Origin of the sequence: Azospirillum sp. A29, from assembly GCF_042604625.1 — a bacterium.
Taxonomy (GTDB): Bacteria; Pseudomonadota; Alphaproteobacteria; order Azospirillales; family Azospirillaceae; genus Azospirillum; species Azospirillum palustre.
This window is the reverse complement of the sequence record NZ_CP170460.1, coordinates 822,501-880,171: the sequence shown is the minus strand read 5'-3', so window position 1 is coordinate 880,171 and position 57,671 is coordinate 822,501. Positions and strand designations below refer to the sequence as shown.

The window sequence follows — 57,671 nt, the reverse complement described above, 5'->3', positions numbered from 1 at the left end:
TACGCGGCGCTTGGAACGCTCGCCCGTTCCACTTTGGCGGAAGGGTTGAAGGCCAAACTGGACGCTGAGGGACGATTGATCGTGGATCGGCATCAGCGCACCTCCGTTCCCGGTTTTTACGCAGCCGGAGACGTGGTCTCGACCCTGAACCAAATTGCGGTCGCCATGGGTGAAGGAGCGATTGCCGCCACGGCGATCCACAATGACCGGCGCCAGCACGCATGATCGCGTCTGGATGTGAAGCCTACCACCTTGCATGAGGCAAGCCGGCGCCGGCGCTCTTTCCAATCAGCTCCTGAAAAGCAATTTTGCCCTCGGTCATCGTCGTCAGCGTACCGGTTGGCGGTCCACGAGCAACCTCAACCTACCGAAGACACGCGACAACCGCCGCCCATTCTTCGCTTTCGCGAAAAGTCTATCGGATGGCGGCTTGGTCTGGATCGACGGCGAACATGGTGTCCTCGGAACAGGGTTGCCGCACGAGCCTCTGTCCCGAAGACCGATGGCAACTGCGGTTTACAGCCCCTTGCGAAGACGTATCCAGCGTTCATCCACGCACTGCGGCGGCGATACCGATCATCAGCACAACGATCAACCCCACCTCGCTGAGGAAGCCGCCAGGATAGAATGTAGCAAGACAAGTTGCCGAAGTCAGGCGCCAAAGCACGGCATGCTTTTTCTCACGTGGACGGCGTCGCTTTTCCCCTGTTGTCCAGGGGGAAGCATCTTCAGCCGCGGAGTCAGCCTTGATGCCAAATACCAGAAACGCCGGTCCGGACGATCTGTCCTCCCTGTTGGAGAGGCACCGCCTCTGGGTCGCGACAGACGGCACCCACGGGGAGCGAGCAGACCTACGCGACCTCGATCTGGTCGGTCGCTCCTTCTGGCGAGCCGATCTGCGCCGGGTTCTCCTCGACCGTAGCGATCTTGCAGGGGGCAACCTCGATCATGCCAACCTGGGGGAAGCTTCCCTTCAGGGAACCCGCTTGGCGAGCGCTTCGCTCTGGCAAGCCAATCTCGGGAAGGCCGATCTCCGGGGTGCCGACCTGCACGGAGCGAAGCTCGACCATGCCGACCTGCGTGGAGCGACGCTCACCGGTGCCGATATGGACGGCGTCTCGCTGGAACACGCCCTGCTGGGCGATGCCGGCTGCGATATCTGCTCATGAAGATTTTCCACTGCCAGCACTGCGGCCAGATGGTGTATTTCGCGAACACGCGCTGTGAGCGTTGCGGCCACCGGCTAGGCTACAGCGTGGACCTTGCTGTGCTGAGCGCACTCGTGCCGTTGGCGAACGATGACTGGCATGTGCTGGCGGACCCCGCCCATCCCGCACGCTTGTGCGCCAACGCCGTCCATGACGTGTGCAACTGGCTAATTCCGGCCGGGAGCGTCACCCCCTTCTGCCGAGCCTGCCGGCTCAACCGCACGATCCCGGACCTCGACAACTGGGAAAACCGTTTGCGTTGGCAAAGCCTGGAAACCGCGAAGCACCGTCTCGTCTATGGCCTCCTAAGGCTTCGGCTCCCTCTGACGAACCGGTTCGACGATCCTAAGGCGGGCCTAGCCTTTGATTTCCTCGCCAACTCGGGCAGGATGGGAGAGCCGTGTGCACCGATCGTTACGGGCCATGCCAAGGGGCTGATCACGATCGACATCGCCGAAGCAGATGATGCCGAGCGGGAGCGACACCGTCAGGACATGGTCGAGTCCTACCGCACGCTGCTCGGTCATTTCCGCCACGAGGCTGGACATTACTACTGGGATCGACTGGTCCGCAGCGGCCCGTGGCTCGCGGGTTTCCGCGAGTTGTTCGGCGACGAACGTCAGGATTACGAGGCCAGCTTGGCGAGGCATTATGCCGGGGGACCCCCTGATGATTGGCGGCAGCGGTTCGTGAGCGGCTATGCCAGCGTCCATCCATGGGAAGATTTTGCGGAAACTTGGGCGCACCACCTGCACATCGTGGACACGTTGGAAACGGCGGACGCCTTCGGCATGCGCATCCAGCCCCGGGGTGAACTCGATCCAGCACTCGCCATGGCGATCGAGTTCGACCCTTACCACCAGCGCGACTTCGACGCTCTCATGGGCGCATGGCTGCCGCTGACCTACGCGGTCAACAGCCTTAACCACAGCATGGGTCTGCCGGATCTCTACCCCTTCGTCCTGGCCCCGACAGCCATCGGCAAATTGCGCTTCGTTCATGGCCTGATCTTTCGCTGAGCGTTGCCGACGGCGCCGACGACGTCAAGCCGACGACCGGCCACGGGCAACGCCCCTTCTTCGCGAAGGATGTCGAAGGTTGGACACGGCGTGAGGCAGTTCCCAAAGTCCCGGTACTGGCAACTCTCCTCCACCCAGAGGTCGCCCGCCCGCAATCCGTCACGCAGTTCAGGCAGCGCGCAGATTTCCTGAGCTTTCCGGTCGAAGCCCTCCTTGATGACGAAGAGGCGCCCCGCTTACGCTTGGCCGGCCACCACTGCATCCGAAGTCATGGTGTCCAGGGTCCTCCAAGGCGATGGGACCGGTGTGCGGGCGCGTTCGCGGCGCGGCAGCAGGGCGATCCGATGCAGATCCTCCACCCAGGGGGACGGGTAGCTGTCGGTTCCGAAGATCCAGACGATGGCAGTGCCGCCTTCTATCGTCCGCAGCAGCACGCGGGCATCATGGCCGTCCTTGCCGGCATGGTTGGCGGCCTGCACCGCGGCGATCAGGGCGCCGACCTGTCCGTTGGGGAAGGGGCCGTAGCGCTCCCCCTCCAGCCCGATGAACCAGCCATCCGTCCGGCACGACACGATGTAATGGGCTGAGAGACTCATGAGGTCACAGCTCCTTGAGGGCGGTTGCGCCAGCCACGGCGCGGGCCATGGTGAGACGGGTCAGCACGGCTCCCCGCATCAAGCTGGCTTGTCCGGGCGGCGAAAAAGCGGGGGGAAGAAGGTCGGATGGCGTGTCGTGGAACGCGGGATGCCACCGGCGCTCGGCGTTCGTCCAGCGCAGCTGTTCGCGCAGCACGTCGGCGCCGTGGGGACATCGCCCTTCGATGGTGTGGAACAGCGGTGTCATGGGCGTTCCTCCGGTGCGGATGTGGGCGTCAGGAAGTCCGCCATGCCTGGAACCGCTGGATGCGGTGAGCCGGCAATCGCCTGCGACACTCCGCCGATACCCGCACAGCACCAGCAGACATGGCAGCGTTCCCCTGCGGCCGACTGCGCCAGCACGACGCTGGCGAAACCGAGCCGTTCCGCCGCCCGCGCTTCGCGAATGGCTTTAGCAAGCGCATTGGCCTGGTTGGCGCAGGGCGGATAGACGAACCCATCCACACGGACGATCCAGCCGGTGTGGGTTTTCAGAATGAAGAAGGCAAGCCTGGTGCGGGTATCCATGGGGCGGTCTCCGATGTGGACCGGTTCGTGTCGGCAATGGCAGCGGCCATGCCGTCCGGATCGAGTCACACCAGGACGGGTCTCGGATTTGCGGACCACAGCAAAAAAGAGCAAGACTGGGGTGGCTTCATTAAACTGAAATGGTGATCCACAAGACAGTCCGCAATGGAAATTATAAAAAATCCTGGCTATCGATGATTTATTATCAATCGACCTCCTTGTTTATTTGCTCTGAATTTTCAAAGAAGGGGCGCTGAAAACTCCGCGAAATCTCAACCGCCCCCGCAATTCATTACACCACAGATCAAGTCGGCTGCGGCGGGAGGCGGCCGGATCGCCGCCCCGTCAGGGTATGCGCGCTTTGGGTCAGCGCTTGTTGCCGGACTTGCCGCCGACGGGCTCCACCTTGACGTCGGTGCGGCGAGCGCTCGCCTCCACGGTCTTTTCCCGTTCGGAAGCCGTCTTGGACAACACGACTTCCTCGACGACGCGGGCTTCCTTGGTGATCTCCGGCGTTTCGGAGGTTGCCGTCAGTTCGACGGTCTTCTCGCCGAAGGCGGCCTTCTCCTCGTCGGGGCTCAGGGGGCGGTCAACCTTGCGGTGTTCTACATCCACCGTCTCGTCGCGCAGCGTGACGGTGTCCTGGACCGGCGTCTCGGTGACCTCGGAGGTGAGCTTCACCCCACCCTTGGAGACCCGGCGCTTGCCGATCTCAACCTCCTCCTTCACCGATTGGAGGGTCTCCTGCTCGACGGTGCCGCCATTGCGCGCCTTTTGGGCCGGCTTATGCACTGCGGGAGCCTCGGGCAGGTCGATGGTCCCATTCTCGTCGAGGATCGCCTCCGCCGCATCGGCATCCTGGTCGGCGATATCGGCCGCAACCAGGGTATGGCCCTGACGGAGGGCAGCGCCATACTGTTCCGCCAGTTCCTTCTCGAAGCCGTGCCCCAGCAGGCTCCGGGCGGCCTTGTCGGCGCTGTCGGCGCCATCGAAGGTCTCGATGTCTGTTTCCTGGCAGCCCGCGGCGATCAGGGCCTGGAAGGCCTTCTTGGCGGAACCGGTTTCCTTGTAAAGTCCAACGACGATCGTGCTCATGATGTTCTCCAGTGGGATTTCGACAGTTTGGGATTTTTGAAGCGGTCCGGGCCGGTCAGGCCTCTGGGTCGTTTGGCGCGGGATCCTGGTCGATCACCACATCCTGACGGCGCAGCGTGACGTGTTCGGTCATCCTGCGGCTTTCGGTGCGGCGGGTGATCCGGACCTCTTCCACCAGCTTCAGGCGGACCTCAACGACCGCCACCTCCTCGATCACCGAGATGACGGTGGTGTCGCCATCCTGGCGATCGGGGATCGGACCATCGACGAAGCGTCCGATAGGCACCCGCTCGACCTTCAGCGCCTCCACCGACAGGTCGGCTTCGACCGTCTCTTCCCGCTCATGGCTGAGGGTGCGGGCGCGGACGGTCCCGGTGACCTGCCGGCGCTTGGCGACGCCCACCTGCTCTTCGACGGTGAGAAGCGTCTGCGTCTCGTTTTCCGAACTGGTCAACGGAGGTCCTCCTGCGGTTCTTGACGGGCCGGAGCGGTCAGGCGTCGGGATGCGGCGGGTTGTGGTTGGCATCCTGGGTCAGACGGGACGCGGCCTGGGCGACGCGGACATTGACCTCGAAGAAGGCGAGCCATCCGCCGAGCAGGTAGCGGCTCCCCGCCGTCACGATGTCTTGCGGGCCACGAGCCTTGAGCATGCCGCCCATCATCTCGTTCTGACGCTCGACGGCCTGGTTCATGAAGGAAACTGCTTCCGAAAAGGCCGTCCCATAGTTGGCCATCAGGGCACCGCCGAGTGCCATCGCCCGATCGCCCCCGTCATCGACGCCCTGGTTGAGAGCGCGGTTGAACCTTTGGCCGGCGGCCTGGACGGTTTCCGGGAAGCCCTGGGTGCCCGAGGTGCCGGGCAGCTTCGGCGGCCAGGGCCTCGGCTGCTGGTCGAAGCCTCGGCCGGCTTTCGGCGCATGCTCCTGGCTGACGCTTCGGATGGTGGCGCCGTTTGACGCATCCTTGCCCACCGGAGTTTCGTCGCTTGCACTGTGAATGGTCGGGTGGGGAGTGGGAGGGTTGTGTGTGCCGTCGTCCATATCAATTCCATATCTGTTCGGGTCGGGTGTCCGGGAGCGCTGTGCTCAACCTTGATCGCTTAGACATATATTATGCTGCACCGCAAAAATTCAATGTCTCTATAAATAACGTTTAGAAATTTCCGCGATTAATCGCATAATAAAAAGAAGGTGTTCTTTTGATTATTTTCGAGCTGAGCTTGTATGTATGCAGGAAGCCTAGGAAATATCATAGGAGCATTCATTGATATATTTGTCTCTCTCTGGGGATTGGGCCACGGAATGGGCTCTGCACCTCTTCGCCTGGGAAGGCTGCGCTGTGCAGCTATATCCTTTCAGCAGAAACGGTTGGACCAGGGAGCATTGCATGCCCGGTAATTCCCGCGACCAGAAGGACGCAGAGAAGATGGTGAGGGAGGAAGAGGCGCGTGGCGGCCCCTTTGTGGTCGCCGCGGAATCAACTCTGATGCCAATGCTGATCGCCGATCCGACCCTGCCGGACGTCCCGATCGTCTTTGTCAATGCCGCCTTCCTCAGACTGAGCGGCTACGCGCGGGAGGAGGTGCTGGGCAGAAGCTATCACCTCCTGTCCGGCTCTGACACCGACCCGGAGGTCGCGCGCGCCATCGACCTCGCCCTGCGCGCCGGGGAAGCCATCGTGCGTCCGGTGCAGCTTTACCGGAAGGACGGAAAGGAGTTGTGGGTGCTCCAGCATGTCGCTCCCGTCTTCGAGGGGGACCGCATCCGCCATCACTTCGCGTCCTTTGTCGACATCACCGCCCGCAAGGCGGCAGAGGATGAATTGCGGCAGCTCAATGAGGAGTTGGACCGCCGCGTCGCGCTACGCACCGCCCGGCTGGACGAACTCAACCGTCAGCTCGCCGCCGAGGTGGAGCGTCGCGTCGACGTGGAGCGGGTGCTCCTCAACACCCTTCACGACAAGGACATGCTGCTGCGCGACAAGGACGACCTGATGCGGGAGGTAAACCATCGGGTCAAGAACACCTTGCAGATGGCGTCGTCCTTCCTGCGCATCCAGTCGACCGCCACCGGAACCCAGGAGCCGGCCGTGCAGGAGGCATTGCGTAGCGCGGTGGAGAGGCTGGATCGCATGTCCGAGATCCATGAGAAGCTCTACCGGGCGCAGGGATGCAGGAGATCGAATTCGGCGGGTATCTGGGGATCCTGTGCCGCGACCTGCTGGCGTCCTTCCAGGCGGAGAGCCTGAAGGTGGCCCTGGATATCGACGCCGACGAAGCATTTCTGAAGCCGGACCAGGCCATCCCGCTCGCCCTGATCGCCAACGAGGCGATGATCAACGCATTGAAATATGCGTTCCCCGACGGCCGGTCCGGCCGCATCGCCATCTCGTTTCGCCACACCTCGCGCAGTCTTCTGCGCATGAGCATCAGCGACGATGGCGTCGGCATGCCCGAGAACCGGCGTCCCGGTTCGCTCGGCTTCACCTTGATCGAGTTGCTGGCCGAGCAGATCGACGGCGGCGTGACCGTCAGTTCCGACAAGGGCACGACCGTCACGGTGTCGATCCCGGCATGAACCGGCCCGGTGCCGGCGGCCGGAAAGGTGGGAACGGCGCGGCCATGGACCCGGTCATAAACCCGCATGTTCCGACATCCGAGATTCTGCGCAGCTTGCTGGCCGAGGCTCCTGTCGACTTCGTGACGTTCGGCTGGCTGCTGGACAAGCTCCACACCCGGTCTTTCGGCATCGTTCTGCTGCTGCTGGCGCTGATCGGGCTGGCGCCGGGAACCTCGCCGATCGTCGGCCTGCTGCTGACGATTCCGGCGATTCAGATGATCCTGGCGCGGGAGAGTCCGGCCTTCCCCCGGATCATCGCGTCACGGCGCTTTCCGACACCACGTCTGGTCCGTCTGGTTGATCGGGCCGTGCCGCTGTTGAGGCGGATGGAGACGGTCATACGCCCGCGATGGAAGACCCCGTTCGAAGCGACGAAGCGCGTGGTCGGCTTGGTCGTTCTCGCGCTGACCAGCGTCTTCTTCATTCCGATTCCGCTGAGCAACATCGTCCCCGCCGTGACGATCATGCTGATCGCCCTGGCCTATCTCGAAGAGGACGGGGTGTTGCTGGCATTGTCGTTGGCGGCGGCGGCCGGCGTGATCCTGGTCGCGGCCTTCACCGTCTGGCAGTCGGTCTCGGCGGTCCGCTTCATGGCTTCTTGAGCGGCGCGGCCGATTTCCAAAAGCAATCGTGGGCAGACGCCGCGGTGACGGAAACAGGCAGGGTCATGGCCCAAATGGATTGGATTATAGATATTCAGCGATTTCGATCATAATAAAATATTCCATCCCATCTTCAAAACTAAATATTTGGCAGGGAGGCGATCATGGCGCTTAGGCATATGACATTGTCGGAGTGGAGGACTTCGGAGCGTGCGGCCTGGGCGGTGTCCGCACCGAAATGGAAGAACATGGCTTACCTGACGCTTGGCATATCGGTCGGCTTTCGTGCAGAGGTTCTGTTCTCCGGCTTCGGCGCATAGCCCGTCCGCTTCCAACCGCTCCACCCCGACATCGTGTCGCGATCGTCAGGTCACTCGTCCGGCCGGCGGTCTGACCTGCGGAGCACCCCGAGGAAATCCGCCGGGCACGCATGGGAGCACCCTTCGATGACCACAGCATTCATCCGCACCACCACTAGGACCGTCACCTTCAGCCATCCCTTTTCCTTGAGCAGCGTCGAAGGGATGCAGCCGGCGGGAAGCTACGTCGTGGAGACCGACGAGGAGCTGGTCGACTCGCTCTCCTTCCCCGTGTACCGGCGCACCGCGACCTGGCTGCATCTGCCGCGTTCCGGTGGAAGCGCCACCGGGGGAATGGCCATGTCGCAGACCGCGCGCATCGACCCGGATGAGTTGGATCGGGTTTTGAAGGCGGGGGAGACGGAAAGCCTCGGTCACCAGGATGACCATCACGACAAGGAACGCGCAGGATAACGTTCGTGCCGTCCTTGACAAGGCTACTCTATACCGGAGCATGCCAAAGAGGAGGGATCGTCATGCAAGCCGCCCATCTGAAAAGCCGCTCGTCGTCAGTCCATTTCCTGCACGGGAAGATGTTCATCGAGACCGCGTCCGTGCTTCCGGCAATCATGGGGATTGCCGATGAGCGTCAACGCCAGCGGGAGGGCAGTTCCCAGCTCCGCGGTTGGGACGACGATGGTGGTGTGCAACCGCAGGAGAATGCTAAAGAGTGAACCGGCCGTTGGCGTCGGAATTTGGAGTCGATGGCAGGGAAGTACGCCGACCGGGACGGCGGGCTGCCGTACCGGGGGTCGTACCAGTTGAGATATAGAGAAACATCCTGTCAGCCAGCACGCCATCACCGGCATCCTCCAAGGACATTGGTCCGGTCCGTCAGGATTTGCGGAAAGGCAGCAGCATGAGTGACAAGGCATCCTTCCCAATCGTCGGGATCGGCGCATCCGCTGGCGGGGTGGAGGCCTTGGAGGGACTTTTCCGTGCCTTGCCGGCCGACAGCGGCATGGCCTTCGTGGTCGTCACCCATCTGGCGCCGGAGCACGAAAGCCTGCTGGCGGAGATCATCGGCCGATGCACGCCGACACCGGCACGCCAAGCCCGTGACGGAGATGCGGTCGAACCCAACCGCATCTACACCCTGCAACCCGGAACCCTGCTGACCATCGACAGCGGCCGGCTCCGTGTCCGGCCGGACAATGCCGCCCATCGCGATCGCAACCCGATCGACCTCTTCCTCAACTCCCTCGCCAGCGACTGGGGGGAAAGGGCCGTCGGCATCATCCTGTCGGGCAGCGGCAGCGACGGCACCCTGGGCGTCAAGGCGATCAAGGAGCGCGGCGGCTTCACCATCGCGCAGGGTCAGGACGGCATCCCGCGTCATGACGGAATGCCGAACAGCGCCATCGCCACCGGCGTCGTCGACCTTGTCGCCCCGGTGGAGACGATGGCGGCGACGCTGGTGGACTACACACGAACCGCCACGCCGCTGGGCGACCTGACGAACGAGAAGGAGGTGCGCGAGGATGCGCGGCTGGAGGCGGCGCGCCGAAGCATCACCACCATCCTGCGCAACCAGATCGGACACGATTTCCGCGGCTACAAGCACAACACCTTTCTGCGCCGGGTCCAGCGCCGGATGCAGGCCCTGCGGCTGTCGGACATCGACAGCTATGTCGGCTATCTGCGGGAGGATCGCACCGAGGCCGCGGCGCTGTTTCGCGACCTGCTGATCGGCGTCACCACCTTCTTCCGCGACAGCGAGACCTTCCAGGCGCTGGAGGAGCTGGTCATCCCGCAGCTGTTCGCCGGAAAAAGCGCCGGTGATGCGGTGCGCGTCTGGGTTCCCGGCTGCGCCACCGGCGAGGAGGTGTATTCCATCGCCATGCTGCTGTCCGAGCATGCGGAAACGCTCCACTCCGTGCCGAAGATCCAGGTCTTCGCCACCGACATCGACGAGCATGCCCTGGAGGTGGCGCGCACCGGCCGCTATCCCGCCAGTCTGGCGCGGGATGTCCGGACGGACCGGCTCAAGCGCCACTTCATCGAAGACGGCACCAGCTATCTCGTCCGCAAGGAGGTGCGGGACCTGTGCATCTTCTCGGCGCACAGCATCGTCCGCGACCCGCCGTTTTCGCGCATCGACCTGATTTCCTGCCGCAACCTGCTCATCTACCTGGGGGTGGAGCTTCAGGAACAGGTCATCCCGATGTTCCACTATGCGCTGCGTCCCAGCGCCTATCTGTTCCTCGGCGTGGCCGAGACGATCGGGCAGCATCAGGCCCTGTTCGCGCCCATCGACAAGAAGCACCGCCTGTTCCGCCGGCAGGACACCGTCTCGGCGACGATTCCCTTCGCCTTGGCGGACCATGGCGGCCGCTCGGCCCGCGGAGGGGCTGAGACGCTCCGCTCCATCCAGTCCAATGCCGCCAACCTGCGCGGGCTTGTGGAGGCGCGCGTTCTGGAGCGCTTCGCCCCGGCCCATGTCGTCGTCAACCAGAATGGCGAGGTGGTCTATTACTCCGCCAACACCGGTAAGTATCTTCAGGCGCCTCTGGGCGCCCCGAACCGTCAGCTTCTGGCGATGGCCCGCAAGGGATTGCGGCTGGATCTGCGCGGCGCCCTTCACGAGGCGATGCAGACCCACAAGCCGGTGACCCGCAAGCACCTTGCGGTGGAGGTGGACGATCGCGTCCAGTTGCTGGATCTGACGATCGAACCGCTCGACCGCGGGGAGGAACCCTTCTTCCTGGTGCTGTTTTCCGATGTCGGCCGTCCGAGTCCGCCGGAGGAAATTTACGGCAAGGAGAGCCAATGGGGTCAGGATCCGGTTGCGGTGGAGCAACTGGAGCGTGAACTCCGCGACACCAAGGAACGTCTTCAGAGCACCATCGAAGAATACGAGACCTCGCTGGAGGAGCTGAAGTCCGCAAACGAGGAGCTCATCTCGGTCAATGAGGAGCTGCAATCGACCAATGAAGAGCTGGAAACGGCCAAAGAGGAAACCCAGTCCGTCAACGAAGAACTCCACGCCGTCAACATCGAACTCAACGGCAAGGTGGAGGAGCTGGACCAGTCCAACAACGACCTCCAGAATCTGTTCAACAGCACCCAAATCGGGATCGTCTTCCTGGACCGGTCCCTGCTGATCAGGAGCTTCACGCCGGCGGTCACCCGGATTTTCAATCTGATCGCGAGCGACCGCGGTCGCCCGCTGACCGACATCGTCAGTCATCTCGCCCGGCTGGATCTGGACCACGACCTCGACCAAGCCCTTTCGGGGTCGGAGCCGGTGGAAAAAGCGGTCCGCTCGCGGGACGGCACCAGACACTACATCATGCGCATCCTGCCTTACCGGAACGCCCGCAACGATCTGGAGGGCCTGTTGCTGACCTTTGTGGATGTCACGTCGCTCAAGGAGGCCGAGGAGCAGCAGCGCCAGCTGATCGGCGAACTCGACCATCGGGTCAAGAACATGCTCGCCGTCGTGATCGCCCTGGCCCAGCAGACGCTGAAGGCGATTGCCGAGAGACCGGAATGCACGGCGTTTCTCGGGCGCCTGCAGGCGGTTGCCAGCACCTATGATCTGCTGACCCGCGACGGTTGGGGGAATATCCCCCTGCTCGACATCGTGCTCAACGAGGCGAAGCCCTATGCCGGCAACGAAGGACGGTTCGTTGTTGACGGGCCTGCCGTTCAGCTCCGGCCCAAGGCCGCGCTGGCGCTCGGCATGGTGATCCACGAACTGGTGACCAACGCCGTGAAATACGGCGCATTTTCCGTGGCGGAAGGGCGCGTCGTCGTGACCTGGGAATTCGGGCAAAGGGATGCCGATGCGGGGCTGCTTGTACACTGGCACGAGATAGACGGTCCGGCGCTGTCGCCGCCCTCCCATCATGGCTTCGGTTCCAAACTGATCACCCAGCAAATCCGCTACGAACTGCGTGGCGACGCTACGGTCGATTACCGTCCGACCGGCCTTGAGGCGACCTTCACCATACCGATCGCCCAACTGAGGAGCGACGACGAAGCTCCCGACCCCCGTGAGAACGCCCGGTGACCGGAAAGCGGCTGGACGGCTGCCGGATCGTGATCGTCGAGGACGAATTGCTGATTGCCATGGCGTTGGAGGAAATTCTGCAGGATGCGGGAGCCACCATCGTCGGCATGGCCGGCTGCGTGGTGGATACGCTGGCGCTGATCGAGCGGGAAGATTTCGGTGCCGCCGTCCTGGATGCCCGCCTGGATGACGAGCGGGGGACCACCATCGCAGACGCGCTCGAAGCCAGCGCAAAGCCCTTCGTCTTCCACTCCGGATATGGGCCGGAGCATTTGCCGCCACAGCACCGGCACCGGCCGTTGCTCCGCAAACCCTCCGATCCTGCTGCCATTGTCCGCGTGCTCTGCAATGCCATCGCCTGAATGGGGAACAGCGAATCCGGGCATGGCGGGAAAATTCGAAAGTGACGATGCCGGATGGCCGCGTCCGCTGTTGATCGACGATAGTGATGGGCGGAACCGAACGGTACGAGTCCGGCATGGATCGGCAGACCAGGGACATTGTCGTTGTGGCGGCCTCCGAGGGTGGCGTTCAGGCGCTCCAACGGTTGGTCAGTCAACTTCCTGCTGACTTGGCTGCGACCCTGTTCGTCGTCGTCCACATCGGCGCCAACCGCCCCAGTCTTCTGCCCCATCTCTTGAGCCGAGCCGGGCCGATGCCGGCCCATCATCCCGTTCATGGCCAGCCCATCGAACGCAGCCGGATCTACGTCGCGCCGCCCGACCTCCACATGCGGCTACAGCCGGGGATCATCCACCTCGATCATGGCCCCAAGGTCCGCCACACCCGCCCGGCCGCGGACCCGCTTTTCGAATCAGCGGCGGAGACATACGGGTCGAGAACGGTCGGGGTTGTGCTGACGGGCGGAGATTTCGACGCAACGACGGGAGCCAGAGCCATCAAGGCGCATGGCGGCCTTATGATCGTTCAGCAACCGCATGAGGCCGAAGCGCCGTCGATGCCGCTCAGTTCACTCCGTGACGATCACCCGGACTACGTCCTCTACATCGACGAAATGCCATCGCTTATCGTGGATCTGGTCAAAGGGACATAGGGCGCTCGCATCGAGCAATATTGAATATTTAATCCAATTAGATATTTATTGCGATGAGATGCCCGTCCATCTTCAGTTATTTCATCGCTTCATGCAACGCTTGTATGACAGTGGACGAAAGCGACGGCTTACGGAGCAGGGTACGATGACGGTGGGAGCTTGGCAGATGCTCCGGACCATATCCAGAATGAAAAACAAAGGGGACGCCCCGTGCGTCCAAAGCCTCAGCAACGGCGGTGGCCGGTTCTTCGTCCAATCTGGCATCCAGAAGCGCAACATCGAAGGTTTCGGCTTCGATCAGAGCGAGAGCGTCCACGGTTGAAGCGGCAAGCCGAACCACACTGGCGCCTGCCTCCAGGACTGCCGCCTCCAATACGACGGTGACGAGGAACTCGTCTTCAACGATGAGGACACGACGGTCGTTCAGCAGCCTTCCAGACATCCGCAACTCTCCTGTTTCGGGATTTTCCCAGAAGATAAGCCAGTGGTCACCGATGTGTTGCCGGGCAAAAGCAATAGCCCCGCGTGCCAATGGAGCTCTCTTTTTCCATATTGGCAATAATAACTACCACTACTATAACTAGTAGATGCCTGCCACCGACCTCCTGCATGGCGACAAGGGATACGGCAGCGCCGCTGTTCGCCGGAAGATCGAAGAGGCTGGGGCCGCGCCCAACATTCCGCCACGCGCCAACAAGCGCTGGAAAAACTGCTTCTCACCCTACCTCTACCGGAACCGCAACGTCACTTCACAGCGGCAGAGATGCTGCGGATTCTGAGCGAGACGGATCGGGCGGCGGACACCGGCGGGATCGCCGCCATTCTGCGCCGGGAAGGTCTTTACTCGTCGGCCCTGACCGACTGGCACCGACGGCGTGATGCCGGTGCCTTCGAGGCGTTGAAGCTGCTCAAGCGCGGGCCGAAGACGGCCCCCGCCAACCCGCTGGAGGCAGAGTTGGCCGAGGCTCGTCAGGACATCGCCCGGCTCCAGCGCCGTCTGGACCGGGCCGAGGCGGTCATCGACGTTCAAAAAATTTTCCGACCTTCTGGGGATTGCCTTGCCATCCGCGGACAGCGACGAGACGCGGCAATGAACGCGACCACCGCCTTGCCGGCTGACCGCGGTCTTGTGAGCGCGGCCTGCGTCGCCGTGGGTGTCGCCCGCGCCAGCGTCCATCGGCATCGGACCCGGCGGCTGGCTGGCCGGGAGCCGATGCCACGCCCCCGGCCGCGACCGCTGCGGGCGCTCGCGGCTCAGAAGCGCCAGACGGTGCTCGCCCTTCTGCGTGAGCCGCACTTCGTCGATCTTGCCCCGGCGGAAGTCTACGCCACCCTACTCGATGAAGGCGTCTATCATTGCTCCATCCGCACCATGTACCGTCTGCTGGCCGAGCATGACGAGGTCCGGGACCGCCGCGACCAACTCCGTCATCCGGTCTATCGGAAGCCCGAATTGCTGGCCAAGGCCCCCCAATGAGGTCTGGTCCTGGGACATCACCAAGCTGATGGGGCCGATGAAGTGGTCTTATTACTATCTCTACGTGATCCTCGACATCTTCAGCCGCCGCGTTGTCGGCTGGTGCATTGCCGACGCCGAGAGTGCCACCCTGTTCAAGGCGCTGTTCGAGGAGACGCTGGCCAAGAACGCCGTTCCCCTGGGCCAATTGACCCTGCACGCCGATCGCGGCGGCCCGATGAAGGCCAAGGCGACCGCCCTCCTACTCGCCGACCTCGGCGTCACCAAATCGCACGGCCGGCCCTAACCTCCAACGACAATCCGTTCTCGGAAGCCCACTTCAAGACCCTGAAATATCAGCCGGAATTCCCCAAGCGCTTCGGCGGCATCGAGGATGCCAGGGCCTTGCCGTGACTTCTTCACTTGGTACAACCGGGACCACCATCATGCCGGGATCGGCCTGATGACACCCGACCAAGTCCATTACGGGCAACTGACGCCGTCCATGCCATCCGCCAGGAAACCCTCGACCGCGCCTTTCGCCGCACCCCGGAGCGCTTCGTTCGCAAAGCCCCCGAACCGCCCGCCAAGCCCATCGAAGCCTGGATCAATCCACCGCAAAAGCCGGAAAGCATACAAGCTTAATTCATAACTCGGGCTGTCTCACATTCGTTGACACGTTCCGTCGCGATTTCATTCAGGGTAGCGGTTATGGAATCTGCTCAAACCGAACCATGTCCGCTCAGCATGATCGTTGCCTCGCCTGGACACGGAGCAACCGGTCATGGAGGCAAAATCGGTGAGCTTTGCCTCCCTTCTTCAAACAGGGCGCCGAGCCGATGCCGGTAGATGCCATGGACTTGCGCATATGATTGCGGATAGGCAGTCGATCATCTCGATTTTGCCGATTCCAGGCGCGGAACAGACGGAGTGGTGTATTATATAGCGGCTGCAACTCGGGTAGGTGGAACCATGATTGAGCGGGCGGCAAGAATCCTGGTGGTCGAAGATGAGGGGTTGGTGGCCATGGCTCTGCAGGAGTTGCTTATCGCCTTCGGCTACGATGTCGTCGGACCAGCTTCAAACACGCGGACGGCTTTGAGGCTGCTCGCCAGCGAAGAGGGCTTCCAAGGCGCTCTCCTCGACGTCAACCTCGGTGACGAGCGTGTCGATTGCGTGGCCGAAGCCCTGGCGGCCGCCTCCATTCCTTTCCTGTTCGCCACCGCCTATTCCGACCCCGCAGCGCTTCCCGCCGCCTTCCGCGACCGCCCTGTTCTCAATAAGCCTTATCCACCCGAAAGATTGCGGCAGGCGCTTGCTCAGTTGCTGGAACGGGCCGATGAGGCCAGCGCCCGGTAGGCCGGCACGGTCACGACGCAGCGGAGGCCGTCCATCCGGAAGTCGCGCGTCACCTCGCCGTCGAGATCATACTCTACAACCTGCCGGATCAGTCGGGTGCCAAATCCGAGCTGGGCGGGCGGTGTCACCGCGGTCACCGCGCTCTCCGTCCAATCCAGGACAATATTGTCGCCGGATATGCGCCAAGCCAGCGCCACGTTGCCGCCGGCGGCGCTCCAGGCGCCGTACTTCGCGGCGTTGGTGCACAGTTCATGCAGCACCAGAGCGAAGCTCAGCGACGCCTTGGCGGGCAGGCTGACAGGTGGTCCAACAATGGTGAAGCGGCTGTCGCCCTTCGTCGCCAGTGGGGCGGCTACCCGCTCGGCCAGGGCTTCGAGATCGACGCTCTCCCATTTCGACAGCGTGAGCAGCGTGTGGGCATCCGCCAGCGCCTGCAAACGGCCCGCCAAGGCCTGACGGATCCGGGTCACGTCGCTCCCAGCGCGGAAGGTCTGCTCGGCGAGCGACTGGATAACCGCCAGCGTGTTCTTGACCCGGTGGCTCAGTTCGTCGACCAGAACGCGCAGATGGCGTTCCGCCTCCTTCTGCTCCGTCACGTCGACCGCCGTGCCGGTGAAGCGGAGGGGCCGCTCTCCTTCGAACCAGACCTTGCCGCGCGCCAGCACCCAATGCACGCTGCCGTCCGGCCACACGACGCGGTAATGGGTGTCGTAGGGAGCGCGGACGGCGGGGTCGAGGCAGCGGCGGCACAGATCGTCGACCGCATTGCGATCCTCGGGATGCAGGCTGTCGAGGAAGATCGGATAGGACATCGCGGTGTCGGCAGTTTTGCCGAAGATCTCCTTGCAGATCGCCGACCACGTCAATTTGTCGGAGACGATGTCCCAGTCCCACATGCCCATTCCGGCGCTGTCGAGCGCCAAATGCAGGCGGTCCTCGCTGAGGTCGAGCGCCCTCTCGACGATGCGGCGCTCGGCTGCCGCCTTCTCCTCCCGCATCCGCGCCAACTGCAGGCTGCCGCCGACGCGCGCCACCAGTTCCCGGGCGCCAAAGGGCTTGACCAGATAATCGTCCACACCCGCCGTCAATCCCTCAACGCGCGCTTCCTCGCCCGCCCGGGCGGACAGCAGAATCACCGGGACGTTTCCGGTGCGCGGATCGCCGCGCAGCGCCCGCAACAGGCCGAAGCCATCGAGCGTCGGCATCATCACGTCACTGAGCACCAGATCCGGGATACGGTTCCGTGCAGCAGCTAGTGCCTCCTCACCATCGCCAGTCGCTACGACCTGATAGCCGGAGGCGGTCAAGATGCGCCGCACATACCCCCGCATGTCCGCGTTGTCGTCCGCCAGGAGAACGAGCGGTCCCTCCGGCCTTGTCGGATCGGAGGCGGCGCCGTGGCCGGCCTCGCCGTCGGCGCCGACATCCCCGCCGTCCGATAGCCAGCGCTCGACCTCGGCGGCAAACGCGTCGGCACGCGACGGGCCGGCCGGCACAAGCGGCGATAGCCGAAGACGATCAGCCGGCAGATGGGTGTGGCCCAGGGGAAGCGTCACATGGAACCGGCTGCCTTTGCCCAGGATGCTGTCCGCCTGGATGGTGCCGCCGTGCAGTTCGACCAGTTCCCGGACCAGGGCCAGACCGATGCCGGTACCTTCAAAGGAGCGCCCCGACGCCCCTTCGACCCGGTGGAAGCGCTCGAACAGGCGCGGCAACTCGTGTGCCGGAATGCCGCTGCCGGTGTCGCTCACCGTCAATGTCGCCGAACCGTTCGCCGCGCGCAGCCGCACGACGATCTCGCCGGCGCGCGTGAACTTGAAAGCGTTGGATAGTAGATTGAGGATGATCGTTTCCCAGGCGTCGCGATCGACGAAAACTGCTTCCGGCAGGGGAGGACAGTCGACCACAAGACGCAGCCCGGCCCTGTCGCAGGCCGACTGGTAGTGCCCGGCAAGCTCCCGGGTCGCCAGAGCGAGATCGACGGGTCCGAAGGAAACCTGGGCGCGCCCCGCCTCGACCCGTGCGAAGTCGAGCAGGGAATTGACCAGTTTCAGCAAGCGCATGGCATTGCGGCGGGCGATCTCAAGACGCTTGCGCTGGGCGCCGGCCAGTCCGGTCGCAGCGTCGTCGCCGAGCGCGTCCTCGAGGGGGCCCAGCATCAGGGTGAGAGGAGTGCGGAATTCGTGGCTGATGTTGGAGAAGAACTGTGTCTTGGCGCGGTCCAACTCGGTCAGCCGTTCGTTCAGACGGGCCAACTCGTCCCTGGTCGCTATCAGCTGCCGGTTGGCCTCCTTCACCTCGCTGGCCCGCCGGAGAACCTCGGCCTGCATGCGGTCTGCCTGCTCCTGCACGCGCTCGATCGTCTGGGCGGATTTCGCCGAAGCGCGCCGCTCGGACAGAATGAACTCGGTCACGTCCTCCACGTGGTGGATGATGTGGTCGATGCCGCCCGCCGAGCCCATGACCGGGGTGTTGACGGGACTCCAGTAGCGCTCCTCGAAGCCTTCGCAGTCGGGACAGGGAATGTCGTACTTCTGCACGCCCATGATGTCTTGGACGCCATCGGCGAGCACGCGCTGCAGGGACATCCGCAAGTCGCCCACGCCGGTGGCCGTCGGGTCGGTGGGATCGTCCGGAAAAACCTCGAACAACCCGCGGCCGACGATCTGCTCCCTCTTGGTTCCCGTGGCAGCCAAGTAACGGTCATTCACCGCCTCAATGGTGAAGGCGTCATCGGGTCGCAGAACCAGATAGGGGTGCGGACTTGACTCGAAGAGCCGGCGAAAGAACGACTCCATGGAATGACCTCCCGTCCTTCTCCGCCAGGGACGTCCGGTATCATAGCAAATCGAACTGTATCTGGCGCCACTGGAAGCACGACTCGAAAATACATAAGGGGAATCTTATAAGAAATCTTCTCTAAAAGCCGCGCAATGTGGAGGCTTCGGCTGGGCTGCACAAGCTCAGACCCTTCGCAACGACGGCGATGCTACCCCTCACTGTGGATCGGCGTCCAATCTCGGCCAGCACCTGTATTCAGTTATCGCTTTTACTTTTCGAAAGAAAGCGTTTGGAGGGCGCTCCTCCATCGGCGTCCGTGCAGGGCCACTCTCCACAGGGATTTCTCTTCCAAAATCAACGGCCTAACCTGTTGATCCATATGGCTGCGATTGGACGCCGATCCACCCCCTGCACACCTTCCGGGCGCCGCCGTGTCGGCGACGGGCTTCGTGAACCAGGGGGAAAACCACGAGCGAAACGCCTGCCTTAGAAGACGGGCTGAGACCGCTCACGCGGTGATCGGGCGGACTATTCTTGGAATGCATTGTACATGATTTTGCGGCGAATGGGTCCATATGTCGGAATCGCCACGATATCGACCCGGCTTCATCACCATTTCCTCGATAGGCGATTTCGCAATCGTTGAAGCGCGGCGCAATGAGGAAGCCATCGCGGCATCCTTGGTTCGGTCCGCCGTACATATGGAGCACAACCATGTCCCGTCCCCCGACGGATACCGGCTCTTTATCCTCATGGAACGCCGTGAAAGCATACTTCGTGCCACCGGTGGTGATTCCGGTCGCCGTCGTGCTGACGGTGTTGCTCTTCATCCTGATACATGGTCCCGTTGTCTGAACCGAAGGATTCGTCATGCTCGAGTGCCTCGGTCGGAAGTCCTTTGAAGGATGCGCTGTCCACGTCCCGCTGTACCCAAATGATTTCAGCAGGATGGACCGAACTGAGGCTCGCGTCATCAAAGGCGGGACGGTCCGCTGTCACCCCATCACCGTAACCTACGCGCCAACCCGAACCTCGCGGAGCTGTCAATCGGCGTTCCCATGCGCGGCGATCGGATAGTCCGTGGCCCGCATCAAAAGAATGAGCAGACGGCAGCCTATGCCGGGACACTCACAGAAATTCCGCCTTCAGCTCCCGCGCCAACAAAGATAGCCCGAATAAAATGGTGCGGCGGCCACCCTCGATGCCTACAGCGATGATCACACCGCTATTTGGCACGCGTCTCTCTTAATCGCGGTCGCACGCTGATGCTGGCCGGAAAGGCACTGATGAATGCGATCCTCCGCCATGCTTTCGGGCGTCGTCTGCCACCGTCCCCCTGGAGCGATCTGGCACCGGTACGCGAGGAGCTCTTCGGTCTGGACCGGCTCGAGCGGCACGCGGAGAGTCTCGCCGCCGCGCAGCCAGTGACACGCAAGCCGCTTGCCGTCCTGTCCCTGCACACCCGCCTCGCCGACAACGCCGCGGTGCTCCTCGCCGCCTATCGGGCCAGCGCGGCAGAATTGGAGCACGGCCGCAGCGTGGATCCCGCCGCGGAATGGCTGCTCGACAATTACCATGTCGTCGAAGAGCAGATCCGTGAAATCCGCATCGACCTGCCGCCGGGTTATTACCGTCAATTGCCGAAGCTCGCTGACGGGCCGTTCGCCGGCTATCCCCGGGTGTTCGGACTGGCCTGGGCCTTCGTTGCCCACACCGACAGCCACCTCGATCCCGCGATCCTGCGCCGGTTCATCGCCGCCTATCAGCGGGTCCAGCCGCTGACCATCGGCGAGCTGTGGGCGGTCGCGATCACGCTTCGCATCGTCCTCATCGAGAACCTGCGCCGGCTCGCCGACCAGATCACCGCCGGACGCGCGGCACGGGCGGACGCCGACGCGCTGGCCGACCAGCTTCTCGCGTCGGGGGACAGCCGTTCCGTCCTCGAAGCGGACATGGCCACGCGCTCTTCCGGTTCCTTGTCCGACGTGTTCGCCGCGGAACTGGCGAAGCGGCTGCGGGACCAGGATCCGCGAACGATGCCCGCCCTCGGGTGGCTGGAGGAGAGGCTCAACCGTCAGGGCGTAACGGTCGACGGTGTGGTCCAGCACGCCCAGCAGAGGTTGGGCGCCTCCAACGTCACCGTGCGAAACGTCATCACGAGCATGCGGCTGATCTCCGACATCGACTGGGCGGACCTGTTCGAGAGCGTGAGCCTCATCGACGAACAACTGCGCGCGGCGAGCGGCTTCGCCGCCATGGATTTCCCCACGCGCAACCTCTACCGGAGCGCCATCGAGGAACTGGCCCGCGGTTCGTCATTCCCGGAACTCGCCATCGCCGGTCTGGCGCTGTCGGCATCACGCGCGGCGGCTAAGGCAGCCGGCGGCGCGGACGCCGCGCGTGTCGGCGATCCCGGCTATCATCTGATCGCGGAAGGGCGAGGCGCACTTGAGCGGTCCATCGGCTTTCGACCACCGGCCCGCCTGCGGATCAGCCGTTTCAGCGTTCATCTGGGGATCGGCGGCTATGTCGGCGCGATCCTGTCCGTGATGGCGCTATTGCTGGGTCTCGCGGTGTGGGCGGCCTGGCTTCCCGGTATGGGCGGCTGGCTCGTCCTGTTCGCCCTTGCCGGCGTCCTGCCGGCCTCCGAAGTGGCGACGGCGCTGGTCAACCGCGCGGTCACCGCGCTGTTCGGAGCGATCACCCTGCCGGGGCTCGAACTGGCGGACGGCGTGCCCCCGTCACAGCGCACGCTCGTCGCCGTTCCGACGCTGCTGACCGGCGAGGCCGACCTGCTGGAACAGATCGAGCGGCTGGAGGTTCACCACCTCGCCGGGGCCGGCGGCGACCTCGTCTTCGCCCTGTTGTCGGATGGTCCCGACGCCGACCAGGAGGTGGTGGCTGACGACGATGCTCTCCTGGCGGTGGCCGCCGCGGCCGTCGAGCGGCTGAATCTGCGCCATGGCCCCGGTCCTGACGGCGGGGACCGTTTTTTGCTGCTGCATCGCCGCCGGCTCTACAATGACGGCGAGGGCAAATGGATGGGGTGGGAGCGCAAGCGCGGCAAGCTGCACGAACTCAACCAGCTGTTGCGCGGCGGCACCGACACCAGCTTCATGCCCATTGCCGGTCGCGCGCCGCAGGTGCCGGCCGACGTGCGTTATGTCATCACGCTTGACGCCGACACGCGACTGCCGCGGGACGCCGCACTCCGGCTGGTCGGCAAGATGGGCCACCCGTTGAACCAGCCGACGTTCGACGCGGCCGGGCGGCGCGTCATCAACGGCTATGCCATTCTTCAGCCCCGCATCACGCCGTCGCTGTCGCTCGGCGGCGAGGGCTCGCTCTATCAGCGGATCGTTTCCGGCCCCGGCGGCATCGACCCCTATGCGTCGGCCGTCTCCGACGTTTACCAGGATCTGTTCGGCGAGGGATCCTTCACCGGGAAGGGCATCTACGACGTCGATGCCTTCGAAGCGGCGCTGGACGGCCGGGTTCCGCGCAATGCCCTGCTCAGCCACGACCTGTTCGAAGGTGTTTTCGCCCGCGCCGGTCTCGCTTCCGACGTCGAACTCGTCGAGGAGTTCCCCTCGCGCTACAACGTCGCTGCCAAGCGTCAGCACCGCTGGACCCGCGGCGACTGGCAACTGCTCCCCTGGATCCTCGGCCATAGGACAGGTCCTCAGGCGGCTCCGCCGGTCGGTCGCTGGAAGATGCTGGACAACCTGCGACGCTCGCTGCTGGCGCCGTTCACCCTTGCGACGCTGGCCGTGAGCTGGCTGCTGCCTCTGCCGTCCGCCCTGGCGGGAATCCTGCTCGTGCTCGCCGCCAGCGCGGTTCCGGCGTTCCTGCCGTCGATGTCCTCGGTGCTGCCGGGCCGGCCGGGTACCCGCCTCGGCAGCCATGTCGGCTCACTCATGCAGGATCTGCGGATGGCGGCGATGCGGACCGTGATGTCGGTTGCCTTCCTGGCCGACCAGGCGTGGCGGATGGCCGATGCCATCGCAAGGACATTGACCCGGCTGTTCGTCACGCACCGCCATCTTCTCGAATGGACGACGGCGGCGCAGACAAGCGGCCGGCCGCAGCTGGATCTCGGCGGCTTCTATCGAGACATGGCGGGTGGCACCGCACTTGGGCTCGTCGTGGCGGCCGGTACCGTTGCCGTGACGCCATCGTCCTGGCCGCTGGCCCTGCCTTTCGCCCTGCTGTGGCTGACGGCCCCTGCCCTCGCCGCGTGGACCAGCCGGCCGCCGGCCATACGTCGGCGGGCGTCGTTCTCCGATCCGGATGCCCGCGACCTGCGCCTCACCGCGCGGCGCACCTGGCGCTTTTTCGAGACGTTCGTCACACCGGCCGAGAACATGCTGCCGCCGGACAATTTCCAGGAGGACCCGAAGCCGGTGGTCGCCCACCGGACATCGCCGACCAACATCGGTCTCTACCTGCTCTCCACCGTCGCCGCCCGCGACTTCGGCTGGTCGGGAACGACGGAAACCATCGAGCGGCTGGAGGCGACGTTCGAGTCCATGCGGAAGCTCTCGCGGTTCAGGGGGCATTTCTACAACTGGTATGGGACACAGGATCTGCGGGTTCTCGAACCGGCCTATGTCTCGTCGGTCGACAGCGGGAACCTTGCCGGCCATCTGATCGCACTCGCGAACGCCTGCGAGGAATGGATGGGCTGTGCTCCGGCGGCGGACGCCCGGCTCGGCATGATGGATACCCTCGCCCTGGCGCGAGAGGCCGCGGACGCCCTCTCCACAGCGGGCAGCGCGCAAATACGCCGGCTTGGCGCCGTTCTCGACGAGATCGCCGCACAACTCGACGGGGGGCAATCCATCGAGGTCCAGTTGCCGACGCTGAAGCGGCTGACCGACAAGGCTGTCGAGGCGGCCCGCGACGTCATCCCGGCGGGCGGGCCGCCGGCCGGTGGCGAGGGTCCGGCGGATCTGATGTTCTGGATGGTGGCATTGCGGAACGCGGCGATCGAACATGGCCGTGACCGGTTCCCCAGCGCCGGGACGCCGGACATGCTGAGGGGCCGGTTGGTGGCCCTCGCCGATACGGCACGCGCCATGGCGCTCGCGATGGATTTCTCCTTCCTTCTCGATCCCGAACGCAAACTGCTGTCGATCGGCTACGCTCTTCCCGACAACAGCCTGGATCCGAGCTGCTATGACCTGCTCGCCTCGGAAGCCCGGCTCGCCAGCCTGTTCGCCATCGCAAAGGGCGACGTCGCGACGCGGCATTGGTTCCGCCTCGGCCGTGCGGCGACACCGGTCGGCAACGGCTCCGCGCTGATCTCCTGGTCCGGCTCCATGTTCGAATATCTGATGCCGGCGCTGGTGATGCGCGCGCCGGTTGGCAGCCTTCTGGAGCAGACAAGCCGTCTGGTGGTGGAGCGTCAGCAAGCCTACGGCAGAACGCTGGGGGTACCATGGGGCATTTCGGAATCCGCCTACAGCGCCCGCGACCTGGAGTTCACGTACCAGTACTCGAACTTCGGTGTTCCCGGACTCGGCCTCAAGCGCGGCCTCTCCGAGAACCTCGTCATCGCGCCCTACGCCACCGGGCTGGCCGCCATGGTGGATCCGCACGGCGCACGGCTGAACTACGACCGCCTCGCCGGGATGGGCGCATGCGGACGCTATGGCTTCTACGACGCCCTCGACTTCACCCGCTCAAGGCTTCCCGAAGGCGCGGAGATGACCATCGTGCGCAACGTCATGGCCCATCACCAGGGCATGACCATCGTCGCCATCGCCAACGCCCTCCAGGACGGCCGGATGCGCGACCGTTTCCACCGTGAACCCATGATCATGGCCAGCGAACTGCTGCTCCAGGAACGCATGCCGCGCGACGTCGTCGTCGGGCATCCTCGGGCCGAGGAGGTGAAGACCTCCGCAATGGGCGTCGCCATCGCATCGCCGACGGTGCGCCGCCTTACCGCGCCGCCCTCCGCCGCAGCCCCGGTCACCCACCTGCTCTCGAACGGGCGCTACACGGTGATGCTGACCGCGGCGGGGGCGGGCTACAGCCTGTGGCGTGACATCGCCGTGACCCGCTGGCGCGAGGATGCCACGCGGGACGATTGGGGAACCTTCATATTCCTGCGCGACACGCAGACCGGCGAGCTGTGGTCCGCCGGCGCGCAGCCGATCGGGCGTGCGGCGGACCATGCCGAGGTGGTGTTCGCCGAGGATCACGTCGAATTCATCCGCCATGACGGGACTTTGACCACCACCATGGACGTTCTGGTCTCCGGCGAGGCCGACGGGGAAGTCCGCCGCGTCTCGCTGACCAATGGCGGACGGCGACCGCGCGTGATCGAAGTGACGTCCTATGCCGAGCTGGTCCTGACCACGCAGGCCGCCGACGCCGCCCATCCGGCCTTCGCCAAGATGTTCGTGCAGACCGGGTTCCACGCCGAGTTCGGCGCGCTGGTCGCCACCCGCCGCCCGCGCTCGCCACGCGAGCCGCCGGTCTGGGCCGCCCACTTCGCCGTCGTCGACGGCGGGATTGCGGCCGATCCACAATACGAGACCGACCGGGCCCGTTTCATCGGGCGAGGCCACACCGTCGGCACGGCCGCCGCGATCACCGACGGCCAGCCGCTTTCGAACAGCCTCGGGACGGTTCTCGACCCGATTGTCGCGATCAGGCGGCGCCTGACGATCCCGCCCGGCGGGGTCGCGCAGGTCGCTTTCTGGACCTTGGTCGCGTCGTCGCAGGCAGCGCTTCTTGACCTTGTCGATCAGCATGTCGACCGGAATGCCTTCGACAGGGCGAAAACCCTGGCATGGACCCAGGCCCAGGTCCAGCTTCGCCACTTGGCCATCGGGGCCAACGAGGCCGCCGACTTCCAGCGCTTGGCCGCGCCGATCCTGTACGCCGATGCCCGCTTCCGGGCTCCCTCCGCGACAATAGCCGGTGGCGCGGGAACCCAGTCGGGCCTGTGGCCGCACGCGATTTCAGGGGATCTGCCCATCGTCATGCTGCGCATCGACGACGTCGAGGACATCGCCCAGGTCCGCCAGTTGCTGCGTGCCCACGAATACTGGCGCATGAAGCGTCTGGCCGTCGATCTGGTGATCGTCAACGAGCGCGCCTCATCCTATGTTCAGGATCTTCAGGTCGCCATTGAGACTGCGGTGCGCAGCAGCCAGTCGCGGCCACGGTTCGGCGAGGAACCGGCGCAAGGCTCGGTCTACGCGTTGCGTGCCGACTTGATGCGTGCCGACGCACGCGCCCTGCTCCATTCGGTGGCCCGTGTCGTGCTGATCGCCCGGCGCGGCTCCATCGCCGAACAGATCGCCCGCCTGCAGCAGCAGCGGGCTCCATCGGCACCCGCCGACACTCTCGTATCGATCCAGTCCGCGGCCCAGCCCATGTCGGACCAGGTGCCGGTGCCGGGATCCCTCGAGTTTTTCAACGGTCTGGGCGGCTTCGACAAGGACGGACAGGAATATGTGACCATCCTCGACGCCGGCCGTATGACGCCCGTTCCCTGGATCAACGTGATCGCCAACCCCGATTTCGGCTTCCAGGTGGCGGCGGAGGGCGGTGGTTCCACCTGGGCCGGGAACAGCCGGGAGAACCAGCTCACGCCGTGGTCCAACGATCCGGTCAGCAATCCGGCTGGGGAGGCGATCTATCTCCGCGATGAGGTGACCGGGGACCTGTGGAGCGCCACCGCGCAGCCGATCCGCAAAGGCGGGACCTATATCGCCCGCCACGGTCGCGGTTACAGCCGCTTCGAACATCGGGCGCACGGCATTGCGCTGGAGCTTCTGCAATACGTGCCACTGGCCGATCCGATCAAGATTTCCCGCCTGACCCTGCGCAACCATTCGCCCGGCCCGCGCACGCTGTCCGTCACCGCCTACGCGGAGTGGGTGCTCGGCACGGCGCGTGGCGCTTCGGCTCCGTTCATCGCAACGGAGATCGACGCGGCCACTGGAGCCATGCTGGCCCGCAACCGCTGGAGCCTGACCTTCGGCGAACGCGTCGCCTTCGCCGATCTCGACGGCCGGCAGACGGCGTGGACGGCCGACCGTACGGAGTTCCTTGGGCGCAACGGCGGCCCCTCGGCGCCAGCGGCACTCGTCGGGCGGTCACCGCTGTCCGGGGCGACCGGTGCCGGCCTTGATCCCTGCACGGCCTTGCAGGGCGTTGTCGAGTTGGAGGCCGGCGAGACGGTCGAAATCGTCTGGTTCCTCGGGCAATGCGCCTCGGCGGAGGCGGCTCGCGAGCTGATTGCGCGCTACCGCGACGCCGATCTCAACGCCGTTCTCGAAGCGGTCACCGATCACTGGACTTCCGCGCTCGGCGCCGTTCAGGTCAAGACGCCGGACCGGGCGATGGACATCATGCTGAACGGTTGGTTGCTCTACCAGACGCTGGCCTGCCGCATCTGGGCACGCTCGGCTTTCTATCAGGCGAGCGGCGCCTACGGCTTCCGAGACCAACTGCAGGACGGCATGGCGCTGAGCTTCGCCATGCCGAATGAGGCGCGGCGCCATCTGCTGCGCGCCGCCGGCCGGCAGTTCGTCGAAGGCGACGTCCAGCACTGGTGGTTGCCCCAGTCCGGGCAAGGGGTACGGACGCGGATCTCGGACGATCGCGTGTGGCTTGCCTTCGCCACCGCCACCTACATCGCCAGTTCGGGTGACGCAGCGATCCTGGAGGAGAGCGTGCCGTTCCTCGACGGTCCGCCCTTGCGTCCCGGCGAGCACGACGCCTTCTTCCAGCCGGCGACTGCCGACGAGTGCGCCTCGCTGTTCGAACACTGCGCCCGCGGCCTCGACCAAAGCCTCGTCCTGTCCGGCGAGCACGGGTTGCCGCTCATCGGTACCGGCGACTGGAACGATGGCATGAACCGCGTCGGCCAGGACGGCAAGGGGGAAAGTGTCTGGCTTGGCTGGCTGCTGCTCCGCACCATCGCGCTGTTCGCGCCGCTGGCGGACAGTCGCGACGCCGACCGCGCCCGCCGCTGGCGTGACCATGCCGAGGCGTTGCGCCAGTCGCTGGAGCGCGAGGCTTGGGATGGCGCATGGTACCGCCGGGCGACATTCGACGACGGCACATGGCTTGGCTCCGCCGCGTGCGAGGAGTGCCGCATCGACTCCATCGCCCAATCTTGGGCCGTGCTCTCGGGTATCGCCGATCCCGAGCGTGCCGCGACGGCGATGGCGTCGCTGGAAAGATTGCTGATCCGACCCGACGATGGCCTGGCGCTGCTGTTCACGCCGCCGTTCGATGGGACGACGTCCGATCCCGGCTACATCCGTGGCTATCCGCCGGGCCTGCGCGAGAATGGCGGGCAATATAGCCACGCCGCCATGTGGGCGATACTTGCGTTCGCCAAGCTGGGTGACGGCAGCAGGGCGGCCGCCCTGTTCGACCTGCTCAATCCGATCAACCACGCCCGCACGCTGGCGGATGCCGAGCGCTACAAGGTCGAACCCTACGTTGTCGCCGCCGATGTCTATTCGGTGGCGCCACATGAAGGGCGCGGCGGTTGGAGCTGGTATACGGGTGCGGCGGGGTGGATGTACCGTGCCGGCACCGAGGGCATCCTCGGCATCCGCCGCGAGGGCGCATTCCTGGTCGTCGATCCGTGTCTTCCGGCTTCATGGACAGGCTTCGAAGCCACGGTAACCGTGGATTTGACCTACTACCACATCCGTGTGAAGGCGACGTCGCACGGTGATCGCGACGCATCGGACGCGGTCCTCGATGGCTCGCGTTTCGACCGGACCGGCGAAGCGGTGCGCCTGCCGCTCGATGGCGGGAGGCATAGCCTGGTCCTGCCCCTGCGGGATCGTCACGGGAAGCGGAGGTGGCAACCTGTCGATTGCAGCGGATAAGCCGCTCCCCAACGGGGGGTACGCAGCGGCGTCCTTAGGATCGGGAACGGCGCCGAGTGATCTTGCCCCGGTTGGGTTGACACGGGTTCACGCAGATCTTAGCTCGGCCTGTTCGGGGGTGATGTATCCGACGGCCGAGTGGGCGCGTTCGCGATTGTAGTAGGTTTCGATGTAAGCGAACACCTCCCGGCGGGCCTAGTCGCGGGTTTCGAACCGAGTGCGGTGGACCAACTCGACCTTGAGGGTGTGGAAGAAGCTCTCCATTGGAGCACTGATGCTCCTATTTTGGTCAACCGAGCTATGCGGGAATCTGGGTGATGACGGTATGAGGAAGGCGGCGTATCGAGGCGGGTGACGAGCCTGCCCGAACCTCCACGAGGGAGCGATACGCCATGGACGAGATTAGCAAGGTTGTCCGGTTACGTCAGCCGGAGGAGATCGACGATCCGCTGACGACCATCCTGCGCGCCGGTGCCCGCCGGTTGCTGGAACAGGCCATCGAGGCGGAAGTGGCCGCCTTCCTGGCGTCGATGAAGGACGTAAAGCTGCCGGACGGCCGCGACCGGGTGGTCCGGCACGGGCACGGCCCCGAGCGGGCCATCCAGACCGGCATCGGGCCGGTGGCGGTTCGTCGGGTCAAGGTCCGCGACCGTGGCGCCGGGGAAGCCGGCGAACGCATCCGCTTCACCTCGGCGCTGCTGCCGCGCTGGGCCCGCCGGACCAAGAGCCTGGATGCGTTGTTGCCCATCCTCTACTTGCGCGGCGCCTCTACCGGCGACTTTCAGGAGGCGCTCGGGGCCTTGCTCGGCAAGGACGCGCCGAACCTGTCGCCGTCGGTGATCGGCCAGCTGAAGGAGGACTGGGCGGCCGATTACGCGCGCTGGCAAAAGCGCGAGCTGTCGGCCCGGCGCTACGTGTATGTCTGGGCCGACGGCGTTTACCTGCAGGCCCGCATGGAGCCGACCGCCGAGTGCATGCTGGTGATCATCGGCACCACCCCGGAAGGCAAGAAGGAACTGGTCGGCTTCCAGGTCGGGGTGCGCGAGAGCGCCCAGAGCTGACGTGAGTTGCTGGTGGATATCCAGGCCCGTGGCCTGACCATCGCCCCCGAACTCGCCGTCGCCGATGGAGCGCTCGGCTTTTGGAAGGCGCTGGAGGAGGTCTTCCCCTCCACCCGGCATCAGCGGTGCTGGCAGCACAAGACGGTCAATGTCCTCAACAAGGTGGCCAAATCCGTCCAGCCGGCGCTGAAACAGGACCTGCGCGAGATCTGGATGGCCCCGGATCGGGAGACGGCGGAAGCCGCCCTGGCGACGTTCGAGAAGAAGTACGCGGCCAAGTACGCCAAGGCGGTCGAATGCCTGACCAAGGACCGCGAGGCGCTGTTGGCCTTCTATGACTTCCCCGCCGAGCATTGGGAGCACGTGCGCACCACGAATCCCATTGAAAGCGTGTTCGCCACCGTCCGCCACCGAACCGTCCGCACCAAGGGAGCGCTGTCGCAGGAGACCGCCAAGCTGATGGTCTTCAAGCTGATCACCGCCGCCTCCAAGACTTGGCGCCGCCTGCAAGGGGAAAACCAGTTGCCCAAGGTGATCCAGGGCGTCACATTCCGCAACGGCATCGAGGTCACTGAAGCCGCGTCACAGAACGCCGCCTGACCAGACCGTCACCCAGTTTCCCGCATAGCTCCGCTTCGCCCTATCCCAGGGTGTTCAGGTGGCGCGGCGGGACGCCGGCATGCCGAGGCGGGTCATGATGTTGATCACCTTGCAGGCGATCTTGGCCTCGGTCTTCTGTCGGGGCAGAGTCCGGGCGTGGAGGCTGCGACCGATCAGCGTCTTGTAGCGCAGCATCGCCACCTCTCCCAAGGAGCGGCGGCCGTAATCGACGGCGCGCTGCCAACCAGCCCGGCCGCGCTCCTTGATCATCCGGATGTGCCGGTCGCGTTGAGTTGGAGAGGTTTCGGTCGTGGCGCTCGGCACCGCCGTCGAGCGCGGCGGGATGATCACCTCCGCCGCAGGGCTTTGGGCGGCGACCGCACGGTAGACCGGCTCACCGTCATACGCCCCGTCGGCCAGCACCGTGCCGATCGGGCGGGCGATCTGGTCGAGCAGCGGACCGAGCAGGGAGGCATCCCCCTCCTCGTTGGGCGTCAACGCCGATGCCAGGATCTCACCGGTGTCCGGATCGACCGCCAAGTGCAGTTTGCGCCAACTCCTGCGCGCGTGGCCGCCGTGCTTTTCCAGATGCCATTCGCCCCGGCCGAACACCTTCAGCCCCGTGGAGTCGATGACCACGGTGACCGGCCCGTCCGTCCTGACCAGCGCCGACGCGACCTCAAGATCGGCGCTGCGGCGGGAGAAGGTCGTGTGATCCGGGACCGGCAGGTCCGGGCCGAGCAGGCGCATGAGCGAGCCCAGCAAACCCTCGGTCTGCCGCCATGGCCGACCGAACGCCAAGCGCAGCATCAGTCCAGCCTCAATGGCGAGGTCCGAGTAGCGCGATGGTCGGCCTCGCCGGCCAGAACGCGCCGGCGTCCAGCCAGCGATCGCCTCCGGCGTCACCCAGATCGTCAGGTCGCCACGCCGGCGCAGCGCCGCATCGTAGGCCGACCAGTTCTCAACCCGATAGCGGACCTTCGGGATCTTGTGACGTCGGCTCTCGTTGGCTTTGTACGGCATCAGCGGCTCGACTTCAGCGGGCCGCCTCTATACCCGCTCGCCCTCCCGACCACCACCAGCCCGGGCTTTGTGCACCAACGTCCGCCCACCGGCCAATCACGCCGCCACCTGGGTGACAAAATAGTCGATCTGCTTACGCAGGGCGCCGGCACTCTCCGTAAGGGCGACTGCATCGCGCAGCACGTGATCGGCGGCTTGCCCGGTCTGGCGCGCCACATCGGTCACCATGGCAATGCTGGCCGAGGCCTGCGCCGCCTCCACCGATGCCTGCTGGATGTTACAGGCGATCTCCCGCGTCGCCTTGTCCTGCTGCTCGATCGCGGCGGCGATCGCCATCGTCACCTGGCTGACAGTCTCGATGGTGCGCAGGATCTCGGCGATCGCGTCTGCAGAGTCCTGGCTGGCACTCTGAATCGCCCGGATCTGGTCGGCGATCTCGTCGGTCGCTGAAGCGGTCTGGGTGGCGAGGCTCTTGACCTCTGACGCCACCACTGCGAAGCCTCTCCCCGCCTCGCCCGCCCGAGCCGCCTCGATCGTTGCATTCAGCGCCAGCAGATTGGTCTGGCCCGCGATGTGCTGGATCAGTTGCACCACCTTCTCGATCCGCTGCGCCGCCCCTGATAGGACTTGGACGCGCGCCGTCGTCCGTTCCGACTGGCACTTGACCTCGTCGGAAATCCTCACCGAATGCGCCACATGTCGGGCGATCTCCCGCACGGAAACCGCCAGTTCCTCCACAGCCGTCGCCACTGCGCCGACATTGTCTCGCACATCTTCGGCGGAGTGTGCCGCATCTTCCGCCTGCCGCTCGGTCTGGCCGGCATTATCCGTCAGTGAGTGGGCAGTGCCGCGCAGGCGCCCGGCGGCACCACCGATCGCCGACACCATAGCACTGACCGTCTCGTCGAGCCGCCGGGCCAGCGCTTGCAAGGCTGCCTGCTTCTCCGCCTCCGCCAAGCTCTTGACCAGCCCCTGCTCGGCCGCAAGGCGGGTCATCTCAATGCTGTTGTCGCGGAACACCCTCACCGCGTCGGCCACCGTTCGCAATTCGTCCCGGCTGTCGCGCGCCGGAACCTCGAACGCAGTATCGCCGCCGGCCAGTCGGCCCATGACGTCCACCAGCGCCGACAGCGGCCGGGTAAGGTCTCGCCCGATCCAGAAAGCCAGCGCCCCTCCCAGGCTGAGCGCTAGCACGCTGCCCAACAGAAGCAGAAGGCTGGCCCGGTCACGTTCATCGCGCATCAGCCCGAATTGCGCCTCGCTCGTCCGCCGAGCTTCCTCGGCCGCCGCAGCACCGTCGTCGTTCACCACCTTGAGCGCCGCATGTTGCTGGGCGGTCGCTGCCACGATCGACGCCAGGCCGGCCTTGAAATCCCCGATCTCCCGGATCAACGACCGGATAACCCGATTCTCGTCCTCCGCAGCGGCATTGATGATCTCCTCGGAATTCCAGCGGATGATCTCCTCGGCGTTCTGTGCGATGGCGGCGGCAGTGGCAGTCAGTGCGACGATTGCCGCGTCGTCCGTCGAGGACGTCTGCAACGACTGTTCCTGGACGCGGGCGCGTTCGGTCAAGGCGACGATGGCCAGCGCCGCGTGCGTCAGGTCGTTGACGGTGTCGAAACGGAACTCCGCCTCCTCCAGCTTGACCTGAAGTGCGGAATTGCTGCCGAGCATCGCCCGGTCCACCGCATTAACCGCCTCCGCCAGAGCCCCGCCTGGTCCGTCGAGCACCGCCACACCCATCCGATCAGGCGTCGGCGGCAGAGCCTTGATTGCCGCGGCATAATCGGTGCCGGCCTTGACCAGCCCTTGCACTGCGCCGACCCGCCCCTGGCGGGCGGCCAGGGATCGGATGGCATCTTCGACGTTCTTCCAGCATCCGACCAGCCGGTCGAACGCCGCCGGCGTCGGAGCTTCACGCAGCAGCGCCTGTGCCTCATGCAGTTCGGCAGCCCGGCGCATCACGGTCTGAGACAGAAGCTCGGCGGCCTGACCAGCCTTGCGGGCCTGACGTACCTGCCGCAACTCGTCGGTCATGGCACCCAGCTTCTGCCGCTGGGCTTCAACAATCTTTGATGCCACCGACTGAAACTGACCGATCAGACGGGCTCGTCCGTCGGAGATCAACATCTTCTGCGCTTGGAGTTCGCGGTATTGCGCCAAGCTCTGTGCCACCCCGTCGATCGCATGACTGGCACGGTCGGCGGCAAAGCGGCTGTCGGCACCATGGACCGCCATGTCCGCGATCGCTTGCCGTACTGCAGCCAGAGTGGCTTGCAGGGTTGCACCTTGCCCATTCTGATTAGGGTCGTAGTCAGACCTCAGTTGCAGTTCCCTCGTACCGACCAGGGCTAGTTCCGCCACCTGGCCGGTAACCCGGTCGGCGGCGCGCGCCGCCTCCACCCGCTCGGCGAACTGCACCAGCCCCATCCGCCCGACCAGCGCCACTCCCACCGTAAGCAGCAGGACCACGGCGAAGCCGCCCAGTATCTTTAACCTGATCGTCATGGTCGGAGCCACCTCCCCCGGGGCTGTGAATGATCGGTCCTGCCCGGAAGATGACCGACAGGCAGGCCGTCGGCTTTCCGATAGCGGGGCAGCGCCGCCGGAAGTCCTGGCTTGGAATTGAAACTGTTGAGGGCCAACACAGGCCGCCGATCAGCTCAAGGCTGGCCGTCTGGCGGAGGGATCGGGGATCGGGATCGCCGCCAGCAGGGCCTGGGTGTACGCATGCTGCGGATTGCGGTAGATGTCGTGGGCGGAGCCGGACTCCACGATGGAACCGCGGTACATCACCAGCACCCGGTCGCAGATGTATTCGATCAGCGCCAGATCGTGCGAGATGAACAGCAGGGTCAAATCCAGCTCGTCGCGCAGGTCGAGCAGTAGATTGACCACTTGCGCCTGCACCGAGACGTCCAGCGCCGAGACCGACTCGTCGGCAACGATCAGCTTAGGCTCCAGCGCCAGCGCGCGGGCGATGCCGATGCGCTGGCGCTGGCCGCCGGAGAACTCGTGTGGGTAACGGTCATAGGCCGAGCGCGGCAGTCCGACCCGGTCCAGCAGCCGCTCGGCACGTCGGCGCTGTTCCTGCGGTGTATGGAGCCGGTGGATGCGGAAGGCAACCTCGATCTGGGCCCCCACGGTCCGCCGAGGATCCAGGCTGCCATACGGGTCCTGGAAGATGATCTGCATCTTGCGGCGCAGTTCCTTCAGCGTGGCGCCGCTCGCCCTGGTAACGTCTGTGCCGTCGAAGATCACCGTGCCGGAGGTTGGCTCGACAAGGCGCAGGATGGAGCGTCCAACCGTGGTCTTGCCCGAACCAGACTCGCCAACCAGCCCCATTACCTCGCCGCGGTTCAATTCGAAGCTGACGCCGTCCACGGCATGCAGCGTGGTCGGTTTGCGGAACAGTCCCTGGCTCAGGGTGTAGTCCTTGCGCAGATCCCGGACGGTAAGAAGCGGGTTCATAGTTCGCTCCAGCGGATGCAGCGGCTTTTCTGCGACGACCCGTCCACTTGGTAGAGGGCCGGGTCGGACTGGCGGCAGGCGTCGATCGCCAACTCGCAGCGGTCGGCGAACTTGCAGCCGGCCGGCATCGCCGCCGGGCTGGGCACCGAGCCGGGGATCATGCTGAGCCGCGGTCTTTTCCCGTTTTCCGGCTGCGCCTGATCGGGCCGCGGAATGCAGCGCATTAGGCTGCAGGTGTAGGGATGACGCGGGCGGGCGAACAGCTCTTCAGTGGTGGCTTCCTCGACCACCCGGCCGGCATACATGACGACGACGCGGTCGGCGACCTCGGCGACAATCCCCATGTTGTGGGTGATCAGCAGGACCCCCATCCCACCCATGCGCTCCGCCTGCAACTGCTTGATCAGCTTCAGGATCTCCGCCTGGATGGTGACGTCCAGTGCCGTGGTCGGCTCGTCGGCGATCAGCACGCCAGGGTCACAGGCCAGCGCCATGGCGATCATCACCCGCTGACGCATGCCGCCCGACAGTTCGTGCGGATATTGCTTCAGGCGACGCTCCGGCTCGTTGATCCGGACCTTGCGGAGCATCTCCAGCGCCAGGGCCAGCGCCTCGCTACGAGAACAGCGCCGGTGCGCGCGAACTGCCTCGACGATCTGGTCGCCGATTCGGTAGACCGGGTTGAGGCTTGTCATCGGCTCCTGGAAGATCATCGCCACGTCGTTGCCCTGGACCGAGCGGATCACCTGCGACGATGCAGTCGCCATGTCGAGGGCGGAGCCGTCGTGCCGGCGCAGCAGGATGCTGCCCCCGGCGATGCGGGCGGTGGGGCGCGGCAGCAGGCCCATGACCGAAAGGCTGGTCACCGACTTGCCCGATCCGGATTCTCCGACCACCGCGACGATCTCACCGGGCTTCAGCGAGATCGACACGCCGTCGACCGCGGTGATCGGCCCGGCCGGCGTGGCGAAGCGGGTGACGAGATCGCTGACCCGCAACTGGTTCCCGCCGATCGCAGCCGGTGCCGACTCCGCCATTTTGCCCCCGGCGACCGCCCGGAAGCGGATGGTCCGTCCAGCACGGGCGGTACGCGGATCGAAGGCGTCGCGGATGGCGTCGCACAGGCTGTAGACGGTGAACATAGTCGCGACCAGCGCCAAACAGGGCCAGAACAGCCCGAGCGGGTTGAGCGCCAGATAGGACCGCGCACCCCTGATCATCAGGCCCCAGGACGGGGTCGGCGGCACGATGCCGAGGCCGAGGAAGCTCAGGCCCGACTCCACCACGATGGCGGAGGCGATAACCAGGGCGAACTGGACGAACAGCGGGGCGGAGATGTTGGGTAGGATGGTCCAGCCCATCAGCCGGACCGGGCCGGCGCCCAGCGCCCGCATCGCCTCGACAAACTCTTTGCGCTGCACCGCCCGGACCTCGCCATAGGTGATGCGGGCAAACTCCGGAGCGTAGAACAAGCCAAGCGTGACGATCAGCGTGCCGGCGCCAGGACCAGCGAAGGCGACGACCAGCAGGGCCAGCAGGATCGGTGGAAAGCACAGCATGGCTTCCGACAGGCGCACGGTCAGCACCTCGGCGATGCCGCCGAAGAAGCCGCCGATCAGGCCGGCGGCGACGCCGACGGCAGCCGCCAGGATGGCCGTGGCGAATGCCACACCTAGCGAGGTGCGGGCGCCGTACAGCAGGCGGCTGAGCACGTCGCGACCGAACTCGTCCTGTCCCAGCCAATGGGCCCCAGACGGGCCGGCGAGCCGCCCAGCCATGTCCATTGCAAGCGGATCGAAGCCGATCAGCGGCGGTCCCGCGATCGCCACCAGGATGAGGAAGCCGAGGACAAGGGCCGAGGGAAGGATCCGCCGGGTGCGTGGATCGCTCCAGAAATTGGTCAGACGTGTCATCGGGCGCGCGCCGCTGGACTGGACGTCGGACGGGGAAGCCTTGGAAAATACGGTCATCGGGTCTGTACCCTCGGGTCCAACGCCAGATAGAGAAGATCGACGACGAGATTGAGCAGGATGAATAGCGTCGCGATGATCAGCACGATCCCCTGGACCTCCGGATAATCGCGCCGCTCCACGGCATGGACCAGTAGACCGCTCAGTCCCGGCCAGTTGAAGACGTACTCCACCAGCACGGTGCCGCCGAGCAACGAGCCCATGTGCAAGCCGGTCAGCGTCAGCACCGGCCCCAGCGCGTTGCGCACCACATGGCGGACCACGACGCGCCGTTCGGTCAAGCCCTTGGAGCGGGCGGTGCGCACCCAGTCCTGTTGCAGCATCTCCAGCACCGTCGACCGGCTCATCCTCGCGATGATGGAGGAGAAGCCCACGGCGATGCTCAGCGCCGGCATCAGCAGCTGCACCAGATGCTGCCCCGGCGAAACCGAGAAGGGCGTGAAACCGCCGGCCGGCACGAGCTGCAGGGTCAGCGCGAAGACGAACACCATCAACGTGCCCAGGACGAAGACGGGGATCGAGATGGCGAGGCTGGACCACAAACCGATCACGCGGTCGAGCAGGCTGCCGCGCCACAGGGCCGACAGCGTGCCGAGCAGCAGGCCGATCAGGATCGCCAGCACGGTGGCTGCCCCGATAAGTTCCAGCGTCCGCGGCAGCCGTTGCCTGATGTTGTCGATCACCGGCTCGTCGTCGGCAAAGGAGTTGCCGAAATCGCCGGAAACGATCCGGCCGAGATAGGCTACGTATTGCTCCAGCATTGGGCGGTCGAGGCCGAGCTTCGCCCGCGTCGCTTCGATCGCCTCCTGCGTCGGCGTGCCGCCGTCGGCGGCCAGCAACACCTCAGCCGGATCGCCCGGCACGAGATAGAGGGCGAGAAACACGAAGCTGGCGACGAAGATGATCATCCCCATCGCCGTCAGCAACCGTTTGATCAGGAAAGACAGCATCGATATTGCCCTGCCTCAGACCAGATAGGCGGTATCGAACGCGGCGCCGGAGGTGATAAGCAGAAATCCCGGCAGGGTTTGGAAACCCTTGACGCTTCTGCGCAGCGCGTAAGCCTGCGTTCGATAGCCGAAGGTGCACATTGGGACTTCCTCCGCACACAGGCGGGACAGTTCGGCATAGGTGGCGCGCCGCTTTGCCTCGTCCGGCTCGGACCGCGCCTTGGCAAGAAGGGCATCGCCCCCCTTGGACTCGAACCCGAAAGAGCGCCGATAGGATGCCGGTCCCGAGCCGATCAGCGGGGTCAGCTCATCGGGATCGCCAAAGAACCCGGCACCGCCGTTGATGGCGAACTGGTATTTGCCCTGGTTCCCCTGCGCGACGCGCACACCCCATTCCGGCAGGCTGAGATCCACCTGCATCCCGATGGCGGCAAGGTTCTGCTGGATCACCTCGGCGGAATCCTTGTGCATGCCGTAGGTCGCGGTGGACAGCAGGGTGACCGGCGTGCCGGCGAAACCCGCCTCCTTCAGCAGCGCCTTGGCCCTGTCCGGATCGTACGGCCAGAGATGTGCGGTCGCCTCGTCGAAGAACGGCGAGGCGGGATCGATCGGCAGCCCATCCAGCGGCTGCCCGTAGCCGAGGAAGGCGCCCTTGATGACCTCGTCTCGCTTGATCGCGTGGGCGACCGCACGGCGCACCCGCGCGTCCTTGAAGGGACCGAACGCCGTGTTGAAGACCAGGTACATGTAGGCCGCCAGCGCTGACTGCATGGCGATGTCCCCGTTGTCGGACAGGCTCTGCATGCTCTGGAATGGCACGTATTCGATGATGTCGACGTCGCCAGCCTGCAGGGCCGAAACGCGCAGATTGTCGTCGGCATAGACGACGAAGCGCACCGTCTCGCTCTTCGGCAGGCCCGGCTTGTAGAAGGCCTTGTTGGCCTTGAAGGTCAAACTGACGCCCTTCTCGGACTCCTGCAGCATGAACGGCCCGCAGCCGACCGGCTGGTTGGGATTGGCCGCCCCTGCCCTGGCGGAGATGATCGGGACCTGCGCGTTGGTCAGCATGGCGGCGAAGGACGCCGTCGGCTGCTTCAGAGTGATCTTGACGACCTTGGCAGACGTCGCCTCCACCCGGTCGATGATCTGGAAGTTTTCCTTGAAGAAGGCGGTAGAGTTGGGAGCGACGATCTGCGCCAGGGAATATTTGACGTCCTCGGCGGTGACCGAATCGCCATTATGGAAGACGGCGTTGTCGCGCAACTTGAAGATATAGGTGGTGGGGTCCGGCGTCTCCCAGGATTCCGCCAGTTCGGGGTGGATCTTCCCATCCGTCCCGAAGATCAGCAGGCCCCGGTGGATCAACACCTTCGCCGTGCTCGCCGCACCGCCGGACCAGTCGAAGGGCCGCAAGTTCGGCGGATAGGCGGACAGTCCGAAGGTCAGCGGCCGGCCGGACTGGGCCAGCGCATGGGACGGCCAGAATTCGGCGGCGGCAAGGCCGACGCCGACGGCACCCGCTCCGACCATGAAACCACGGCGGGTCGGAAGACTGAACGATGGCTCTTTGGCAATTTTGTTCACCATTTTTTGGGCCTCCCTGCTGCTGAAAGTGATTGCGACTTCACCGGACCGGCGGAGTGCCCGTCAGCCGGTGCTTGTCCTCAGGGCGGCTTCGACCCTGCCCACCCCGTAATCCCGCTCGGCAGCGGCCCGCGTCACCGTGCCATCCCGGATGTCGCGGGCGATCCGCTCCAGCGGACGTTCGCTGCACGGGCCGAAGCCGCCACCGCCCGGCGTCTGGATTCGAATGCTATCACCCGCCTTCAGAACGATGTGGGCGACCTTGGAGGGCATCTCCTCCTGGTTCGGGCGGCCAGGATTGCGTGTCAGGCTGCTGAGGCCGCCGGTGCGGCCCTCGGCGATCCCTTCTGCTCCGTGGATGTAGCAATCCGATCGCGCCGAATAGATCGTGCCATCCTGAAGCGCACGGACCTGGCGGGAAATTCCAAGCCCGCCGCGCTGGCGACCCGCACCGCCGGAATCGGCGACGAGGCCATATTCCTCGCAGATCAGGGGAAATTCGTTTTCCATCGCTTCGGTCGGCAGGTTCAGACTGTTGGTGACGTGGACGTGAATCGCATCCATGCCGTCGCCGTCGTACCGGGCGCCGCTGCCGCCGCCGAGCGTCTCGGCGCAGACGTAGTAGCTGCCGTCCGCGCGCGTGCCGGAAAACGAGGCCGAGGGCAGCAGGTCGTTGCTCGACGCGATCAGCCGCTCATTGGGCAGCACCTCCCGGAAAGCGCCGAACACGGCGCCGGCAATCTTCTGGCAGGTGATGCTGCGGACACCGCACGCCCCAGGGAAGTTGGGATTGACGATCGTTCCCTTCGGTGCCGAGATGGTCACCCCGGTGAACATGCCACTGTTGGCCATCAGTTCGGGATCAAGTAGCGACTTAACGCAGTAGTAGATCGTTGCTCGCAGGGCATTGCGGCACACGTTGAGCGCGCCCTGCGCCTGCGGGCCGGTTCCTTCAAAATCGATGTGCAGGTCATCGCCGCCCAGCGTGACGGTGGCGACGATGGGCAGCGGGTCGCTGCCGCTGCCGTCATCGTCCAGCCACGTGGTGAAGCTGTGCTTTCCGGCGGGCAGCGCGGCGACGCGGCGGCGCAGCCGCTCTGCGGTGTAGAAGAGGACGTCGTCGATCGCTGCCTGCGCGCGAGCGAGACCCATGCGCAGGAACAGCGCCCGCGTCTCGTCGCCGCCGCGGATGTTGACCGCGATCTGGACCTTCAGATCCAGGCGCCGTTCCTTGTCCAGCCGGGAGTTGCTGGCGATCAGGTTCAGCAGATCCTCGTCGATCACACCGCCGCGGACGATGCGGATGATCGGGATGCGGAGACCTTCCTCGAAGATCGAGCGCGACTTGGCGGATATCGAACCCGGCACTGTCCCGCCGATGTCGGAATGGTGCCCGATGTTGGCGGCAAAGGCCACCACCTTGCCCTTGATGAAGACCGGGGTGATCACAGTAATGTCCGGCAGATGCGTGCCACCGGCGAGATAGGGATCGTTGCAGATGAAGGCGTCGCCCTCGGCCATCTCGTCGACGGTATAGCGCTCCAGCAGCGCTTCCACGGCGCCGAGCAGCGAACCGAGATGCAGCGGGATGTGGGTCCCCTGTGCGATCAGCCTGCCGCGGCTATCGAAGATTCCGACCGAGAAGTCCCGGCGTTCCTTGATCTGAGTCGAGTAGGAGGACCGCATCATGTGTATCGCCATGCTTTCGGTGATCGAGAGCATGCGATTGTTGAACACCTCCATGGCAATGGCGTCGAACTGGCGTCCTTCGCCACGGTTTGTCTGTTGCGCGGTATCGGCCATGACTGGTTCCACTCAATTGGTGATGACGATGTTGCCGAAGGCGTCGATGGCGGCGCTCTGCCTGGCGAGGATGACGGTGGTCGAGCTCATCTCCTCGACAATGGCGGGACCGGCGACGGCCTCGCCCACCGGCAGCGCCGAACGGCGGTAGATAGGGGAGGCGCGCCAGCCCTCTTCCGGACCGAAATAGACGCTGCGCACGTCGATCCGCGCTTCGGCGACGCTGGGACCCCCGACGTGGGACGGCGCCACGGTCTTCGGCACCCGGCCGACCGCGCGGACGCGGCAGCCGACGAAGAAGACCGGCTGCCCCGGATTGTCGTAGCCATAGGCCGCCTGATGGGCGCGGCCGAAGCGATCGAGGAAGCTGTCGAACCCCTGCTCGTCGACGTTGTCGAGCGGCACGCGGATCTCGTGGCTCTGTCCCGCATAATGGGCGTCGATCGCGAGATCGAACTGGCGGGCACCGGACTCGACCTTCTCCGAGGACAGCCAGCGGTCTCCCTCCGCGATCATTTCGCGCAAGGCGGCGCAGGCTCGCGACCAGCTCTCCGCCGTCGCCGGGGTCAATTGCATACGCACGAAGTCGAGACTGACGTCGGACAGCAGGGCGCCCCGCGCACACATGGTTCCCGGCTCCTGCGGGACCAGAATCCGGTGGATGCCGGACTCCCTCGCGACCTCGGCCGCGTGAAGCGGGCCGGCGCCGCCGAAAGCGAACAGCGCGAGCTCGCCGACGTCGTGGCCCTGCTCGGTGGTCACGGAGCGGATGGCCCGGCTCATGTTGGCGGCGGCGACCTGGATGATGCCGAAGGCGGCCGCCTCGACGGAGATCCCCAGCGGGCGGGCGATGCGCGCCTCGATGCTGGCCAGCGCCGCCTCGCGATCAACCGGCATGCGGCCGTCGAGCAGGGCGACCGGATTCAGGCGGTTGAGGCAGATGTTGGCGTCCGTCAAGGTCGGCTCGTCGCCACCCCGACCGTAGGCGACCGGCCCCGGCAAGGCGCCGGCGCTGCGCGGTCCGACCTTCAGCGCGTTGGCGTCGTCGACATAGGCGACGCTGCCGCCGCCGGCGCCGATGACATGGATGTCGATCATCGGCAGCTTGACGGGATAGCCTGCTACCTCCCGGCTGGAAGTCAGTTTCGGCTGCCCGTCGACGATCAGCGAGACGTCCGTGCTGGTCCCGCCGACGTCGAAGGTGACCAGATCGGGTACGCCCGCAGCCCGACCTGCCACGGCGGCGCCGATGACGCCGGCCGCCGGACCGGACAGGCAGGTGGTGACCGGCAATCGCTTTGCGGTTTCGATCGATAGCAGCCCGCCGTTGGAATGGATGGTCATCGGCGACACCGCGACGCCGAGCTCGGCGATCCGGGTATTCAGCCGGTCGAAGTAATTGGCCATCTTTGGGCCGACATAGGCGTTGAGCACCGTGGTAGAGGTCCGCTCGTACTCGCGGAACTCCGGCAGCACCTTGGAGGAGACGCTGACGTAGATCCCCGGCAGCCGACGGGCGACGACGCGGGCCGCGGCCTCCTCGTGCTCCGCGTTGCGGTAGGAGTGCAGGAAGGAGATCGCGACGGACTCGATCCCGGTAGCGGCAAGTTCGCCAAGCACGCCCTCCAGTTCGCTTTCGTCGAGCGGCTTGAGGCACTCGCCGCTCGCGTTCAGTCGTTCGTCCACCTCGCGGCGGCGGTAGCGCTCGACCAGCGGTTCGGGTTTGCGGATGGATGTGTCGTAAAGAGCGGGGCGGGTCTGCCGGCCAATCGCCAGCACGTCGCGGAACCCCTTCGTGGTGATCAGGCCGGTGGGAACGCCCCGCCGCTCGATGATCATGTTGGTGGCGACCGTCGTGCCGTGCCCGATGTAGGAAACCGCGGTGGGCGCGATCTTATAGATGTCAAGGATCTGCTCGATCCCGTCCACGATCGCAACGGAAGGATCGGCCGGCGTCGACGGCACCTTAAAATAGAGGTTCTCGCCCGTGTCCGTGTTCGAGATCGTGAAATCGGTGAAGGTGCCACCGACATCGACGCCAATTCGATACATTAGCTGTGTGCTCCTTCAGGTCGTCTGGTCCAACCGCCGGACGCTCCCGCGGTTCGTTGTGGTTCTTGTGGGCAGCCCGGCTGGGGCTTCGGAAATGTCATTCGGCCGCATGCTTCTGCAGGAAGCGGTCGGCAGACAGTCGCTTGATCGGCCGGTTGGTTCCTCCATGGACGATCAGGTCGGACAGGATCGCGCCGACCACCGGCACCAGTTGGAATCCGTGGCCGGAGAAGCCGAAGGCGTGGAAAATCCCGGCCACGGTCGGCGAGGCGCCGACCACCGGCAGGTGATCGTCGGTCTTCGCCTCCATGCCCGCCCAGGTCCGCACGATGCGGATCGTCCCGACCGAGGGGAACAAGTCAGTCGCCGTCCGGGCGCCTTTGGCCAGCTCGGAGAAGTCGACGAAGCTCTTCTGCGCCTCGATATCGGCGCGTCCCTGCAGCCCTCCTCCGATCACCAGGGTCCCCTGGTCGGATTGCTTGAAGGAGAGCGGTCGGCCGACGACGCTGACCACCGGTTTCAGCAGCGGCGCCACCCGCTCCGTCGCGATCATCATCGACGCCTTGTAACCGAGCGGGATGTGCTCGCCAACCATCGCGGCAATCTTGCCAGCCCAGGCCCCGGCCGCATTGACGATCGTCGGCGCGGTGAAGTCGCCCTGTTCGGTGCGGACCCGCCAGTCGCTGCCGGCCCGCTCAATCGCGGTGACGCCAAACCCTTCGTGGATGACCACCCCGGCGACCTCGGCGCTGCGGCGGAAGGCCTGCAGGGTGCGGTGCGGATCGGCCGCACCGTCCTGCCGGGCGATCAGCGCCGCCGTGCAGTGAGGCGAGATCGCGGGCACCAGCCGCAGCAGTTCGGCCCGGTCGATCAGTTCCTCGTGCCGGTATCCGGCGTCGCGGGTCAAGGCAAGGCGCTTCTCCAGAACCGGGAGATGCCGGGGATGCTCGGCGACCAGGATTTGGCCGTTGGCGTGAAAGCCGCAATGGTCGCCGACGATCGCCCCGATGTTGTGCCACATCTCCATGGCTTCCAGCGAGATCGGGATCTCTGCCGGATGGCGGTTCAGCGTGCGGACCCCGGCCGCCGATGCACCGGAAGCATGGCGGCCGACCCAGGACCGCTCCAGGATCACCACGCGCCGGCCGGCCCTGGCCAGATGCAGTGCCGCCGACAGCCCGTGCAGGCCGCCCCCGATGACGATCGTGTCGATGATCTTGCTGTCGGTTGCGTTCATGCTCATGGTTCGGCTTCTGCGGTATCGAGCGCGGCAAGCTCGCTGAGGGTGACGGGCTTCAACGGCGGGCGCACCCGGTAGAGCCCGACGTCCGGCACTGCCCGCCCCTCGGCGGCAGCAAGCACATGGGCGACCGTGTAGTTGCATTGCCGGCCTTGGCACGGTCCCATCCCGGCGCGGGTAAAAGCCTTGATCTGATTTGGACCCGGACGTCCCGTTGCCGCCTGTGCCCGTAGCGACGCCACACTGACCTCTTCGCAGCGGCAGGCGATAGTGCGATCGGTGGGCACGAACACCGCCGGGCGCGGACGGTAGAGCCGGTCGAGGAAAGGACGGTTCGCCAGCGCCTTGTCCAGTCGCGCCCGGGTCGGCCGGGCCACCGCGTCGGCCTGGGCGTCGGCGAGGCGGCCGGCGCGGGCGGCGATGCGCAGCGCCGCGATCTCCCCGCGCAGGCAGGCTGCGGCCGCACCACCGATGCCCGCACCGTCGCCCGCGACGAAGATTCCTGTTTCCGAAGTCTCTCCCCAGCCGTCCAACTCGGGCGTGAAGCAGTCCTGTCCGGCATTCCAGACATGACGGCAGCCAAGCGCCAGGGTCGGGTGGATCGTCGGGACGATTCCTTCATGGACCAAGAGAAGCCTTGCCTCGACCTTTGTGCTCCGGCCGTCGGCGGTCGCATAGCGAAGCTGTTCGAGCATTCCGTCCCCAATCGCCTCGATCTCGACGACGTGCCGGACGTAGGGTACGCGGCGACGAAGGGTCGCCAGCCACCCCATTCCCTTCAGCAGGTCGAACGGCGCGGCCAGGGCGGCGGCAAAAAGCTCAGGCAGGGCCGACGCCGCCCGGCCGGGCCGCGTGGTGTCGAGGAAGCCGGCGATCCGCCCGCCCGCCTTGAGCAACTGCACCGCATAGAGCAGCGGCAGCGGCCCACTGCCGGCGATCCACACCGGATCGGAAGGAATCTGGCCCGAGGTCTTCAGGACGATCTGCGCGGCGCCGACCGTCATCACGCCGGGCAGCGTCCAGCCGGGAAACGGGGCCGGACGTTCCTGCGCCCCAGTGGCCAGAAGCAGGCACCCAGCCTCGACGGAGGACGCTGCGCCATTGCGGGTCATGAAGGCGCGCGGTCCGGGTTCGACCTGCCAGACCCTGGATCCCGGCTCGTACCGGGCGCCGCTGGCGCGGAACCGGCCGACCACTGCGGCACCCTCGCCGTAAGCCTTGCCGAGGATGGCGGCGCGCGGCGTGCCGGCGACCGCCTCGATGTTCCTCCAAATCTGGCCGCCGGGGGACGGCTGCTCGTCGACCACCAGCACATCCAATCCGTAACGCCGAGCCGTCGTCGCCGCCGAAAGGCCAGCCGGACCGGCTCCGACGATCAGCAGATCGACGCGCCGGCTCATGATGCAGCACTCCTTCGGCCGAGTTGGCGGTCGATCCGCATGCCGTCGCGAACCGGTGTGAGGCAGGTCTGGATCGAGGGGATGCCGTCGACGGTGGCGAGGCAGTCGAAGCACACGCCCATCATGCAATAGGGCGCCCGGCGCACTTCGGACACCGGCGTGGTCCGCGACCACAATGGCGTCTGGCGCAGCAGCACGGCCGCGACACTCTCCTCCGCCTCGGCGACGACGGGGACCCCGTCGACATAGACCGTGGTGACCCCTCCCTGCGGGTCATGCAGCTTCCTGAACATCGAACCGCCTGTTGATAGTAGACAACGAAGCCTTCAAGCGACATCTCTGTCGCATTTATTGTAGCTTCAATACAGGTGGGCGAATCGTCATCCGGATGATCGGCCGATATTACTTAACTTATCAGCATGGTCTTGTGGATGACACCCCAACCTTATTGACGAGCCTATAGGCATGGATGCTATTGTGTCCAATACAGAAATCGACGTGCCCTATTCCAAAGGTTATGACATGCGACGCGCCATCAATCTTCGCCAAGTCGAGATCTTCAAGGCGCTGATCGAGCACGGCACGGTCAGCCGCGCCGCGGAGGTGCTGAAGATATCGCAGCCAGCCGCGAGCAAACTGCTGATGAACCTGGAAAGCGACACCGGCCTGAAACTGTTCGACCGCTATAAGGGCAGGCTGGCGCCGACCACGCAGGCACTGCGCCTCCATGAGGAGGTCGCTCGCATCTTCATGGGGGTGAGCCAACTGGAAAGTGCCATAGAAATGATCCGGCGGGAGGACCAGGGGCGGCTGGTCATCGGAGTCATTCCGGCTCTGTCCGGCGCCTTCATTCAGCGCACCACGATAAGCTTTCTGAAGCACAATCCGAACGTCTACTGTCTGGTCAAATCGCCAAGTTCGCGGTGGATCGCCGAGTACGTCCTGACGCGCAAGCTGGACATCGGCCTGGTCACCGCCCGGATCGACAACCCCTTCATTGTGACCGAGCCGCTACTGGAGCACCCGCTGCTGTGCATCATGCCGATCGACCATCCGCTGGCACGGCACAAGGTGATTCGGCCGGACCACCTCAACGACGTCCCGTTCGTCTCCTTCAGTCCGGAGACCTATACCGGGCAGAAGGTCACGAGCATGTTCGAGAAATACCGGGTCAACGCCAATGTGGTGCTGACCGCCGACGCCAACCCCACCGTCAGCCAGTTCGTGGCGGCCGGGCTGGGCGTCTCTCTGGTACATCCGCTGTTTGTCGCCGGAATGGAAAAGCAGATCGTCACCCGCCCGTTCGAGCCGACGATCCCGCTGGATTTCCTGCTGTGTTTTTCCCAGGATGCCCGCAATGCGCGCCTGATTGCCGAATTCGTCCGTGAAACCAAAGCGGTGGCCTTACGCTTTATCGAAGAACTCAAAGGCGGTTGGAATTGATCCGTCGTGCCCCTCGGCACATGGCAGCGATCATAACAATTGGAATAGGCAGGCAAAAATTATGTCTTTGACCTAGCTGCGCCGCTATCAATAAGGTTCCCTCCATCTCCGCAGACAAAGAGGAGAACGGGAAGCGCTAAGCGTGATGCGCGTCGTCAGATTCCTTGGGTTGCAAGCACACCTGCACGATTTGATCGTGCTTTGAGCCGCATCGTATGCGGTTGTTGGGCAGAAGATCGCGAGTTCTGCGGTGCCTGGGTAAAGGAGTTCCCCCCGTTCCCGCAAGCCGCACACGCCGGAATTTAAAGAACAATTTATCCTGCGCCGAAGCGAAAGCTCCCTTGCGTTTCCGGAGAAGCCTGCCTGTAGGGCCCATCAGGGGCGGTTTGGTCTGCGGACGGACAAGATTCCTGGTTCTTGAAAGCAGAGCGCCTCACCTCTCACTCCTCGCCATCGCGGTTCAACCCGCTATCCCACAGACGAGACAGATATGAACTTCGAACTCCATCCGCGCCTCACCCCGGTCACCACCCCACTTGGCGATTTCCCGCTCTGCCGGGTTGTCCTGTTCGAGGAGCGCCGCATGCCCTGGCTGATGCTGGTGCCGCGTCGGCCCGAAGTCGGCGCGCTGATCGACCTGTCGCCCGAGGAACGCGCCCAGCTGATGGAGGAACTGGCCCAGTGCGGACAGGTTCTGCACCGGCTCTATCAGCCGGTACGGTTGAATATAGCCGACATCGGCAACCTGTGCCCGCAATTGCATGTCCATCTGGTCGCACGTTTCACCGACGATCCGTTTTGGCCGAAGGTGGCCTGGAGCCAGATGCCCTACGAACCTTATGAAGCCGGTGAGCGTGCCGAGCGGCTGGAACAACTGGTCGATGCTCTGAAGGGGACGCCAGACTTCCTGCCGCTTTGGCGAGGATGACGAGCGGAGGTTTGCGGGGCTGTCAACCTCACAGGAAGGCCGACGATACAATCGGCTTGAGCGCAATCGCTTGAACCCTGAATGCCCCGCCGGATGCCGACGCGCAACCTCCCGGGATGCCACGATGATCCTCACTCTCGACGACGTTCACGCCGCCGCACGCATCGCGGACCATCTTGCCGTGACACCGACGGTATCGGCGCCGCGCCTGTCCGCCCTGACGGGATGTCGCCTTCACTTGAAACTCGAAACCCAGCATACCACCGGTTCCTTCAAGGAGCGGGGAGCGCTGAACAAGCTGCTGTCACTGAGCGCGCCAGAGCGGAAGGCCGGCGTCATCGCCATGTCGGCCGGCAACCATGCCCAGGCGGTGGCCTGCCACGCGACGCGGCTGGGCATCCGCTCGACCATCGTCATGCCCCGCTTCACACCCTTCACCAAGGTGGAACGGACCCGGGAACTTGGCGCACGGGTCGAACTGCATGGCGAGACGCTGAGCGAAGCCGCAACCTTCGCCCATGACTTGTCGGCACGCAACGGGCTGACCTTCGTCCATCCTTATGACGATCCGCTGGTGGCCGCCGGCCAGGGCACGGCGGCTTTGGAACTGCTGGAGGATGTCCCCGATCTCGAGGTGCTGGTGGTCCCCATCGGCGGCGGCGGGCTGATCGCAGGCATGGCGGTGGCCGCTAAGGCGGTGAAGCCGTCGATCCGCATCGTTGGCGTGCAGTGCAGCCTCTATCCCGCCATGCGGCAGGCGCTGGCCGGTCAGCGGGTTTCCTGCGGCGGCGCCACCATCGCGGAGGGAATTGCGGTCAAGGCCCCCGGCGCCATCACGCTCCCCATCGTTCGCGATCTGGTGGACCAAGTGGTGGAGATGAGCGAGGCACGGTTGGTGGAGGCGGTCTTCCGCCTCGCCGGCATGCAGAAGCTGGTGGCCGAGGGGGCCGGCGCGGCCGGGTTAGCGGCGGTTCTGGACGAGCCCAGCGCTTATGCCGGGCAAAAAGTCGGCATCGTGATCTCGGGCGGTAACATCGACGCCCGCATCCTGGCGCAGGTCTTGATGCGCGGCTTGATTCAAGAAGGCCGCATCATCCGCCTGCGCATCGCTATCACCGACGCGCCGGGGGTGCTCGCCCGTGTCACCCGGTTGCTGGGCGACGCCGGAGCGAACATTGTCGAGGTCCAGCATCAGCGTCTGTTCCACAATGTGCCGGTCAAGATGGCGGAGGTCGACGTCGTGCTGGAAACCCGGGACCAGACGCATGTCGACAAGCTGACGGCAACGATGCGCGGCGCCGGCTTCTCCGTGGCGGTGATGAACGAAGTATCGTGAGGGCTGCCTTTCCCTTGATCGTCCCTTGGCTCTTCTTGCGTGGACGAGGCCATGGCTGTACAAGCTGAGGCAACATCAAGAGTTGGGCTGGCGCCCAACACCAACCTGCCTGCCCGGGCAAGGTGGTGCTCTCGTAAGAGAGGATGTGGCCGTCCGGCAAACAAACGGGACCAAGCCACAGCGTCAGCCCTCCTGCCTGCCAATGGAGGAAAGCAATGTCGGACAGCGTGGTTTGCAAGCCGGATTTGACACTTGTGCTTGGGCCCGACGACAGCGTCATACATGTCGGACCTTGTGCCGGGCGCCGCTTGGTCGGCTGTCGCACTGCCGCTCGCGGTGGCAACGACAGCGTTCATGTCGTCGTCCACCGCAGTCACGGGCACTGGACCCATGTCGACCGGGTCCAGCAGGAGGGAGCCCCCGACCGCCTGCAGGTCCATCTGCTCAAGGTCTACGAAGGAGAGTGCGCTCCCGAAGCACAGCGCTGGGCGCTCGCGCATCATGTCGGAACAGGCACCCCGTGATGCGGCATGCCGCGATGCCTGCGCGGGCGACGGCCTCAGCTCCAACTTCCTTTGAGCTCATCGATCAGGCGCATCGCCACAGCCTTGGTTTCCTTGGCAAACTCGGAGACCAGATGGGTGTGGGTGTTGCGAGCGTCCTGGGCGATGCACAGCAGAAAATCCAAGGGGATTTCGGGTTCGAACGGACGGGTGACGATCTGCTTTTCCATGCCTGTGATGGCATCGTCAAGTCCACCGTGACGGAGCGGCAGGGGTGCGAGTATAGGGTTGCCATGACGACGCCCCGTGATCCTCGCTACGTCGGCTACCGCTTCCCCGCCGAGGTCATCGCGACGGCGGTGTGGCTGTACTTTCGCTTCCCCTTGAGCCTGCGCATGGTCGAGGAGATGCTGACACGCGCGGCATCACCATGAGCCATGAGACGGTGCGGCAATGGGCATTAAAGTTCGGCCGCGAGATCGCGGGTCGGTTGCGGCGGCGGGCGCCACGCCGGGGTGATAAATGGCACCTCGACGAGGTCGTCCTGACCATCATCTGCTGCAATGCCAGCGCCCATCAGCACGCCCGTACCCCTGACCATTACATCAAAACATAATAATAGAGAATATGATCTATCTGCCGAGTGTTATTTCAAATTAAGATTCTGCTATCGCCGATTCGCGTGATCTCAATGCACCAAAATAACGTCGACCTCACAATGTACATGCCGAGATTCCCTATGGAACTTCGCCATCTTCGACATTTCTTAACTGTGGCAAAAAGCCATAGTCTGCACAGCGCCGCACGCAATCTGAATCTTCGGCAACCGACATTGAGTCAATCGATTCGTGCCTTGGAGGCACATGTCGGTACTCTGTTGATTGAACGCCGCGCCACTGGCATCCGCCTGACACCAGCCGGGAAAATTTTTCTAAATGAGATTACTGCCATCCTCACTGCTCTAGACCGAGCAATTGGAAGCGCGCGGCTAACGGCTCAAGTTGAGGGTTCCCTACGGCTTAGTATCGTCTCGGATTTCATACCGCACCAATTAGCAGAACTGCTGACAACGTTTCAGAGGCACGTGCCGGAAACATTTCTTCTCATCAATGACGGTTCTCCCACACGGCTGCTATCGATGCTCGACGCAGAGCTGTTGGATCTGGCGCTACTGCCAGCAACCGCCCTTCCTCTCACCGGCAGCAGCATCGTCCTTTGGGAATTTCCGCTTCATGTTGCCCTGCCAGCATCGCACCCGCTGTGCGCCGAACCGATGCTGAAGCTGCACCAACTGACCGAGGTTCCTATAATCCTTGGAAATGAACAGTCGAACGGGTCCGCCGATCAGATGCTGCTGTCCGCCTGCCATGCCGCTGGATTGGAGTTGGCGGTTGCGGCACGGGTTCACGAGGTGGAACTTAGATTTATGCTAGTCTGAGCAGGAGTCGGTATCGCCGCTCTGCCAGCTCCGCAGCTGGAACTCAATAGGGAAGGGATCGCCATCCGTCCTGTCTCCCCGATAATTACCTTGGCGATGGCGGCGGCATGGCCAGTTTCTGGCCTCACCGACGCAGCCCGGCAATTTCTCGATGTTGTCTGTCCCAGGTTAGTTCCTGAAATCGTCCACCCGGATGGAACCTTGCAGCAGAAGGATCATTAGTTCCCCTGGATCGAGCGTAATCACCGGTGCCTGGTCGAGCAGACCCTTGGCCGCCTTGTCGAGCGGACGGTCGATATTGTGACCGAGGATGCCGCCGATCAGGCTGCCGCCGGTCAGCGCCGCTACCCCGGTATCCACGGCTGTGCTGGCAGCAATTAGCAGCCCGGTCTGGAACCACGGGACCTCCACCGATCCGGCCAGCCCGGCCGCACCGGTGGCGTCCGAACCGATGGCGGCGACATGGACCGTGTCGTTGCGCGGCCACGGGCGGGTAATCACCGGCTTAGCCACAGCGATCCGCTTCTGCCCTTTGGTTGTGCTGGTTCCCACCTCCATCGTCATCATCGAGCCGGCCGGCACCGCCAGGCAGGCGAAGCCAGCGTCCCAGACATCCCGCGTCACTTGGGCGGTCAGTAGGCCGCCACGCTCCGTCACCACCCGGCTGATGGTCTGCAGCGGGATCGGCGTTCCCGCCGGCACGACACAGTCGCCGCTTGCCGACGCGAACTCTGATCCTGTCGAGGCACCGCCCACCGCTGCCTTGTCCGGCTCCTTGCGGCTCCAGCCCCCCACCCCGGCCTCCATCGCCTTCTTCCACAGCTCGTCCTCCTTCACCGGCCCCCGAACAGTCGGCTTCACCGCGGTCGGGGATGGTTTCGGAACCTCGACACGCGTGGCTGGCGGAGGAGGAGGTGCTAAGTCGGCGTAGCTCGGCAGCTTGCCGTCCGGCAGACGCTGGTCGAACAAAATCGGCTGCTTGCCCGTCCCGCCGTCGCCCTGGCCGCGACCGATCATGTAGGCGGTTATCCCGACCCCGAAGACCGCGCCGCTCACCAACAGGATGCGAACAAGATGCGGTCCGGATACCACCACCCGGCGGCGGGCCAATGGGTCGGCAAGTGGGGTGTTTTCCGGTGCGGTCATGGCTTGCTCCTGCGGATGTGGACCTCCTGGGCGCCGAGGCCCAGCAGCAGGTGATCGTGGATGCCGGCAACCCGGTATAGGTCGCGTTCATCCGGCCGTACTGCACCGGCATCCGGGTGCCGTCGGGAGCGATCCGCCAGAGAACCGGGGCGCCGAATGCGCCGAGCACGCCCGGAGTGAAGTTGATGATGGTCACCTCGCCGTCGTCGCACACCGGCGGCTGACCGTCCGCCGTTGACACCGGCCGCCACTCCGGCGTGTCACCGTCCAGCGCATAGCTGCAGCGGCGTTCCCGATAGGCCAGCTCGGTGGTGCGGTCGCGTCCTTCCGACGGTACGCCACTGGTCAGAGCCTGCGGCCCGTTCAGCGTGGCCAGCCAATCCTCCGGATAGCGCCAGCGCACCTCGACATGGTGGACCCGCCGGTGGGTCTCGACGTTGAGGTCGTATTTACGCTCGTTGGTGAAGAGCGAGATCTGCTGGTTCAGCCCGGCGCGTCGCGGCATGAAGGCAATGCATTCGGTGCGTTGCTTGCCCTTGCCGAAGCTGTAGGGTTGGTGCGGGATCCAAACCTGGGCGCCCGGCGCCACGATGTCGCGCACCACCTCGCCCGGCTTCAGGCAGACCAGCGTCTGGTTTCCCTCGGCCATGTAGACGAGATATTGCTGGTCGGGCTGGTACCAGTATTCGCAGCTCTTGCCCTTGAAGCAGGTCAGCATCGGCAGGTCGAGCGCGGCCTCATTCGCCTGCCCCACCCAGCTGCGGGTCTTCGCCCGTGACGGCCGCGCGCCGGGCTTCTCCTTCGGTTCCCGCTCCATCTGCGTCGGCGGGACGTGCAGATCGGCCATCGTGTAGATGCGAGGCGGATCGGGTGGCTCGGCAATCGGCACAAAGGGCGGCTCGGTGGCACAGGCCGCCAGCAGCGGCAGTGCGATCATGAAGGACCACGCGAACTCAAGAAGGAACGGTTGGAGTTACGCGTCACCCCGTCCGCCAAGGAGGTGATCCAGCAGGCCATGGCCGTCAGCGGATTGACGGCGGGCGACCTGGCCTATGAAGGCGCCCGCCGGGTGCTCGACGACCATCAACGCCTGTTGCTGGCAGGGGCCGACCGTGACGCCTTCCTGCAGGCCGTCGGAAATCCACCCGAAGCCAGCGACCGGCTGCTCGCCGCCCTGCACGGTCGCCAGCGGGGCTGACCCCATGGGCCTCGTCATCGAACCCCTCTCCCCACGTCACGACCGCAGGACCTTTGCCTGCGGGAAGGCCGATCTCGACCACTGGTTCCACCAGCGAGCCGACCGCGATGCGCACAAGGGGACGCGGGTGTTCGTCGCAGTTGACGACACGCTCGGCGTGGTCGGCGTCTACAGTCTGAACTTCATCACCTTGGCTCTGGAAAACCTGCCGCAGACGCAGGCGCACCTCCTGCCACGGCCCGGATCGGTACCGGCCGCGCTGATCGGGTCGCTGGCGCGGGATCTGCGCGTGCATGGCCGGGGCATTGGTGCCAGACTGCTGGTGGATGCGATCCACCGTGTTCTGGGAGCGGCCAAGACCCTTCCCTTGATCGCCGTCATCGCGGAGGTCAACGATGCGCACACCGCCGCCTTCTACCATTCCTTCGGCTTCCGGCTGTTCCCATGCAGCCCTGAACGCGCCTTTCTGCTCACCGCCCCGGTCATGACGGCTCTCAACGGACAGAAGCCATGATCTCTCCGCAGCCCGATCCCACTCCCGTTGGCCAAGCTGCGACATGCGCAAGTCTTTGCGCTATGCTCACCTGCGCACCTCTGCACCAGGACGCGCCGCGCCATCCGGATGCGCGCCAGGACTTCCACCATCGCATTGATCCAGAACGGTATTTTTCTGCCCCAACCAAACTACGACAGGCACCCTGGTCCGTGGACGGTTCGAACTGTCAGGACATGGGGAGGCCGCCGTGGCGAAGCCCAAGGGTAAAACAGCCTGCACGTTGCGCCTGGTCGCTGAGGCGGCCGGCGACACTCAGGCCCCCGGCGCAAAGCCCGACCCGCGTCTCGTCAATCTGGTCCGCCTGCTCGCCCGGCAGGCCGCCCGGGAATTCGCCCGCAGCATTGAGGAGGGCCAAGCCGACCAGCGGCCTCCCGCATAAGGAGGCCGTCCGATGAAGGCTGCTCTCTACGCACGCTACTCGTCCGACAACCAGCGCGACGCCTCCATCGAGGATCAGCTGCGCCTATGCCGGGCTTATGCCGAGCGGCAGGGCTGGCACATCGCCGACAGCTATTCCGACCGGGCCATCTCCGGCTCCTCGCTTTTGCGACCCGGCGTTCAGGACCTCATCGCCGACGGGCTGAAGCGGCGGTTCGACGTCGTCCTGACCGAATCCCTCGACCGCCTGTCGCGCGACCAGGAGGACATCGCCGGCTTCTACAAGCGCATGCGTTTCGCCGGCATCACCATCGTGACGCTATCGGAGGGTGAGGTCAGCGAGTTGCACATCGGCCTGAAGGGAACGATGGGTGCGATGTATCTGAAGGATCTCGCCGACAAGACACGCCGCGGCCTGCGCGGCCGGGTTGAAGAGGGCAAGTCGGGCGGCGGGCTGTGCTACGGCTATGATGTGGTCAAGCAAACCGCCAACGGCGAGGCAAACCGCGGCGACCGCCGCATCAACGCCAACGAGGCCGCGGTGGTGCGCCGCATCTTCAGTGCCTATCTCGACGGCGTGTCCTCGCGCCGGATCGCCTGGGAGCTGAATGACGAGGGCGTGCCCGGCCCACAGGGCAGCGCGTGGGGACCGTCGACGATTCATGGCAACCCGAAACGCGGCACCGGCATCCTGAACAACGAGCTGTACATCGGCCGGCTGGTGTGGAATCGGCTGCGCTACGTGAAGGACCCGGATAGCGGCAAGCGGGTATCGCGGCTCAATCCCGAGAGCGAATGGGTCATCCAGGAGGTCCCTGATCTGCGCATCGTCGACCAGGACCTGTGGGACGCGGTCAAGGCCCGGCAGAAGGCCTTCGCCTTGACGCCGGTGGAGACCGAAGAGGTTGACGGAAGTATCCTGGCCGATCGCCGTCGACCGAAGCATCTGTTTGCCGGGCTGGTGAGGTGCGGCTGTTGCGGTGGCGGCTACAGCATGATTTCGAAGGATCTGCTCGGCTGCTCGGCGGCGCGCAATAAGGGCACCTGCGGGAACTGGCGGAACATCCGGCGGGACGCTTTGGAGGCGTCCGTACTGAACGGGCTGCGCGCCCACCTGATGGATCCAGCGCTGTTCAAGGAGTTCTGCGACGAGTTCACCCGAGAAATGAACCGGCTGCGGATTGAGCAGCGGACCGACCACGACGCCTGGCGCCGTGAACTGGCCAAGATCGAGAAGCAGATTAGAGGAATCATCGGCGCCATCAAGGACGGCATGTACATGCCGTCGATGAAAGCCGAGATGGCAACGCTGGAAGGGCGCAAGGCGGAACTCACCGGCATGTTGGCGAGCGCGACCGAGCCCCCTCCCCTTCTGCACCCGAACATGGCCGAAGTGTACAGGCAACGGATCGCGGCTCTGCACGAGCGCCTGCAATCGGAAGAAACCAAGGCTGAAGCCGCCAACATCCTCCGCGGTCTGGTCGACCAGATCACGCTGCAGCCGGGCAGCAACGGGCTGGCGATCGTGCTGCGCGGTGATCTGGCGGCGATGCTGAGCTTCGCCGCAAATACGAAGAAGCCCGGCCTCCGTGGGGAAGCCGGGCTTATCTGCGATCCAGGATCGCAAGCATCATTGGTTGCGGGGGCAGGATTTGAACCTGCGGCCTTCAGGTTATGAGCCTGACGAGCTACCGGGCTGCTCCACCCCGCGGATGTATCATTGTCGGGTCATGGAGTTGGTGAAGATGCAAGCGTGCGTGCTTTGAGTATCGAGCGTCTCTTGTGCCTGAGCGACCTGGCGGCGACCTACTCTCCCACGTCTTAAGACGCAGTACCATTGGCGCGGAGGCTTTTCACGGCCGAGTTCGGGATGGGATCGGGTGTTTGACACCTCGCCATGACCACCAGGTCACCGAGGCACAAGACCGACGCATCGTTACCGAAAGCGCGTATGCTTGTTCGTGCAAGTGAGGATGAGGATGTATCGAACGGCGATGCGCTGGTCAAGCTGCTGTTTTCGAGCAGGCTTGCTGCTGCGCATGGCGCGGTTAGTGGTGTCGAGATCAAGCCGATCGAGCGATTAGTAAGGCTTAGCTTCAGGCATTGCTGCCCGTCCACATGCCTCCTATCGACGTGATGGTCTGTCACGGCTCTCAAGGGAGTTCTGGTTTAGAGGTGGGTTTCCCGCTTAGATGCTTTCAGCGGTTATCCCGTCCATACTTAGCTACCCGGCCATGCCACTGGCGTGACAACCGGTGCACCAGAGGTATGTCCATCCCGGTCCTCTCGTACTAGGGACAGATCCTCGCAAAACTCCGACACCCACGGCAGATAGGGACCGAACTGTCTCACGACGTTCTAAACCCAGCTCACGTACCACTTTAATCGGCGAACAGCCGAACCCTTGGGACCTGCTCCAGCCCCAGGATGTGATGAGCCGACATCGAGGTGCCAAACGACTCCGTCGATATGGACTCTTGGGAGTCATCAGCCTGTTATCCCCGGCGTACCTTTTATCCGTTGAGCGATGGCCCGTCCACGTGGAGCCACCGGATCACTATGGCCGACTTTCGTCTCTGCTCGACTTGTCAGTCTTGCAGTCAGGCGGGCTTATGCCATTGCACTCGTCGAGCGATTTCCGACCGCTCTGAGCCCACCATCGCGCGCCTCCGTTACACTTTGGGAGGCGACCGCCCCAGTCAAACTACCCGCCATGCAGGGTCCCGGACCCGGATAACGGGCCACGGTTAGATGCCAGAGACTTCAAGGGTGGTATTTCAAGGTTGGCTCCACACGAGCTGGCGCCCATGTTTCCAAGCCTCCCACCTATCCTACACATGAAGTCCCTAGCACCACTGCAAAGCTGTAGTAAAGGTGCACGGGGTCTTTCCGTCTGACCGCGGGAACTCCGCATCTTCACGGAGAGTTCAATTTCGCTGAGTTGGTGTTGGAGACAGCGGGGAAGTCGTTACGCCATTCGTGCAGGT

Annotated in this window: 42 protein-coding genes, 1 tRNA gene, 2 rRNA genes, 7 pseudogenes and 1 riboswitch (2 of these 53 cut by a window edge); of the genes and pseudogenes, 25 read left to right on the top strand and 27 right to left on the bottom strand. The window is 64.7% G+C overall.

From position 1 onward, the window contains the following. The 3 genes from ABNQ38_RS03855 to ABNQ38_RS03845 all read left to right on the top strand — a co-directional run. Positions 1 to 225 carry the 3' portion of an NAD(P)/FAD-dependent oxidoreductase gene (locus ABNQ38_RS03855; protein ID WP_377805778.1) on the top strand. Its footprint begins 684 nt before the window's first position, so 225 of the gene's 909 nt are visible here — the last part of the coding sequence; its start codon lies off the left edge, out of view; it ends in the stop codon at positions 223 to 225. Between the two features lie 524 nt (positions 226 to 749). Continuing rightward, on the top strand, positions 750 to 1,169 hold the full coding sequence (locus ABNQ38_RS03850; protein WP_377805777.1) for a pentapeptide repeat-containing protein: 420 nt from the start codon (positions 750 to 752) through the stop codon (positions 1,167 to 1,169). Then, on the top strand, positions 1,166 to 2,227 hold the full coding sequence (locus ABNQ38_RS03845) for a putative zinc-binding metallopeptidase (RefSeq protein WP_377805776.1): 1,062 nt from the start codon (positions 1,166 to 1,168) through the stop codon (positions 2,225 to 2,227). Before ABNQ38_RS03850 ends, ABNQ38_RS03845 begins: the two co-directional genes overlap by 4 nt. A 38-nt stretch (positions 2,228 to 2,265) precedes the next feature. Here the strand turns inward: ABNQ38_RS03845 and ABNQ38_RS03840 are convergent. The 7 genes and pseudogenes from ABNQ38_RS03840 to ABNQ38_RS03810 all read right to left on the bottom strand — a co-directional run. Further along, positions 2,266 to 2,457, bottom strand: a pseudogene (locus tag ABNQ38_RS03840) (hypothetical protein); the annotation flags it as partial. Between the two features lie 6 nt (positions 2,458 to 2,463). Further along, positions 2,464 to 2,823 carry a hypothetical protein gene (locus ABNQ38_RS03835; protein ID WP_377805775.1) on the bottom strand — a complete coding sequence of 120 codons (360 nt, stop codon included), beginning with the start codon at positions 2,821 to 2,823 and terminating at the stop codon, positions 2,464 to 2,466. A 4-nt stretch (positions 2,824 to 2,827) separates the two neighbouring features. Beyond that, positions 2,828 to 3,070 carry a hypothetical protein gene (locus ABNQ38_RS03830; RefSeq protein ID WP_377805774.1) on the bottom strand — a complete coding sequence of 81 codons (243 nt, stop codon included), beginning with the start codon at positions 3,068 to 3,070 and terminating at the stop codon, positions 2,828 to 2,830. Next, positions 3,067 to 3,390, bottom strand: a complete 324-nt coding sequence (locus ABNQ38_RS03825) for a hypothetical protein (protein ID WP_377805773.1) — start codon at positions 3,388 to 3,390, stop codon at positions 3,067 to 3,069. Before ABNQ38_RS03825 ends, ABNQ38_RS03830 begins: the two co-directional genes overlap by 4 nt. A gap of 366 nt (positions 3,391 to 3,756) precedes the next feature. Then, a complete protein-coding gene (locus tag ABNQ38_RS03820) occupies positions 3,757 to 4,485 on the bottom strand; it encodes a YsnF/AvaK domain-containing protein (RefSeq protein ID WP_377805772.1) in 729 nt (242 codons plus the stop codon). 55 nt (positions 4,486 to 4,540) lie between these two features. Then, positions 4,541 to 4,939: a YsnF/AvaK domain-containing protein gene (locus ABNQ38_RS03815; RefSeq protein WP_377805771.1), complete on the bottom strand. Its 399-nt coding sequence runs from the start codon at positions 4,937 to 4,939 to the stop codon at positions 4,541 to 4,543. A gap of 37 nt (positions 4,940 to 4,976) precedes the next feature. Beyond that, positions 4,977 to 5,525, bottom strand: a complete 549-nt coding sequence (locus tag ABNQ38_RS03810; protein ID WP_377805770.1) for a hypothetical protein — start codon at positions 5,523 to 5,525, stop codon at positions 4,977 to 4,979. A gap of 346 nt (positions 5,526 to 5,871) precedes the next feature. Between ABNQ38_RS03810 and ABNQ38_RS03805 the strand changes: the two genes are divergently transcribed. From ABNQ38_RS03805 to ABNQ38_RS03770, 8 genes are all read left to right on the top strand, one after another. After that, positions 5,872 to 6,732 carry a PAS domain-containing protein gene (locus tag ABNQ38_RS03805; RefSeq protein ID WP_377805769.1) on the top strand — a complete coding sequence of 287 codons (861 nt, stop codon included), beginning with the start codon at positions 5,872 to 5,874 and terminating at the stop codon, positions 6,730 to 6,732. Next, entirely contained in the window at positions 6,654 to 7,061 is a 408-nt protein-coding gene (locus tag ABNQ38_RS03800) for a sensor histidine kinase (RefSeq protein WP_377805768.1), read from the top strand. Before ABNQ38_RS03805 ends, ABNQ38_RS03800 begins: the two co-directional genes overlap by 79 nt. Before the next feature lie 44 nt (positions 7,062 to 7,105). Continuing rightward, positions 7,106 to 7,705 (top strand): exopolysaccharide biosynthesis protein, encoded by a 600-nt coding sequence (locus ABNQ38_RS03795; RefSeq protein ID WP_377805767.1) that lies wholly within the window; start codon positions 7,106 to 7,108, stop codon positions 7,703 to 7,705. A gap of 446 nt (positions 7,706 to 8,151) precedes the next feature. After that, a complete protein-coding gene (locus ABNQ38_RS03790) occupies positions 8,152 to 8,478 on the top strand; it encodes a hypothetical protein (protein WP_377805766.1) in 327 nt (108 codons plus the stop codon). Positions 8,479 to 8,540: 62 nt separating this feature from the next. Next, on the top strand, positions 8,541 to 8,738 hold the full coding sequence (locus ABNQ38_RS03785; protein WP_377805765.1) for a hypothetical protein: 198 nt from the start codon (positions 8,541 to 8,543) through the stop codon (positions 8,736 to 8,738). A 185-nt stretch (positions 8,739 to 8,923) separates the two neighbouring features. After that, entirely contained in the window at positions 8,924 to 12,079 is a 3,156-nt protein-coding gene (locus tag ABNQ38_RS03780) for a chemotaxis protein CheB (RefSeq protein ID WP_377805764.1), read from the top strand. Positions 12,080 to 12,108: 29 nt separating this feature from the next. Further along, the gene (locus tag ABNQ38_RS03775; protein ID WP_377805763.1) at positions 12,109 to 12,441 is read left to right on the top strand and encodes a response regulator; all 333 of its coding nucleotides are present in this window, start codon (positions 12,109 to 12,111) and stop codon (positions 12,439 to 12,441) included. Between the two features lie 116 nt (positions 12,442 to 12,557). Beyond that, the gene (locus ABNQ38_RS03770; RefSeq protein ID WP_377805762.1) at positions 12,558 to 13,133 is read left to right on the top strand and encodes a chemotaxis protein CheB; all 576 of its coding nucleotides are present in this window, start codon (positions 12,558 to 12,560) and stop codon (positions 13,131 to 13,133) included. A 76-nt stretch (positions 13,134 to 13,209) separates the two neighbouring features. On the opposite strand, the gene ABNQ38_RS03765 is transcribed toward ABNQ38_RS03770, so the two are convergent. Next, complete coding sequence (locus ABNQ38_RS03765) at positions 13,210 to 13,665, bottom strand: response regulator (protein WP_377805761.1); 456 nt, start codon at positions 13,663 to 13,665, stop codon at positions 13,210 to 13,212. Positions 13,666 to 13,720: 55 nt separating this feature from the next. Between ABNQ38_RS03765 and ABNQ38_RS03760 the strand changes: the two are divergent. The 3 genes and pseudogenes from ABNQ38_RS03760 to ABNQ38_RS03750 form a co-directional block, all read left to right on the top strand. Further along, positions 13,721 to 13,876, top strand: a pseudogene (locus ABNQ38_RS03760) (IS5/IS1182 family transposase); the annotation flags it as partial. Further along, positions 13,834 to 15,234 (top strand): annotated as a pseudogene (locus ABNQ38_RS03755) (IS3 family transposase). The pseudogenes ABNQ38_RS03760 and ABNQ38_RS03755, both read left to right, overlap by 43 nt. A gap of 327 nt (positions 15,235 to 15,561) precedes the next feature. Continuing rightward, on the top strand, positions 15,562 to 15,948 hold the full coding sequence (locus tag ABNQ38_RS03750; protein ID WP_377805760.1) for a response regulator: 387 nt from the start codon (positions 15,562 to 15,564) through the stop codon (positions 15,946 to 15,948). Here the strand turns inward: ABNQ38_RS03750 and ABNQ38_RS03745 are convergent. After that, positions 15,909 to 18,746, bottom strand: a complete 2,838-nt coding sequence (locus ABNQ38_RS03745) for an ATP-binding protein (protein WP_377805759.1) — start codon at positions 18,744 to 18,746, stop codon at positions 15,909 to 15,911. The two genes, ABNQ38_RS03750 and ABNQ38_RS03745, sit on opposite strands and share 40 nt — an antisense overlap. 1,269 nt (positions 18,747 to 20,015) lie before the next feature. Between ABNQ38_RS03745 and ABNQ38_RS03740 the strand changes: the two genes are divergently transcribed. Next, positions 20,016 to 28,601, top strand: coding sequence for a GH36-type glycosyl hydrolase domain-containing protein (locus ABNQ38_RS03740; RefSeq protein WP_377805758.1), 8,586 nt, complete (start codon positions 20,016 to 20,018; stop codon positions 28,599 to 28,601). 87 nt (positions 28,602 to 28,688) lie between these two features. Here ABNQ38_RS03740 and ABNQ38_RS03735 read toward each other — a convergent pair. Next, a pseudogene (locus tag ABNQ38_RS03735) lies at positions 28,689 to 28,874 on the bottom strand (IS3 family transposase); the annotation flags it as partial. Between the two features lie 119 nt (positions 28,875 to 28,993). On the opposite strand from ABNQ38_RS03735, the pseudogene ABNQ38_RS03730 reads away from it, so the two are divergent. After that, positions 28,994 to 30,262, top strand: a pseudogene (locus ABNQ38_RS03730) (IS256 family transposase). Positions 30,263 to 30,316: 54 nt separating this feature from the next. Here ABNQ38_RS03730 and ABNQ38_RS03725 read toward each other — a convergent pair. From ABNQ38_RS03725 to ABNQ38_RS03675, 11 genes are all read right to left on the bottom strand, one after another. After that, entirely contained in the window at positions 30,317 to 31,285 is a 969-nt protein-coding gene (locus ABNQ38_RS03725; RefSeq protein ID WP_377805757.1) for an IS5 family transposase, read from the bottom strand. A 96-nt stretch (positions 31,286 to 31,381) separates the two neighbouring features. After that, entirely contained in the window at positions 31,382 to 33,796 is a 2,415-nt protein-coding gene (locus ABNQ38_RS03720; RefSeq protein ID WP_377805756.1) for a methyl-accepting chemotaxis protein, read from the bottom strand. Positions 33,797 to 33,946: 150 nt separating this feature from the next. Further along, positions 33,947 to 34,759, bottom strand: coding sequence for an ABC transporter ATP-binding protein (locus ABNQ38_RS03715; protein ID WP_377805755.1), 813 nt, complete (start codon positions 34,757 to 34,759; stop codon positions 33,947 to 33,949). Beyond that, positions 34,756 to 36,729, bottom strand: coding sequence for a dipeptide/oligopeptide/nickel ABC transporter permease/ATP-binding protein (locus tag ABNQ38_RS03710; RefSeq protein WP_377805753.1), 1,974 nt, complete (start codon positions 36,727 to 36,729; stop codon positions 34,756 to 34,758). Before ABNQ38_RS03710 ends, ABNQ38_RS03715 begins: the two co-directional genes overlap by 4 nt. Then, a complete protein-coding gene (locus ABNQ38_RS03705) occupies positions 36,726 to 37,679 on the bottom strand; it encodes an ABC transporter permease (RefSeq protein WP_377805752.1) in 954 nt (317 codons plus the stop codon). The genes ABNQ38_RS03710 and ABNQ38_RS03705 overlap by 4 nt, the downstream gene beginning before the upstream one ends. 15 nt (positions 37,680 to 37,694) lie before the next feature. Beyond that, entirely contained in the window at positions 37,695 to 39,266 is a 1,572-nt protein-coding gene (locus ABNQ38_RS03700; protein WP_377805751.1) for an ABC transporter substrate-binding protein, read from the bottom strand. Between the two features lie 60 nt (positions 39,267 to 39,326). Next, complete coding sequence (locus tag ABNQ38_RS03695; protein WP_377805750.1) at positions 39,327 to 41,066, bottom strand: hydantoinase B/oxoprolinase family protein; 1,740 nt, start codon at positions 41,064 to 41,066, stop codon at positions 39,327 to 39,329. Between the two features lie 12 nt (positions 41,067 to 41,078). Next, on the bottom strand, positions 41,079 to 43,118 hold the full coding sequence (locus ABNQ38_RS03690) for a hydantoinase/oxoprolinase family protein (RefSeq protein ID WP_377805749.1): 2,040 nt from the start codon (positions 43,116 to 43,118) through the stop codon (positions 41,079 to 41,081). Positions 43,119 to 43,215: 97 nt separating this feature from the next. After that, positions 43,216 to 44,361 (bottom strand): NAD(P)/FAD-dependent oxidoreductase, encoded by a 1,146-nt coding sequence (locus ABNQ38_RS03685; protein ID WP_377805748.1) that lies wholly within the window; start codon positions 44,359 to 44,361, stop codon positions 43,216 to 43,218. After that, positions 44,358 to 45,758 (bottom strand): FAD-dependent oxidoreductase, encoded by a 1,401-nt coding sequence (locus ABNQ38_RS03680; RefSeq protein ID WP_377805747.1) that lies wholly within the window; start codon positions 45,756 to 45,758, stop codon positions 44,358 to 44,360. The genes ABNQ38_RS03685 and ABNQ38_RS03680 overlap by 4 nt, the downstream gene beginning before the upstream one ends. Then, positions 45,755 to 46,051, bottom strand: coding sequence for a (2Fe-2S)-binding protein (locus tag ABNQ38_RS03675; RefSeq protein WP_377805746.1), 297 nt, complete (start codon positions 46,049 to 46,051; stop codon positions 45,755 to 45,757). Before ABNQ38_RS03675 ends, ABNQ38_RS03680 begins: the two co-directional genes overlap by 4 nt. A 172-nt stretch (positions 46,052 to 46,223) precedes the next feature. Between ABNQ38_RS03675 and ABNQ38_RS03670 the strand changes: the two genes are divergently transcribed. The 3 genes from ABNQ38_RS03670 to ABNQ38_RS03660 all read left to right on the top strand — a co-directional run bounded on the left by ABNQ38_RS03670 (position 46,224) and on the right by ABNQ38_RS03660 (position 49,465). After that, positions 46,224 to 47,201 (top strand): LysR family transcriptional regulator, encoded by a 978-nt coding sequence (locus tag ABNQ38_RS03670; protein ID WP_377805745.1) that lies wholly within the window; start codon positions 46,224 to 46,226, stop codon positions 47,199 to 47,201. Between the two features lie 490 nt (positions 47,202 to 47,691). Continuing rightward, positions 47,692 to 48,129 carry an HIT family protein gene (locus ABNQ38_RS03665; RefSeq protein ID WP_377805744.1) on the top strand — a complete coding sequence of 146 codons (438 nt, stop codon included), beginning with the start codon at positions 47,692 to 47,694 and terminating at the stop codon, positions 48,127 to 48,129. A 124-nt stretch (positions 48,130 to 48,253) separates the two neighbouring features. Continuing rightward, positions 48,254 to 49,465: a threonine ammonia-lyase gene (locus ABNQ38_RS03660; RefSeq protein ID WP_377805743.1), complete on the top strand. Its 1,212-nt coding sequence runs from the start codon at positions 48,254 to 48,256 to the stop codon at positions 49,463 to 49,465. A 67-nt stretch (positions 49,466 to 49,532) separates the two neighbouring features. Next, a riboswitch (SAM-I-IV-variant riboswitch) is annotated at positions 49,533 to 49,639 on the top strand. A 385-nt stretch (positions 49,640 to 50,024) separates the two neighbouring features. Here the strand turns inward: ABNQ38_RS03660 and ABNQ38_RS03655 are convergent. Then, complete coding sequence (locus tag ABNQ38_RS03655) at positions 50,025 to 50,198, bottom strand: hypothetical protein (protein ID WP_377805742.1); 174 nt, start codon at positions 50,196 to 50,198, stop codon at positions 50,025 to 50,027. A gap of 63 nt (positions 50,199 to 50,261) precedes the next feature. Between ABNQ38_RS03655 and ABNQ38_RS03650 the strand changes: the two are divergent. Together ABNQ38_RS03650 and ABNQ38_RS03645 are read left to right on the top strand one after the other, a co-directional pair. Next, positions 50,262 to 50,521, top strand: a pseudogene (locus tag ABNQ38_RS03650) (IS6 family transposase); the annotation flags it as partial. A gap of 186 nt (positions 50,522 to 50,707) precedes the next feature. Next, entirely contained in the window at positions 50,708 to 51,406 is a 699-nt protein-coding gene (locus ABNQ38_RS03645; RefSeq protein WP_377805741.1) for a LysR family transcriptional regulator, read from the top strand. A gap of 168 nt (positions 51,407 to 51,574) precedes the next feature. On the opposite strand, the gene ABNQ38_RS03640 is transcribed toward ABNQ38_RS03645, so the two are convergent. Both ABNQ38_RS03640 and ABNQ38_RS03635 read right to left on the bottom strand, forming a co-directional pair. Next, a complete protein-coding gene (locus tag ABNQ38_RS03640) occupies positions 51,575 to 52,552 on the bottom strand; it encodes a TrbI/VirB10 family protein (protein WP_377805740.1) in 978 nt (325 codons plus the stop codon). A gap of 145 nt (positions 52,553 to 52,697) precedes the next feature. Continuing rightward, positions 52,698 to 53,201, bottom strand: a pseudogene (locus ABNQ38_RS03635) (TrbG/VirB9 family P-type conjugative transfer protein); the annotation flags it as partial. 318 nt (positions 53,202 to 53,519) lie between these two features. Here ABNQ38_RS03635 and ABNQ38_RS03630 point away from each other — a divergent pair. From ABNQ38_RS03630 to ABNQ38_RS03615, 4 genes are all read left to right on the top strand, one after another. Next, entirely contained in the window at positions 53,520 to 53,750 is a 231-nt protein-coding gene (locus tag ABNQ38_RS03630) for a DUF1778 domain-containing protein (protein WP_377805739.1), read from the top strand. Between the two features lie 4 nt (positions 53,751 to 53,754). Next, on the top strand, positions 53,755 to 54,264 hold the full coding sequence (locus ABNQ38_RS03625; protein WP_377805738.1) for a hypothetical protein: 510 nt from the start codon (positions 53,755 to 53,757) through the stop codon (positions 54,262 to 54,264). Between the two features lie 229 nt (positions 54,265 to 54,493). After that, positions 54,494 to 54,685 carry a hypothetical protein gene (locus ABNQ38_RS03620; RefSeq protein WP_377805737.1) on the top strand — a complete coding sequence of 64 codons (192 nt, stop codon included), beginning with the start codon at positions 54,494 to 54,496 and terminating at the stop codon, positions 54,683 to 54,685. Between the two features lie 12 nt (positions 54,686 to 54,697). Further along, entirely contained in the window at positions 54,698 to 56,362 is a 1,665-nt protein-coding gene (locus ABNQ38_RS03615) for a recombinase family protein (RefSeq protein ID WP_377806216.1), read from the top strand. On the opposite strand, the gene ABNQ38_RS03610 is transcribed toward ABNQ38_RS03615, so the two are convergent. The 3 genes from ABNQ38_RS03610 to ABNQ38_RS03600 form a co-directional block, all read right to left on the bottom strand. Continuing rightward, positions 56,319 to 56,395, bottom strand: a tRNA-Met gene (locus ABNQ38_RS03610). The genes ABNQ38_RS03615 and ABNQ38_RS03610 overlap by 44 nt on opposite strands. An 82-nt stretch (positions 56,396 to 56,477) precedes the next feature. Next, positions 56,478 to 56,593: ribosomal RNA gene (gene rrf / locus ABNQ38_RS03605) — 5S ribosomal RNA — on the bottom strand. Positions 56,594 to 56,743: 150 nt separating this feature from the next. Continuing rightward, positions 56,744 to 57,671, bottom strand: a 23S ribosomal RNA gene (locus ABNQ38_RS03600); it runs 1,817 nt beyond the window's last position.

What these genes read in the sequence shown, in the direction of transcription:
- ABNQ38_RS03850 (WP_377805777.1), top strand. Translation starts at nt 750, where the DNA reads ATGCCAAATACCAGAAACGCCGGTCCGGACGATCTGTCCTCCCTGTTG.
- ABNQ38_RS03845 (WP_377805776.1), top strand. Translation starts at nt 1,166, where the DNA reads ATGAAGATTTTCCACTGCCAGCACTGCGGCCAGATGGTGTATTTCGCG.
- ABNQ38_RS03835 (WP_377805775.1), bottom strand. Translation starts at nt 2,823, where the DNA reads ATGAGTCTCTCAGCCCATTACATCGTGTCGTGCCGGACGGATGGCTGG.
- ABNQ38_RS03830 (WP_377805774.1), bottom strand. Translation starts at nt 3,070, where the DNA reads ATGACACCGCTGTTCCACACCATCGAAGGGCGATGTCCCCACGGCGCC.
- ABNQ38_RS03825 (WP_377805773.1), bottom strand. Translation starts at nt 3,390, where the DNA reads ATGGATACCCGCACCAGGCTTGCCTTCTTCATTCTGAAAACCCACACC.
- ABNQ38_RS03820 (WP_377805772.1), bottom strand. Translation starts at nt 4,485, where the DNA reads ATGAGCACGATCGTCGTTGGACTTTACAAGGAAACCGGTTCCGCCAAG.
- ABNQ38_RS03810 (WP_377805770.1), bottom strand. Translation starts at nt 5,525, where the DNA reads ATGGACGACGGCACACACAACCCTCCCACTCCCCACCCGACCATTCAC.
- ABNQ38_RS03805 (WP_377805769.1), top strand. Translation starts at nt 5,872, where the DNA reads ATGCCCGGTAATTCCCGCGACCAGAAGGACGCAGAGAAGATGGTGAGG.
- ABNQ38_RS03800 (WP_377805768.1), top strand. Translation starts at nt 6,654, where the DNA reads ATGCAGGAGATCGAATTCGGCGGGTATCTGGGGATCCTGTGCCGCGAC.
- ABNQ38_RS03795 (WP_377805767.1), top strand. Translation starts at nt 7,106, where the DNA reads ATGGACCCGGTCATAAACCCGCATGTTCCGACATCCGAGATTCTGCGC.
- ABNQ38_RS03790 (WP_377805766.1), top strand. Translation starts at nt 8,152, where the DNA reads ATGACCACAGCATTCATCCGCACCACCACTAGGACCGTCACCTTCAGC.
- ABNQ38_RS03785 (WP_377805765.1), top strand. Translation starts at nt 8,541, where the DNA reads ATGCAAGCCGCCCATCTGAAAAGCCGCTCGTCGTCAGTCCATTTCCTG.
- ABNQ38_RS03780 (WP_377805764.1), top strand. Translation starts at nt 8,924, where the DNA reads ATGAGTGACAAGGCATCCTTCCCAATCGTCGGGATCGGCGCATCCGCT.
- ABNQ38_RS03770 (WP_377805762.1), top strand. Translation starts at nt 12,558, where the DNA reads ATGGATCGGCAGACCAGGGACATTGTCGTTGTGGCGGCCTCCGAGGGT.
- ABNQ38_RS03750 (WP_377805760.1), top strand. Translation starts at nt 15,562, where the DNA reads ATGATTGAGCGGGCGGCAAGAATCCTGGTGGTCGAAGATGAGGGGTTG.
- ABNQ38_RS03745 (WP_377805759.1), bottom strand. Translation starts at nt 18,746, where the DNA reads ATGGAGTCGTTCTTTCGCCGGCTCTTCGAGTCAAGTCCGCACCCCTAT.
- ABNQ38_RS03740 (WP_377805758.1), top strand. Translation starts at nt 20,016, where the DNA reads ATGAATGCGATCCTCCGCCATGCTTTCGGGCGTCGTCTGCCACCGTCC.
- ABNQ38_RS03725 (WP_377805757.1), bottom strand. Translation starts at nt 31,285, where the DNA reads ATGCCGTACAAAGCCAACGAGAGCCGACGTCACAAGATCCCGAAGGTC.
- ABNQ38_RS03720 (WP_377805756.1), bottom strand. Translation starts at nt 33,796, where the DNA reads ATGACGATCAGGTTAAAGATACTGGGCGGCTTCGCCGTGGTCCTGCTG.
- ABNQ38_RS03715 (WP_377805755.1), bottom strand. Translation starts at nt 34,759, where the DNA reads ATGAACCCGCTTCTTACCGTCCGGGATCTGCGCAAGGACTACACCCTG.
- ABNQ38_RS03710 (WP_377805753.1), bottom strand. Translation starts at nt 36,729, where the DNA reads ATGACCGTATTTTCCAAGGCTTCCCCGTCCGACGTCCAGTCCAGCGGC.
- ABNQ38_RS03705 (WP_377805752.1), bottom strand. Translation starts at nt 37,679, where the DNA reads ATGCTGTCTTTCCTGATCAAACGGTTGCTGACGGCGATGGGGATGATC.
- ABNQ38_RS03700 (WP_377805751.1), bottom strand. Translation starts at nt 39,266, where the DNA reads ATGGTGAACAAAATTGCCAAAGAGCCATCGTTCAGTCTTCCGACCCGC.
- ABNQ38_RS03695 (WP_377805750.1), bottom strand. Translation starts at nt 41,066, where the DNA reads ATGGCCGATACCGCGCAACAGACAAACCGTGGCGAAGGACGCCAGTTC.
- ABNQ38_RS03690 (WP_377805749.1), bottom strand. Translation starts at nt 43,118, where the DNA reads ATGTATCGAATTGGCGTCGATGTCGGTGGCACCTTCACCGATTTCACG.
- ABNQ38_RS03685 (WP_377805748.1), bottom strand. Translation starts at nt 44,361, where the DNA reads ATGAGCATGAACGCAACCGACAGCAAGATCATCGACACGATCGTCATC.
- ABNQ38_RS03680 (WP_377805747.1), bottom strand. Translation starts at nt 45,758, where the DNA reads ATGAGCCGGCGCGTCGATCTGCTGATCGTCGGAGCCGGTCCGGCTGGC.
- ABNQ38_RS03675 (WP_377805746.1), bottom strand. Translation starts at nt 46,051, where the DNA reads ATGTTCAGGAAGCTGCATGACCCGCAGGGAGGGGTCACCACGGTCTAT.
- ABNQ38_RS03670 (WP_377805745.1), top strand. Translation starts at nt 46,224, where the DNA reads ATGGATGCTATTGTGTCCAATACAGAAATCGACGTGCCCTATTCCAAA.
- ABNQ38_RS03665 (WP_377805744.1), top strand. Translation starts at nt 47,692, where the DNA reads ATGAACTTCGAACTCCATCCGCGCCTCACCCCGGTCACCACCCCACTT.
- ABNQ38_RS03660 (WP_377805743.1), top strand. Translation starts at nt 48,254, where the DNA reads ATGATCCTCACTCTCGACGACGTTCACGCCGCCGCACGCATCGCGGAC.
- ABNQ38_RS03655 (WP_377805742.1), bottom strand. Translation starts at nt 50,198, where the DNA reads ATGGAAAAGCAGATCGTCACCCGTCCGTTCGAACCCGAAATCCCCTTG.
- ABNQ38_RS03645 (WP_377805741.1), top strand. Translation starts at nt 50,708, where the DNA reads ATGGAACTTCGCCATCTTCGACATTTCTTAACTGTGGCAAAAAGCCAT.
- ABNQ38_RS03640 (WP_377805740.1), bottom strand. Translation starts at nt 52,552, where the DNA reads ATGACCGCACCGGAAAACACCCCACTTGCCGACCCATTGGCCCGCCGC.
- ABNQ38_RS03625 (WP_377805738.1), top strand. Translation starts at nt 53,755, where the DNA reads ATGGGCCTCGTCATCGAACCCCTCTCCCCACGTCACGACCGCAGGACC.
- ABNQ38_RS03615 (WP_377806216.1), top strand. Translation starts at nt 54,698, where the DNA reads ATGAAGGCTGCTCTCTACGCACGCTACTCGTCCGACAACCAGCGCGAC.